At 55.4% G+C, this 57671-nt stretch carries 50 protein-coding genes and 1 tRNA gene (2 of these 51 only partly in view); 18 read left to right on the top strand and 33 right to left on the bottom strand.

Translation table 11 applies throughout. The features are described from left to right. The 3 genes in view from flhB to ACIP6T_RS08245 are tightly spaced (each overlapping or abutting the next) and all read left to right on the top strand, a layout consistent with a single transcriptional unit that may run on beyond the window. A protein-coding gene (gene flhB / locus ACIP6T_RS08235; protein ID WP_345829139.1) for a flagellar biosynthesis protein FlhB crosses the window boundary here: on the top strand, positions 1-1069 show its 3' portion. Its footprint begins 77 nt before the window's first position; 1069 of the gene's 1146 nt are visible here — the last part of the coding sequence; the start codon falls outside the window, past its left edge; the stop codon is at positions 1067-1069. Beyond that, entirely contained in the window at positions 1069-3171 is a 2103-nt protein-coding gene (gene flhA, locus ACIP6T_RS08240; RefSeq protein ID WP_097096797.1) for a flagellar biosynthesis protein FlhA, read from the top strand. Before flhB ends, flhA begins: the two co-directional genes overlap by 1 nt. Next, a complete protein-coding gene (locus ACIP6T_RS08245) occupies positions 3168-3587 on the top strand; it encodes a flagellar protein FlhE (RefSeq protein ID WP_400456335.1) in 420 nt (139 codons plus the stop codon). Before flhA ends, ACIP6T_RS08245 begins: the two co-directional genes overlap by 4 nt. A gap of 15 nt (positions 3588-3602) precedes the next feature. Here ACIP6T_RS08245 and nac read toward each other — a convergent pair whose 3' ends face one another. From nac to ACIP6T_RS08265, 4 genes are all read right to left on the bottom strand, one after another. Further along, positions 3603-4520: a nitrogen assimilation transcriptional regulator NAC gene (gene nac / locus ACIP6T_RS08250; protein WP_097096796.1), complete on the bottom strand. Its 918-nt coding sequence runs from the start codon at positions 4518-4520 to the stop codon at positions 3603-3605. Between the two features lie 591 nt (positions 4521-5111). Then, positions 5112-6143 (bottom strand): ABC transporter permease, encoded by a 1032-nt coding sequence (locus ACIP6T_RS08255; RefSeq protein WP_097096795.1) that lies wholly within the window; start codon positions 6141-6143, stop codon positions 5112-5114. Positions 6144-6157: 14 nt separating this feature from the next. Further along, complete coding sequence (locus tag ACIP6T_RS08260) at positions 6158-7642, bottom strand: sugar ABC transporter ATP-binding protein (RefSeq protein ID WP_097096794.1); 1485 nt, start codon at positions 7640-7642, stop codon at positions 6158-6160. A 32-nt stretch (positions 7643-7674) separates the two neighbouring features. Next, positions 7675-8598: a sugar ABC transporter substrate-binding protein gene (locus ACIP6T_RS08265; RefSeq protein ID WP_345829134.1), complete on the bottom strand. Its 924-nt coding sequence runs from the start codon at positions 8596-8598 to the stop codon at positions 7675-7677. 507 nt (positions 8599-9105) lie between these two features. On the opposite strand from ACIP6T_RS08265, the gene ACIP6T_RS08270 reads away from it, so the two are divergent. Then, positions 9106-9181 (top strand) — tRNA-Asn (locus ACIP6T_RS08270). Positions 9182-9322: 141 nt separating this feature from the next. On the opposite strand, the gene ACIP6T_RS08275 is transcribed toward ACIP6T_RS08270, so the two are convergent. Together ACIP6T_RS08275 and ACIP6T_RS08280 are read right to left on the bottom strand one after the other, a co-directional pair. Further along, entirely contained in the window at positions 9323-9625 is a 303-nt protein-coding gene (locus ACIP6T_RS08275; RefSeq protein WP_400456339.1) for a helix-turn-helix domain-containing protein, read from the bottom strand. 14 nt (positions 9626-9639) lie between these two features. Continuing rightward, the gene (locus ACIP6T_RS08280; RefSeq protein ID WP_400456341.1) at positions 9640-9984 is read right to left on the bottom strand and encodes a type II toxin-antitoxin system RelE/ParE family toxin; all 345 of its coding nucleotides are present in this window, start codon (positions 9982-9984) and stop codon (positions 9640-9642) included. A gap of 212 nt (positions 9985-10196) precedes the next feature. Here ACIP6T_RS08280 and ACIP6T_RS08285 point away from each other — a divergent pair, with 212 nt between their 5' ends. Beyond that, on the top strand, positions 10197-12905 hold the full coding sequence (locus tag ACIP6T_RS08285; protein ID WP_400456343.1) for an AAA domain-containing protein: 2709 nt from the start codon (positions 10197-10199) through the stop codon (positions 12903-12905). Here ACIP6T_RS08285 and ACIP6T_RS08290 read toward each other — a convergent pair. The 5 genes from ACIP6T_RS08290 to ACIP6T_RS08310 all read right to left on the bottom strand — a co-directional run bounded on the left by ACIP6T_RS08290 (position 12902) and on the right by ACIP6T_RS08310 (position 18119). Further along, complete coding sequence (locus ACIP6T_RS08290; RefSeq protein ID WP_400456345.1) at positions 12902-14203, bottom strand: NtaA/DmoA family FMN-dependent monooxygenase; 1302 nt, start codon at positions 14201-14203, stop codon at positions 12902-12904. The genes ACIP6T_RS08285 and ACIP6T_RS08290 overlap by 4 nt on opposite strands. An 11-nt stretch (positions 14204-14214) precedes the next feature. Then, positions 14215-15414, bottom strand: a complete 1200-nt coding sequence (locus tag ACIP6T_RS08295; protein ID WP_400456347.1) for a M20 family metallopeptidase — start codon at positions 15412-15414, stop codon at positions 14215-14217. 94 nt (positions 15415-15508) lie between these two features. After that, complete coding sequence (locus ACIP6T_RS08300) at positions 15509-16168, bottom strand: methionine ABC transporter permease (protein WP_097096787.1); 660 nt, start codon at positions 16166-16168, stop codon at positions 15509-15511. Next, entirely contained in the window at positions 16149-17279 is a 1131-nt protein-coding gene (locus ACIP6T_RS08305) for a methionine ABC transporter ATP-binding protein (RefSeq protein ID WP_400456350.1), read from the bottom strand. Before ACIP6T_RS08305 ends, ACIP6T_RS08300 begins: the two co-directional genes overlap by 20 nt. A 12-nt stretch (positions 17280-17291) precedes the next feature. Continuing rightward, positions 17292-18119: a MetQ/NlpA family ABC transporter substrate-binding protein gene (locus ACIP6T_RS08310; RefSeq protein ID WP_400456352.1), complete on the bottom strand. Its 828-nt coding sequence runs from the start codon at positions 18117-18119 to the stop codon at positions 17292-17294. Positions 18120-18331: 212 nt separating this feature from the next. Between ACIP6T_RS08310 and ACIP6T_RS08315 the strand changes: the two genes are divergently transcribed. From ACIP6T_RS08315 to ACIP6T_RS08325, 3 genes are all read left to right on the top strand, one after another. Beyond that, positions 18332-18973, top strand: a complete 642-nt coding sequence (locus ACIP6T_RS08315) for a TetR family transcriptional regulator (RefSeq protein WP_345829123.1) — start codon at positions 18332-18334, stop codon at positions 18971-18973. Positions 18974-19047: 74 nt separating this feature from the next. Further along, positions 19048-20430, top strand: a complete 1383-nt coding sequence (locus ACIP6T_RS08320) for a D-arabinono-1,4-lactone oxidase (RefSeq protein WP_400456355.1) — start codon at positions 19048-19050, stop codon at positions 20428-20430. Between the two features lie 18 nt (positions 20431-20448). Beyond that, entirely contained in the window at positions 20449-21276 is an 828-nt protein-coding gene (locus tag ACIP6T_RS08325) for a glycosyltransferase family 8 protein (RefSeq protein WP_345829119.1), read from the top strand. A 33-nt stretch (positions 21277-21309) separates the two neighbouring features. On the opposite strand, the gene ACIP6T_RS08330 is transcribed toward ACIP6T_RS08325, so the two are convergent. The 3 genes from ACIP6T_RS08330 to ACIP6T_RS08340 form a co-directional block, all read right to left on the bottom strand. After that, complete coding sequence (locus tag ACIP6T_RS08330) at positions 21310-21720, bottom strand: type II toxin-antitoxin system HicB family antitoxin (protein ID WP_097097681.1); 411 nt, start codon at positions 21718-21720, stop codon at positions 21310-21312. Positions 21721-21735: 15 nt separating this feature from the next. Beyond that, the gene (locus ACIP6T_RS08335) at positions 21736-21924 is read right to left on the bottom strand and encodes a type II toxin-antitoxin system HicA family toxin (protein WP_097096781.1); all 189 of its coding nucleotides are present in this window, start codon (positions 21922-21924) and stop codon (positions 21736-21738) included. A gap of 205 nt (positions 21925-22129) precedes the next feature. Then, a complete protein-coding gene (locus ACIP6T_RS08340; RefSeq protein WP_097096780.1) occupies positions 22130-23152 on the bottom strand; it encodes an LLM class flavin-dependent oxidoreductase in 1023 nt (340 codons plus the stop codon). Positions 23153-23356: 204 nt separating this feature from the next. Between ACIP6T_RS08340 and ACIP6T_RS08345 the strand changes: the two genes are divergently transcribed. Then, positions 23357-24424 (top strand): fatty acid desaturase, encoded by a 1068-nt coding sequence (locus tag ACIP6T_RS08345; RefSeq protein ID WP_097096778.1) that lies wholly within the window; start codon positions 23357-23359, stop codon positions 24422-24424. Further along, entirely contained in the window at positions 24321-25106 is a 786-nt protein-coding gene (locus ACIP6T_RS08350) for a PhnD/SsuA/transferrin family substrate-binding protein (RefSeq protein WP_097096777.1), read from the top strand. The genes ACIP6T_RS08345 and ACIP6T_RS08350 overlap by 104 nt, the downstream gene beginning before the upstream one ends. A gap of 99 nt (positions 25107-25205) precedes the next feature. On the opposite strand, the gene ACIP6T_RS08355 is transcribed toward ACIP6T_RS08350, so the two are convergent. The 5 genes from ACIP6T_RS08355 to ACIP6T_RS08375 all read right to left on the bottom strand — a co-directional run bounded on the left by ACIP6T_RS08355 (position 25206) and on the right by ACIP6T_RS08375 (position 30639). Then, positions 25206-26546 carry an LLM class flavin-dependent oxidoreductase gene (locus ACIP6T_RS08355; protein WP_400456359.1) on the bottom strand — a complete coding sequence of 447 codons (1341 nt, stop codon included), beginning with the start codon at positions 26544-26546 and terminating at the stop codon, positions 25206-25208. Positions 26547-26556: 10 nt separating this feature from the next. Beyond that, on the bottom strand, positions 26557-28164 hold the full coding sequence (locus ACIP6T_RS08360) for a dipeptide ABC transporter ATP-binding protein (protein ID WP_400456361.1): 1608 nt from the start codon (positions 28162-28164) through the stop codon (positions 26557-26559). Continuing rightward, positions 28161-28994, bottom strand: coding sequence for an ABC transporter permease (locus ACIP6T_RS08365; protein ID WP_400456363.1), 834 nt, complete (start codon positions 28992-28994; stop codon positions 28161-28163). Before ACIP6T_RS08365 ends, ACIP6T_RS08360 begins: the two co-directional genes overlap by 4 nt. Continuing rightward, complete coding sequence (locus ACIP6T_RS08370; protein WP_400456365.1) at positions 28991-29983, bottom strand: ABC transporter permease; 993 nt, start codon at positions 29981-29983, stop codon at positions 28991-28993. Before ACIP6T_RS08370 ends, ACIP6T_RS08365 begins: the two co-directional genes overlap by 4 nt. A 131-nt stretch (positions 29984-30114) precedes the next feature. Beyond that, positions 30115-30639, bottom strand: a complete 525-nt coding sequence (locus tag ACIP6T_RS08375; protein WP_345829104.1) for a GNAT family N-acetyltransferase — start codon at positions 30637-30639, stop codon at positions 30115-30117. 441 nt (positions 30640-31080) lie between these two features. Here ACIP6T_RS08375 and ACIP6T_RS08380 point away from each other — a divergent pair, with 441 nt between their 5' ends. The 4 genes from ACIP6T_RS08380 to ACIP6T_RS08395 all read left to right on the top strand — a co-directional run bounded on the left by ACIP6T_RS08380 (position 31081) and on the right by ACIP6T_RS08395 (position 36000). Beyond that, entirely contained in the window at positions 31081-31596 is a 516-nt protein-coding gene (locus tag ACIP6T_RS08380) for a fimbrial protein (protein WP_176519163.1), read from the top strand. Positions 31597-31684: 88 nt separating this feature from the next. Continuing rightward, entirely contained in the window at positions 31685-32371 is a 687-nt protein-coding gene (locus ACIP6T_RS08385) for a molecular chaperone (protein WP_097096770.1), read from the top strand. 230 nt (positions 32372-32601) lie between these two features. After that, on the top strand, positions 32602-35043 hold the full coding sequence (locus tag ACIP6T_RS08390) for a fimbria/pilus outer membrane usher protein (RefSeq protein WP_400456368.1): 2442 nt from the start codon (positions 32602-32604) through the stop codon (positions 35041-35043). Positions 35044-35052: 9 nt separating this feature from the next. Continuing rightward, positions 35053-36000: a fimbrial protein gene (locus ACIP6T_RS08395; RefSeq protein ID WP_400456370.1), complete on the top strand. Its 948-nt coding sequence runs from the start codon at positions 35053-35055 to the stop codon at positions 35998-36000. 77 nt (positions 36001-36077) lie between these two features. Here ACIP6T_RS08395 and ACIP6T_RS08400 read toward each other — a convergent pair whose 3' ends face one another. Both ACIP6T_RS08400 and fusA read right to left on the bottom strand, forming a co-directional pair. Beyond that, positions 36078-37691, bottom strand: coding sequence for an ABC transporter substrate-binding protein (locus tag ACIP6T_RS08400; RefSeq protein WP_400456372.1), 1614 nt, complete (start codon positions 37689-37691; stop codon positions 36078-36080). Positions 37692-38038: 347 nt separating this feature from the next. Beyond that, positions 38039-40135, bottom strand: coding sequence for an elongation factor G (gene fusA / locus ACIP6T_RS08405; RefSeq protein ID WP_400456374.1), 2097 nt, complete (start codon positions 40133-40135; stop codon positions 38039-38041). 211 nt (positions 40136-40346) lie between these two features. Here fusA and ACIP6T_RS08410 point away from each other — a divergent pair, with 211 nt between their 5' ends. Continuing rightward, positions 40347-41258, top strand: a complete 912-nt coding sequence (locus tag ACIP6T_RS08410) for a ketopantoate reductase family protein (protein ID WP_400456376.1) — start codon at positions 40347-40349, stop codon at positions 41256-41258. A 91-nt stretch (positions 41259-41349) separates the two neighbouring features. Here ACIP6T_RS08410 and ACIP6T_RS08415 read toward each other — a convergent pair whose 3' ends face one another. After that, positions 41350-42117, bottom strand: coding sequence for a YdcF family protein (locus tag ACIP6T_RS08415; RefSeq protein ID WP_097096764.1), 768 nt, complete (start codon positions 42115-42117; stop codon positions 41350-41352). A 99-nt stretch (positions 42118-42216) separates the two neighbouring features. On the opposite strand from ACIP6T_RS08415, the gene ACIP6T_RS08420 reads away from it, so the two are divergent. Then, entirely contained in the window at positions 42217-43281 is a 1065-nt protein-coding gene (locus tag ACIP6T_RS08420; protein WP_400456378.1) for a LacI family DNA-binding transcriptional regulator, read from the top strand. Positions 43282-43395: 114 nt separating this feature from the next. On the opposite strand, the gene tmaR is transcribed toward ACIP6T_RS08420, so the two are convergent. From tmaR to dacD, 4 genes are all read right to left on the bottom strand, one after another. Further along, positions 43396-43716 (bottom strand): PTS system regulator TmaR, encoded by a 321-nt coding sequence (tmaR, locus tag ACIP6T_RS08425; RefSeq protein WP_008110563.1) that lies wholly within the window; start codon positions 43714-43716, stop codon positions 43396-43398. Positions 43717-43877: 161 nt separating this feature from the next. After that, on the bottom strand, positions 43878-44936 hold the full coding sequence (locus ACIP6T_RS08430) for an FUSC family protein (protein WP_400456381.1): 1059 nt from the start codon (positions 44934-44936) through the stop codon (positions 43878-43880). Between the two features lie 240 nt (positions 44937-45176). Then, positions 45177-45641, bottom strand: a complete 465-nt coding sequence (locus ACIP6T_RS08435; protein WP_400456383.1) for a GyrI-like domain-containing protein — start codon at positions 45639-45641, stop codon at positions 45177-45179. 88 nt (positions 45642-45729) lie between these two features. Next, on the bottom strand, positions 45730-46896 hold the full coding sequence (gene dacD / locus ACIP6T_RS08440; protein WP_176519162.1) for a serine-type D-Ala-D-Ala carboxypeptidase DacD: 1167 nt from the start codon (positions 46894-46896) through the stop codon (positions 45730-45732). 201 nt (positions 46897-47097) lie between these two features. On the opposite strand from dacD, the gene sbcB reads away from it, so the two are divergent. Further along, positions 47098-48519, top strand: a complete 1422-nt coding sequence (gene sbcB / locus ACIP6T_RS08445) for an exodeoxyribonuclease I (protein WP_400456385.1) — start codon at positions 47098-47100, stop codon at positions 48517-48519. A gap of 118 nt (positions 48520-48637) precedes the next feature. Here sbcB and ACIP6T_RS08450 read toward each other — a convergent pair whose 3' ends face one another. The 5 genes from ACIP6T_RS08450 to ltnD all read right to left on the bottom strand — a co-directional run bounded on the left by ACIP6T_RS08450 (position 48638) and on the right by ltnD (position 53681). Further along, entirely contained in the window at positions 48638-49990 is a 1353-nt protein-coding gene (locus ACIP6T_RS08450; protein ID WP_400456387.1) for a GntP family transporter, read from the bottom strand. A 118-nt stretch (positions 49991-50108) separates the two neighbouring features. Further along, on the bottom strand, positions 50109-50888 hold the full coding sequence (locus ACIP6T_RS08455; RefSeq protein ID WP_097096757.1) for an HPr family phosphocarrier protein: 780 nt from the start codon (positions 50886-50888) through the stop codon (positions 50109-50111). Continuing rightward, on the bottom strand, positions 50888-51514 hold the full coding sequence (locus tag ACIP6T_RS08460; protein WP_400456390.1) for an aldolase: 627 nt from the start codon (positions 51512-51514) through the stop codon (positions 50888-50890). The genes ACIP6T_RS08455 and ACIP6T_RS08460 overlap by 1 nt, the downstream gene beginning before the upstream one ends. Continuing rightward, positions 51511-52770 carry a 3-oxo-tetronate kinase gene (gene otnK, locus ACIP6T_RS08465; RefSeq protein WP_400456391.1) on the bottom strand — a complete coding sequence of 420 codons (1260 nt, stop codon included), beginning with the start codon at positions 52768-52770 and terminating at the stop codon, positions 51511-51513. The genes ACIP6T_RS08460 and otnK overlap by 4 nt, the downstream gene beginning before the upstream one ends. Before the next feature lie 2 nt (positions 52771-52772). Continuing rightward, positions 52773-53681 (bottom strand): L-threonate dehydrogenase, encoded by a 909-nt coding sequence (gene ltnD / locus ACIP6T_RS08470; RefSeq protein WP_400456392.1) that lies wholly within the window; start codon positions 53679-53681, stop codon positions 52773-52775. A gap of 258 nt (positions 53682-53939) precedes the next feature. Here ltnD and ygbI point away from each other — a divergent pair, with 258 nt between their 5' ends. Beyond that, positions 53940-54701, top strand: coding sequence for a DNA-binding transcriptional repressor YgbI (gene ygbI, locus ACIP6T_RS08475; RefSeq protein WP_097096753.1), 762 nt, complete (start codon positions 53940-53942; stop codon positions 54699-54701). Positions 54702-54785: 84 nt separating this feature from the next. Here the strand turns inward: ygbI and ACIP6T_RS08480 are convergent, their stop codons facing one another. Further along, positions 54786-56144: an APC family permease gene (locus ACIP6T_RS08480; protein WP_097096752.1), complete on the bottom strand. Its 1359-nt coding sequence runs from the start codon at positions 56142-56144 to the stop codon at positions 54786-54788. 373 nt (positions 56145-56517) lie between these two features. Next, positions 56518-57671 carry the 3' portion of a glutamine synthetase gene (locus tag ACIP6T_RS08485; protein WP_176519214.1) on the bottom strand. The gene runs 265 nt beyond the window's last position, so only the last 1154 of its 1419 coding nucleotides appear in the window; the start codon falls outside the window, past its right edge; the stop codon is at positions 56518-56520.

Raw genomic sequence — 57671 nt, forward strand, 5'->3', positions numbered from 1 at the left:
GATTCCGCGCTCGCGTGAGTTAACCACGCTCGCGATGCTGCTGGTTGGCTGGGGATTGATGGTTTCCGGCGGCGATCATCTGGCGCGCAAACTGATGCATATGCTGCATAACGGTTTGGTGTTTGACCGGCTATTGGTGAGCGACCCTCAACATATGCTGCATCACGCCGGTGCGCTACTCGGCAGCGCCTTTCTGGCGATGCTGCCGTTTGTCGGCGGCCTGTTTATTACCGCCCTGGTGGCGCCTTCCATTATTGGCGGCCTCAATCTGAGCGGGAAAGCGATTAAGTTCAGCGCGAAGAAACTGAACCCGATCAGCGGTATCAAGCGCCTGTTCTCCTCGCAGATGCTGTCTGAAATGACTAAAGCGATTCTGAAAGTATCGCTGGCGGGGATCGGTGGCGGGCTGTTTCTCTGGCTCAACAAGATGAAGTTTATTGGGCTGGTGTTTGAACCGCTCGGCATGGCATTAGGTGACATTAGCCGCCTGCTGCTCGGCTGCATGCTGGTGATCATCCTGTCACTGATCCCGATGGTGGCCTTCGATGTGATTTACCAGCTGTGGAGCCACTTTAAAAAGCTGCGTATGAGTCGTCAGGAGATCAAAGACGAGTTCAAAAATCAGGAAGGTGATCCGCAGCTGAAAGGTCGCGTCAGGCAGCTTCAACGCCAGATGGCGCAATCACGCATGATGAGCGATGTGCCCGCAGCAGACGTGGTGGTGAACAACCCCACCCACTATTCGGTCGCGCTGAAATATCAAGAAGGCAGTATGGGGGCACCGATTGTGGTGGCCAGCGGTAGCGGTCTGATTGCGCTACGCATCCGTGAATTGGCGGACGAAAACCGCGTACCCATGCTGGAAGCGCCGCCGCTGGCGCGTGCCCTTTATCGCCATTGTGAACCGGGACAACCGGTTCCCACTGAATTGTATAACGCCGTAGCTGAAGTGCTGGCCTGGGTTTATAGCCTGCGTCGCTGGCGAAAAGGCTTAGGTCAACGCCCGCAGCTGCCGAAAGACCTCCCGGTTCCGGCCGCGCTGGATTTCGCACAAGAGAGTAAAGAGTGATGGCTAATCTCGCCACAAAATTACGTTTGCCCAACATGAAGGAAACCCAATGGCAGGTGCTGGCGGGGCCAGTGCTGATCATGACCATCCTCGCGATGATGATCCTGCCGCTGCCAACCTTCGTGCTGGACCTGCTGTTCACCTTCAACATCGTGCTGTCGATCATGATTCTGCTGGTGGCGATGTTCACCCAGAATACGCTGGAGTTCTCGGCCTTCCCGACGGTGCTGCTGTTCTCTACCCTGCTCCGCCTGGCGCTGAACGTGGCCTCAACGCGTGTGATCCTGATGCACGGCCATACGGGTGCCGGCGCGGCTGGCCAAGTGGTGGAGGCCTTTGGCCACTTCCTGGTGGGCGGCAACTTTGCCATCGGTATTATCGTCTTCGTGATTCTGATCATCATCAACTTTATGGTCATCACCAAAGGTGCCGGCCGTATCGCTGAAGTGGGTGCGCGCTTTACCCTTGATGGGATGCCGGGCAAACAGATGGCGATTGATGCGGATCTGAATGCCGGCCTGATTGGCGAAGATGAAGCCAAGCGTCGCCGTAAAGAGGTAACGCAGGAAGCCGACTTCTACGGGTCGATGGACGGTGCCAGTAAGTTTGTGCGCGGCGACGCCATCGCTGGTTTAATGATCATGGCCATCAACATTATCGGTGGACTGATTATTGGCGTGATGCAGCACGATATGTCCGCGGGAATGGCGGGCGAAACCTACACCCTGCTGACCATCGGTGATGGTCTGGTGGCACAGATTCCGGGTCTGGTGATCTCTACCGCTGCGGGTGTGGTGGTGACACGCGTGGTTAACGACCAGGATGTTGGCGAGCAGATGGTGAGCCAGCTGTTTACCTCTCCGCGCGTACTGCTGCTGGCCGCCGCGGTAATTGGCCTGCTCGGTCTGATTCCGGGCATGCCAAACTTTGTCTTCCTGCTGTTTACTGCCGTGCTGCTGCTCACCGCATGGTGGCTGCGTGGCCGTCAGGCTGAGCAGAAGAAATCTGGCGCATCAGGTTCTGTCTCACACGATCCGATGATGGCGGAAGCCGAAGCGGCGCAGGTGAATGAAGCCACCTGGTCGGACGTACAGATGGAAGATGAGCTAGGGCTGGAAGTGGGCTACCGCCTGATCCCCATGGTGGATCAGGAGCAGAACGGACAGCTGCTGACGCGCGTACGCGGCATTCGTAAAAAGTTTGCTCAGCAAATGGGCTTCCTGCCGCCGGCGGTGCATATTCGTGACAACCTCGACCTGCCGCCGACGCGTTATCGCATCCTGCTGAAAGGCGTGGAGATTGGTCACGGGGAAGTTCAGCCCGATCGCTGGATGGCGATCGATCCCGGCTGCGCGGAGGGTGAAGTCCCCGGCACCGCCTGTACCGAGCCAACCTTTGGACTGCCTGCTCGCTGGATTGATGAAGTACATCGCGAACTGGCGCAGACGCTGGGATATACGGTGGTGGATCCGAGCTCCGTGGTGGCCACGCATCTTAATCACTTGATCTCTACCCATACGGAAGAGCTGTTTGGCCGTCAGGAAGCGCAGCAGCTGCTCGATCAGCTGACGAAACATGCGCCAAAACTGGTGGAAGATCTGATTCCAGCGGTCATTAGCCTGACCATGTTGCATAAGGTCTTGCAAAACCTGCTGTCTGAGCGCGTACCGATTCGTGATATGCGTACCATTATTGATACGCTGGCCGAGTTTGCCGGCCCGAACAGCGATACCGACGATCTGACCGCCCGCGTGCGCGCCCGACTGGCTCGCGCCATCACGCAGCAGTGGTTCCCAGGCGAAGAGGATATTCAGGTGATTGGGCTGGATATGTCTCTGGAGCAACTGCTGGTGCAGGCGACTCAGAGCGGCAGCGCCATCGAGCCGGGTATTGCGGAAAACCTGATGAAACAGACGGAGAAAGCGTTGATGCATCAGGAAGGACTTGGCGCACCGCCGGTGCTGCTGGTTAACCCATCGCTGCGTCTGATGCTGTCACGCTATCTGCGCCGCATGTTCCCACAGATGGCGGTGCTCTCCAGCCAGGAGATCAACACGCAGCGTAATGTGCGCATGACGTGGATGATTGGTAGTAAAGCATGAAGTGTTTGATGCTGGGAATGGGGATGCTGCTACTGGCGGCATCGCCGCTGGCCGGTGCGGCGAGCGGGTCGTGGAGCAGCGCAAGCTACGGCGGCACGCTGACGCACGGCAAGCAGAGGCTGAAAAGCCGTCCCGTTCAGAGCACCGGGGCGCTGCCCCAACATGCCAGCGCGGAGACGTTGCAATGGCAGATCAAAATGGATGGCCCGGCGCCGCAAGGGCTGCGCCTGCAATTTTGCAGCGTCAGCCGTTGCGTACCTTTGCCCGCACAACAGGGTGAGATTACCCTGCCCGTCGGTTTTCCGGCGGCTGGGCCCTTCCACTTCGAATACTTCTCGATACGTCGTGGGCCCTTACAGCCGCCGCTCACGGTGCTCAGTAACCAGGTCACGATAGGTTACCAGGTTAAGCGTTAACGGCTGGCTGCAATTTTAGCCCACCAACATCAATTCACGATCTTCCACCATCGGCTTATTCAGCAGTGACAGCAGAATGTTTTTCACTGCCTGCGCCGATGGCGACAGCGGCAAACGCGCCGAGATATTCAGTGACAGCGGCAAATTCAGCGACGGGCTGTTAATCCGCGCCATCCAGGCATGTGTTGAACTGACCAGCGCCCGCGCGGCGGATTCAGGCAATACTGTGACGCCCATGCCGCTCGCTACGGCGGCGGTCAACGTCGAGATTGACTCAATCTCACCAATAATGCGAGCGCTGAGGCGGCGCAGCGAGAAGGCTTCGTCCACACGTTTGCGCACCGCACTGTAATCACGCGGCAGGAACAGGCTCATCTGCGCGACGTCTGCCAGATCGACCGTGGTGCCCGGACACGCCGTGGCGCCCACCAGGTAAAGCTCCTCTTTCATCAGTGGAATGCTGTTGATGCCCGCCGTCGGCGCGCGATCGTACAGCACGGCCATATCCAGCTGGCCGTTCATCACTTTTTCATTCAGCGAGGTGCCGCTGTTTTCATGCAGATACACCAGCACATCGGGGAATTGCTCGCGCACCGTGTGCAGCAGCGGCATGGTAAGTGACGATGCGGCGGTACCCGGCGCTAAGCCAATCGATACCTGACCATTTAATGCCTGCCCGGCATTGATCACCGCCGTCTGCGCTTGTTCGCACTGACGCAAAATAGTACGGGCGTGGGCATAGAGAATTTTACCGGCCTCGGTTGGCGTCACGCCGCGCTTGGTGCGGATCAGCAATTGCTGATCGAGTTCATTTTCCAGCGTAGCGACCTGCTGGCTAAGCGCAGGCTGCGCGATGTGCAGCACTTCTGCTGCCTGAGTCAGGCTGCCGATATCGACGATTTTTACAAAGTACTTGAGTCGTCTTAAATTCATGTTGCCTCCGTCAATCCCCGAATACCCAGGTTGGGCGTCTCAGCCTGCTGGCTTGTGTAGATGAAGTTGCAATATGCAGGCCAGGTTTATTCAAGCGGTAAAAAAGCATGGCCGGATTTTTCCTAAAGGCACGGAAAATAAGCGTTTGTGATTACCTCGAACGGGTTAATAAGCGCGGGCGATGACGCAAAAGGATTAAGAACGCATCAGGTTGCACTGCGATGGTGCGGAAAATGCGAGGCAGGCGTGCAAAAAAGTGATGACGCGATGAGCGGGTATGGTGCAGAAATAGCCGATAAAGGGCAGAAATAGCGTTAATGAAACCAAACGAGCGGGAAAGAAGGGGATTAACCAGCAGGAAAACTTATGTGGTGGGGAGGGTGCGCGCTGTCCCTCACCCTGGCCCTCTCCCGCTCGCGGGAGAGGGAACCGACCGAGAGAATTTTTGTGTTAAATGCACGGTGTCGATACGCAAAATACTTCGCGCTGTAGCAAGGCGGCAAGCCCGTTTAGCCCTGGGAGCATAGACAACTATGTGACCAGGGTAAACGGGCGCAGCCAACGCCGCTACAGCGCGAAGTATGAAGCGTATCAGCGTTTTTTGCGGTTGCGGTGCATATCTATTGAAACCGCGGCAACGATGATGATGCCTTTAATAATGTCCTGCACGTACGCATCGACACCGATAAAGGTAAAGCCGCTCTTAATCAGTCCGAGGATCACCGCGCCAATCAGCGTACCGGTGATGCGTCCAACGCCGCCCATCAGGCTGCTACCGCCGATAACCGCTGCGGCGATGGCGTCCAGTTCGTAGGCCATGCCCATGCTTGACTGGCCGCTACTCACGCGCGCCGCCAGCACCACACCCGCCAGCCCTGAGAGCGCACCGGCGATGGTATAGACGATGATCAGGTACTTGTTAACGTTGATGCCGGACACTTTGGCGGAGGTCATGTTGCCGCCAATCGCGTAGACATATTTGCCGTAGCGGGTGTGCTTCAGCGCAATGTGGAACAGGAACGCCACCACCAGGAAAATAATCACCGGCATTGCGCCCTGGCCGATGGAGGTAAAGCCATCTGACAGGAAGCTGATCGGATTACCCTGCGTGTAGTACTGCGCCAGACCGCGCGCGGAAACCATCATGCCGAGGGTCGCGATAAACGGAGGAATCCCGGTTTTGGTAATCAGTACACCGTTCATCACGCCGCACAACAGCCCTACTCCGATGCCGGCGACAATCGGAATCACGGCGGGCAGGTTGACCAATGAGGGATACATTGGCGTAAGGCTATCGGAGGTCTGCGCCAGGCTCGCCGCGACGACGGCAGTTAAGGCGATAACCGAACCGGACGATAGATCGATACCGGTGGTGATAATGACTTGCGTCACGCCCACGGCGATAATCCCGATAATCGCCACCTGCAACACAATCAGCACCAGGCGGTTGGTGTTCATCAGGAAGGATTGGTCACGCACGTACCAGCCTGCGATTTCAAAGATCAGGGCAATGCCCACCATCACAACAAAAATACCCGTATCTTTAGGCAGCTTATGACGCAGGTTGCTGAAGAAAGAGGGTTGTTCTGCGGCCTGCGGGGCCGAAATTTTTACATTACTCATAGGTGTCTCACGCCTCACTCGGATGCCAACGACAAAATGGTTTCCTGATTGGCCTCTTCTTTATCGAGGATGCCGGTTATACGTCCGCCGTGCATTACCATCACGCGGTCGCTCATGCCGAGAATTTCTGGCAGTTCGGACGACACCATGATGATGGCGACGCCACGGTTTGCCAGTTCACTGATCAAACGATAAATTTCTGCTTTGGCCCCAACATCAATACCGCGCGTCGGTTCATCGAGGATCAGGATCTTCGGTTGCGCCAGCAGCCAGCGCGCAATCAGCACCTTCTGCTGGTTACCACCGCTGAGGTTATTGATGATCTGATCCATGGTGGGGGTTTTGATGTTGAGTTTGCGAATCTGATCCATGCAGTCCTGCGCCATTTTGATATGGCTGACAAAACCGCTTTTGTGGGTGTAATCCGGCATGTTGACGATGCTCATGTTCTCCATCACCGACAGCACCAGGAACAGCCCGGACTTTTTGCGATCTTCGGTGAGAAACGCCATGCCCTTCTCAATCGCCGTGGAGGGGGAATCAATCTTCACCGGGACGCCATCAATCAGGATTTCACCGCTGTCGAAGCTCTCCATGCCGAACAGGCTTTCCATCACTTCGCTGCGCCCTGCACCTACCAAGCCGGCAACGCCAAGAATTTCACCCTTGCGCACCGTAAAGTTGATATCGGTAAAACGGTCTTTGCAGGTTAAATTACGCACCGTCAGTACATCTTCGCCGATTTCCCCATTAAATTTCGGGAACAGCTGCGTCAGTTCGCGGCCCACCATCTGGGTAATCAACGATTGGCGGGTATAGTGGCTGGTGTCATTACTGCCCACCCAGGAACCGTCGCGGAAGATACTGATCTCATCGGTAATGGCAAAGATTTCATCCATTTTGTGGCTGATATAGATGATGGCTTTGCCCTGCTCGCGCAGGTCACGGATGATGGTGAACAGATGCGCCACTTCGGTTTCTGTCAGTGCCGAGGTCGGTTCATCCATGATCACGATGTCCGAATTCCACGATACCGCTTTAGCAATTTCAACCATCTGCTGCGAGGCGATACTAAGCTCACCGACCATACGATCCGCTTTCAGACGGATATTCAGCCGGTTCAGCAACGCCTGCGTTTGCTTATTGAGTTTGCCGTGATCGACAAAGCCGTACTTCATCGGTTCGCGACCGAGCCAGATGTTCTCGGCCACGGTCATGTAAGGCACCAGATTGAGCTCCTGGTGAATCATGGAGATGCCAGAACGCAAGGCATCCATGGTGTCCTGAAACTGCACCGGCTCCCCTTTAATGCGAATGGTGCCCTTATCGGGACGATACATCCCGATAAGGCATTTCATTAAAGTGGATTTGCCCGCGCCATTTTCACCCATCAGGGCATGTACCGACCCCGGTTTAATACGCAGTGAGACATTGTCGAGTGCCTTCACTCCGGGGAAGAACTTGCTGATGCCTTCGGCTTCAAGCGCAAAAGCGGTCATACATCACCTCCGTACGGCTAAGTCGGGAACGGTTATTTTTGATTCTGACTGGCGAACTTTTCGTAATTGTCTTTGGTGATCAGCTGGAACGGGATATCGACGACTTTTTGCACTTTCTCGCCATTAATCAGTTTGACCGCCGTTTGTACCGCGCCTTCACCCTGGCCTTTAGCATCCTGGAACACGGTGGCGACCATTTTGTCGTTCTTGATCATTTGCAGCGCATCGGGGGTGCCATCAACACCGGCAACCAAGATGTGGTTCGGGTTTTTACCCAGCGCCTGCAGTGCACCAATGGCCATTTCATCGTTGTTAGACGCAATGGCCTGGATGTCATCACCGGCGGTTAACCAGTTGCTCACCACGTCTACCGCATCGTTACGCATGAATTTAGCGGTCTGCTTCTGTACCACTTTGATGCCAGGATATTTCGCGACGACCGCTTCAACACCTTTGGTGCGCTCGCGGGTCGATTCGTTGGCGAGGTCACCCAGCAGAATCGCCACGTTGCCTTTGCCGTTCATTTTTTTCGCTAACGCTTCCATTTGCAGACGACCGGCCAGTTCAGAGTCGGAACCGACAAAGGCCATTTTGTCTTTCAGTTCACCCGCCGGTTTGCGGTTAACAAACACCAACGGCACGCCCGCTTTCGCCGCCGCATCCACCAGTGGTTTTACCGCGTTGGTGTCTACCGGGTTAACGATGATGGCGTCAACGCCCTGACCAATGAAGTTCTGAACCTGCTGCAGCTGCTGTGAAACGTCGCCTTTCGCGTCTTCGACCTGACCTTTGATGTTGTCTTTCTGCATCTCTTTCTGCATTGCGGTGCGCAGAATGGTGAGGAAGTTGTCATCAAACAGCGCCATAGAGACGCCCACCTGAAGGTCTTTTGCCATCACTGCGGCAGGCAACATGCAAGCTAACAGGGAAGTCACTAACGCTTTTTTGAATTTCATAGGTAACCCTTCTTTTTCGTTAACATGCTCAGGTTGGCTGAGACGACGAATGAAAAATATCTTTTACATTCACTCAACATCGCTGGCGTTTTTTTTGTGGTTGTAGAGGTAAGGCTTCTGGTCTAACGCTATTGGCTTACTGCATCTGTTTATTACAACCTAATAATTATCAATGTGTTATTTTCTCAATTCTGTTTTAGCTGCCTGCGCGCGTTTCGCAGGTGGTGATGAGCAGTTCATTTATTTCATCCAATCCACATTTGAAATTTTCATCATAAAAGCACTGAAACGATTGTTTTAAAATCGGCAAATAACAAAACTTTGACACGCCTCTAACATCTCAAAGGAATTGCGTTTAAAGTGAGATCCTGTTGGCAGTTTAGAATCTGATCGTTCAAGGCAAAAAAGCGTCATTCCGCTGCTTTTACGCGCACTTAAACCAGAAGTGTGCAGTCGGGCTTTGACAATGGGGATCGGCATCGCTAATATGCGCCTCGTTCACACGATTCCTCTGTAGTTCAGTCGGTAGAACGGCGGACTGTTAATCCGTATGTCACTGGTTCGAGTCCAGTCAGAGGAGCCAAATTTAAAAAGCCCGCTCAGGGAAACCTGAGCGGGCTTTTGTGTTTTATGCACTTAGTAAGGTCGTAACTTTATGGTGACCACCTTCATGGTGCGCATAAATGCGCACCTTAAGGGATTTCAGAACATAACTTGCTGATGGTTACACCACAAACTCGTAATGCGAACCGTCTGGTAATTCGATATCCAGCCGCAATTTTCCACCCGCCGCTTCGATATAGCGCTTCAGCGTAGAAAGCTTAAGGTCACGGCCCGGCTTTTCCATGCCCGCAACGGTAGGTTGTTTGATGTTGAGCGCCTGCGCCATTTCCACTTGGGTTTTCTGCACTTTCTCACGCAGCTCCGCTAAATGAATGTTGAGCAAGGTCTCTTCCGCCAGAGCCTTGGCACAGGCAACCACTTCAGGCTTTTCATCAGCGAGGATCTGTTCTAGCGTTCTGCCCATCGCCTCTCTCCTTTTCATCTCTTGTTATCTAAATGCCTGGCAAATTCTCGCTCGGCCAGCGGCACCATCTCAGCATAAAAGCGCTTTTCATTGCCTACTTTGCATCCAGCACAAAGTACAATACCTATTCGCCATGGATCGAAGGCGAAAAATGCTCGAATGGGATCGCCTTTACTTTGTACTCGCAGTTCTTTCAGGTTGCTATAACGTGAACCTTTAATCGTATCGGCATAATGCCTGCTTAGAGCCGGACCTTTTTCTCGCAAAACGATAAGGCCTGCCAGTACACAAGCCCGGTCAACATCATCAAGCGACATTAGCCAGCGATCAAATCTGTCGGTTGTCTCTATCTTCCACACAATGCCTCCTTGTCAATATAGGTCAAATGCTATATAGGTGTAAAGCGATAAGTGGAGTGTGCATAGATGTGGAAAATGGTGCATTAAGCTTGAAGCTAAGTGTGGAGACGGGTTCCAGAAGAGTCATAAGAAAGAATGGCTGAGAAAACTTCACCCACATCACGTCTGCGGTTATAGTCCTTCAATCATTAACGCTACTCATGGATGGGGAAATGACGACGATCATAGTGAACGGTGAAGACCGCACCGCTCAACTTAAAGACTGGAAGTTGAAATACAATAATAATAAGCAATTGGAACTTAAAGGGATTTTTCACTCCGGTAAATCGTATTCGTGGCCATTCACTGAATGCCAAATTGAGCCAATTAGCCCTATTAGCGGTACGCTATTGCGTAAGAAAGGCACCACTACATTTCAGGAAATTGAAAATGCCGTGATGGTCGGTAATAAATATGTACTTTACACCTACCCCGGTAATAGCTATCGCTACCTCATGATGGCTGATAAGGCGGAAATTTATCACCCTGCGGACTATAAAGATAAAGCGTTATTTTCCTATCTGGTCGAAATGGCACAGGCTCGCGTCAAAAGTGCTTCCACCGATCAAACGGTGATTGCTGAAAACCTGGCCCATCAGCTATCGAAAATAATTCCGATAAATGATACTGCTTTACATGCTTACCTCGCGGGCAATAATGCCAGGCGCAATTTTTCACCTCAGCTAATCTACCCGTTTGGCATGAATCACAGCCAAATACAGGCCGTAGAGCAGGCATTTAGTTCGCAACTTTCCGTCATTGAAGGTCCTCCAGGCACCGGAAAAACCCAAACCATTCTTAATATTATTGCTAATATTCTTATGGAGAATAAAAGCGTTGCCATTGTGTCCAATAACAATGCTGCTGTAGAGAATGTCTATCAGAAACTCGAAGAGTATGGATTAGGGCATGTGGTGGCGAAACTCGGTAGCAACGATAACAAGGCGAATTTTTTTGCCCAACTCCCTACTTTGCCAAATTGCTGGAAAAATATTGCACCGCGAAAAGAAGAGATCGCTAAAGCGGTTACTGAGATTAAATCCCATTTGCATGCGCAGTGTGATAAAGCACGCTACCTGGCCGAGATTGAGGAATTAAAAATTGAGGAAAAATACCTCTCGCAATGGATGAGCAACCACTCAATTTCCTCAGGATGGCCGGTTGATAAACATCGCCTGACACCGCAAAAAAGCACGGATTTGATGGCATTATTGCAATCTATGAAGCGTGAGAAGATAGGCTTAGCGCAGCGTTTTACACTGTTCTTCCGCTTCGGCATTATTGATACCCGGCCACTTAAGACACCGGAAAAACGTCTGGCCTGTTTCTATGCTCTACAGCGCCACTACTATCGCCAGCGCCTCACGCTGGCAAAAGAGAAGCTTGCCCATGCTGAAAAGCAATTAGTTCATCGCGATGTTTCGCAGGTGATTAAAGCCATTTCGCAGGATTCGCATGACTGTTTACAGGCTCATCTGAGCCAACATCTCAGCCCGGTGGAAGAGATCAACGAAGGCAATTACCGTAGAAACTTCAGCGCGTTTTTACAGCGTTTTCCTGTTATTGGTAGCACAACTTACTCAATTATCAGTTCCGTTGGCTCTGATAACCCGCTGGATTACGTGATTATTGACGAAGCATCGCAGCAGGATATTTTACCCGGCGTCTTTGCATTGGCATGTGCGCATAATGTTGTGATTGTCGGTGACCGCAAGCAACTTCCACACGTACCGGCGAAATTACCGTTTGATATTACAGCGCCCGAGGCAGCTTACGACTGCCAACGTCATAGCCTGCTGGATTCAGTTTTGAGCGTATACGGCAAGAACCTACCTGTCACGTTATTGAAAGAGCATTACCGATGTCATCCTAAAATCATTCAATTTTGTAATAAACAGTTCTACGATAATCAATTAATTGCCATGACACGCGATCGGGGTGAAAAAGCCTTATCTTTAGTGATTACCGCTAAGGGTAATCATAATCGGGATAATAGTAATCTACGTGAAATCGAGTCAATGAATGCTCTGGACTGGCAGGAACAATCTCAGCGCGGCTTTATTGCCCCTTATAATGCGCAGGTTGATCTCTCTGAAGGCTATTTAGGTCAGGATTTTGTCAGCGCAACCGTGCATAAGTTTCAAGGGCGGGAGTGTGATGAAATAGTATTTTCGACGGTGCTCGATAAAAAAGCCAGCTCACAATCCCTGGCATTCGTTGATGATCCGCAACTGATTAATGTGGCAGTATCGCGCGCTAAACGTCATTTTACTTTGGTGACGGGTGATAATGTGTTTACCCAAAACAACCAACACATCGCCGCACTGATTCGCTACATGCAATATTATGCAGATAACGATAACGTTTATCAAAGCCCGGTTGTTTCTGCTTTCGACCTACTTTATGAAGAGTATGACCAATCTCTTGATACGTTAAAAGCACGACTTAATCCTGAGGATTCAAATTTTAAATCTGAGCAGATTGCCGCACGTTTAATTAAAGATGCGCTAAAACTCGCGCAATTTTCTTCGCTCCAGTTGCATAACCAGATTCCACTCAAACAGTTAATTATTGCGCCGAGTAGCATCTTCACGTCACGTGAAGAGCAGTTTATGAATCAAGGCGCGAGCTGCGATTTTGTACTTTATTATCGCGTGGGTAAACAGCCGCTTGGCGTTATTGAAGTTGATGGTGGTCAGCACGCCGAAACGCTACAAGCGGAACGTGATCAATTGAAGCAGTCAGTGCTCGATAAATGTGATATCCCGCTTCTCCGTTTGCGCACCATAGATAGCCACATTGAAGAGAAAATTGCGGACTTCCTGAACAACGCGCTGCACCGGGAACAAACTGGTCTTCTCGTAAGTCCGCAATCGGCTTAATTAATCACAGGTAAATCCGCCAGCTCCAGGCTGCTACGGAAATCACTGCCCACATAATCCGTATCAATCAGCTGGCGGCGGCGCAGTTCCGGCAGCAGGCCGTTGAGCAGCAAATCCTGTTGGTCCGGCTGGCCGAGGCCATGCAGTGAAATCACATCCAGTACGCCAGCCTGGTAACGTTGTTCGATGGCATCCGCCAGCGTTGCTGGCGTGCCGGCGACAAACCAGTGGCCGGTCTCTTCGGCTTTGATGATCAGCTCGCGCAGCGTTAATCCTTCCAGCGCATAGCCACGGAAGATGGCGGCACGGCCCTGACGACGATGCACCTGCGTCACTTCAGGAATCAACGCCGCCGGTAGCGGCTGGTCAAGCGGCACATCGTGCAGATCCACTTCCCCTCCTAACATATCCGCCACGCGTAAACGCCCTTGCTCATAGTTGATGCGTTCATGTTTTTCGCGCAGGCGACGCGCGACATCAGCGTCGCTCTCACCAATGATGGCGTGGAAGGAATTCATGATCAGTGGAGGATTATGCTCACGACCAAAACGTCGTGCGCGTTGCTGCACCTCAGCCACAAACGTCTGCGCGGCCTCAAAGGTCGGCTGCGAGGTGTAAATCACTTCGGCATAGCGCGCGCCCAGCGTCACGCCCGCCTCGGACTGTCCCGCCTGGAATTGTACCGGACGGCGCTGCGGCGGTGGCGGCACGTTAAGCGGTCCGGCAACCTGAAAATAGTCACCGCGGTAGTTGATCGGATGCAGTTTAGTATGATCGAGACGAATGCCGCCGCTGGCGGTGCGCTGCACCGCTGCACGCTCGTTGGCGTCATACAGCGCGTTCATCACTTCGATAAATTCGGTGGCACGCGCATAGCGCTCCTGCGGTGGCGGCAGCGGGCTTTCGCCAAAGTTTTCCTCGCCAACGGAGGAGGTCACCGCATTCCAGCCCGCACGCCCGCCGCTAATGTGATCGAGCGTGGCGACCTGACGCGCCAGATTGTACGGATGCAGCCAGCTGGTGCTGACGGTGGCTATCAAACCGATGTGTGACGTCACCTGGCTCAGCGCGGCGAGCGCAATCAGCGGATCCTGAGTGCCGGTGGTGCCCGCTAAGCCCGCCGGATCGGCCTGCAACAAATCAGCGGTGAACAGCCCGGTAATTTTTTCGCGTTCGGCAATCTTCGCCAGTTCGATAGCACGCGCGATCCCCACTCCCGGCTGGCTGTCGTTAGCCGCGGAGATCACGCTGCTGGCACCGACCAGCGTTTTCAATTTTCTGCGATAGGTTTGCGACACAACACTCTCCTTTATGGTTGTCGCGCGAAATCCGCTTTGACATGGTTTAATGCGTCCGCGTCGGTCAGCAGGCGCAATCCGGTGCGCGCTAACACGCGAGCACCTATCAACAGCGCCTGATAACCGCGCGCTGAGTTAGCGGCTTCGCGGAACGGCACGGTGTGGAAAATCAGATCGTCAGGGCCGATTTTCAGCCACGGATGCGCCGTTGGCACCGCATGGCTGATGTCGCCGGCATCGGTAGAGACTTTATTCTTCTGCGGTGACAAATCGACCTGTTCGCCTGCGGCGATGAACTCATCCAGCAGCAGCGCATCGAGTGCCGGATTGAGTTTGAAATCGCGCGGGCCAATTTGATGATCAATTTCAACGCGCGCGCCGGTCGCCAGCGCCACGCCTTCGGCTATGGCGCGCAGACGTGGTTCGAGCGATTCGACCACTTCACGGCTGTCGGCACGGATGTAGTAGTGCGCCGAAGCGTATTCCGGGATAACGTTCGGCGCCTGGCCACCGTTGGTGATGATGCCGTGCACGCGCACCCCGTCCGGCAGCTGCTGACGCAGCACGCTGATGCCGTTGTAGAGCAACACCAGCGCATCCAGCGCATTAATACCTTCATGTGGCGCGCTGGCGGCATGTGACGGCTTGCCGTAAAAGTGGAAGTAGAGGTGATTATTCGCCAGTGTCGATTCAGTCAAGCGCGTTTTACCGGCGGGATGCACCATCAGCGCCACATCGACATCTTTCAGTAATCCGGCTTCGACAAAACGTTTCTTCACGTTGCCCTTGGGGCCGCCCGGCCCGGCTAAGCCGCCCTCTTCGGCTGGCGTACCCAGCACCACCACGCGGCCGCCGGTTTCCTCCAGCGCCTGGGAAAGCGTGATGGCCGCAGCCACGCTGGTGGTGCCAATCAGATTGTGGCCGCAAGCGTGTCCGATGCCGGTCAGCGCGTCATACTCCGCCAGAAAAGCGATAGTTGGACCGGGTTTGCTGCTGGTCTTTACCGCATAAAAAGCCGTTTCGTGTCCGGCGACGTTACGCGTGACGTCAAAGCCCTGCGCCGTCAGCAGCTGCGTCAGCTGTTCGCTGGCGAAATACTCGTTGTTGCCGGTTTCCGGGTTTTGGAATATCGCCTGCGAGACCTTGAGATAGGCGGCGCTGTGCTGTTCGAGGCTGTTTTCCAGGGTGAGCTGAAGGGCATTCAGCGACATAGATACTCTCCTTTTACTATGCGGCGGTCGCCATAAATGGCGCCCCTACAAAATTTGCACCGGCCTTCGTAGGGTGGCCATTCATGGCCACCGATTAGGCATGACGCTTATCAATACGCTGCACCAATCGGTCACCGACCCACTGAATGCCGCAGACCAGCACAATCAGCACCGCGATCACCGCAATCATCACCGAGGTTTCAAAACGCTGATAACCGTAACGAATTGCCAAATCCCCCAGTCCGCCTGCGCCAATCGCACCGGCCATCGCCGAAGCGCCAATCAGTGCCACCAGCGTCACCACAAAACCCGAAAGAATGCCGGGCAGCGCTTCTGGGATCAGCACGTCCCAGACAATGCGCAGCTTGCTGGCACCCATGGCGCGCACCGCATCGATCAGCCCGCGATCGACATCGCGCAAGGAAACTTCGGCGACGCGCGCGAAGTAAGGCGTCGCGGTAATCGAAAGCGGCACAATCGCCGCCCAGGTGCCGAGCGACGTGCCGACCAGGAAGCGCGTGAAGGGAATCAGTGCCACCAGCAGAATAATGAACGGCAGCGAGCGGAAGCCGTTGATGATGAGCCCCAGCACGCGATTAACGCCGCGATGTTCGGCAATCCCGCCCGGGCTGGTCATCACCAGAATCAAGCCGAGCGGCAAACCCGCCACCAGTGAAAACAGGCCAGAGATCGCGGTCATTAGCACCGTCTCACCCAGCGCATTCAGCAAAAGATCAATCATAACTGGCGACATAACCCACCAACTCCACGTGTGCCTGCTGCGCATGCAGCCAGCTGAGAATCTGCTGCTCATCGGCCGCGTTTGCCGCCGGGAGCGCAATAAAGAAACGCACTACCGCGTAATGCTGGATGTGATCAACACCGCCCTGCAGCAGGCGGAATTTACCTGGCAGCGCGGCCGCAAAGCGGGTTAACAGATCGCCCTGCGCATCGTCACCGGCAAAATGCACGCTGTAGATGGCGTCGCCCTGCTTCTGATCGCTGATGCGTGCGGCCAGGTTTTCTGGCAGCTGTGGCAGCAATCCCCGCAGCAGCATGCGGGTCAGATCCGATTGCGGATGGGCAAACACCTGCCACACCGGACCTTGTTCGATAATTTCTCCGGCATTGATGACTGCCACGCGATGCGCCACGGATTTGATCACCTCCATCTCATGGGTGATCAGCAAAATGGTGATGCCGAGTTTTTGATTAAGCGATTTGAGCAGCGCCAGAATCGAGCGCGTGGTTTCCGGATCGAGCGCGGAAGTGGCTTCATCACACAGCAGCAGCGCCGGACTCGCCGCCAGCGCGCGCGCAATGCCGACGCGCTGTTTCTGACCACCGGATAACGCCGCCGGATAGCTTTGCGCTTTGTCCGCTAATCCCACCAGATCCAGCAGTTCCGTCACGCGCTGCTGACGCTGCGCTTTATCCATGCCGGCGATTTTCAGCGGCAGCGCCACGTTCTGCGCCACGGTTTTGGCCGAAAGCAAATTGAAGTGCTGAAACACCATGCCAACGCGGCTGCGCACCGTTTGCAGCTGCTTTTCTGACAGGCCGGTGATGTTCCGGCCTTCAATTTCAATAACGCCTTCATCAGGTTGTTCCAGCCCGTTAAAACAGCGAATCAGCGTCGATTTACCGGCACCGCTGCGCCCAATCAGGCCAAGAATTTCGCCTTTCTGCACCGTTAGCGAGATAGCGTGCAGCGCCCGGGTTTGCCCGAAGCGACGTGATACTCCCTGCAAGCGCACTACGCTGCCGCTGTCGCGAAACGTTACCTGCGCTTCGTCATGCGCGCTGTCGACCACGCCGCGTTGCAACGTGCTGAAGGGGGTTTCGGCTCCTGAGAATAACGTCATCTTTTTCGTTCCTTACCAGGCCGTTTCGCCCGTGCCCTTGTAGACTTTGTCAAACACGGTCTTCACGGCGTCGTTCTGATAGGAAGCCACCAGCGTTTTCACCCACGGCGCGCTCACGTTCTCTTTCTTCACCGCGATGAAGTTGTTGTACGGGTTATCTTTTACCGGCTCCTGGGCAATACGATCGGCGGTTGTCAGGCCACTCTTTAGCGCCCAATCGGTGTTCACTACCGCAGCGTCGAGGTCAGGAACGGAACGGCCAATGATGCCGGAATCCAGCTCTTTGATTTGCAGATGATGCGGGTTCGCGGTGATATCGGCGGTGGTGGCCGCAATACCCACGCCTGGCTTCAGCTTGATGAGCCCCTGCTGCTCCAGCAGCACCAGACCGCGCGCTTCGTTAGAGGGATCGTTTGGCACGCCAATCACCGCGCCCTCTTTCAACTCTGCCGCCTTTTTTACTTTCTTCGAGTAGAGACCAATCGGCCACACCGCGGTATCACCCACGCGCACGATGTCGTAATGATTCACCTTGATCTGGTTATTGAGGAATGGCTGATGCTGGAAGGCGTTGGCATCCACTTCACCATTTTGCAGCGCTTCGTTCGGCTGGTTGTAATCGTTGAAAATCACGGTTTTCACCGTCAGACCTTTGGCTGCCGCCTGTTTGATCACTTCGCGCCAAACATCTTCATCTTCGCCGCTGATAATGCCGACTTTAATCGAGGTTTTATCGGCAGCGTGGGCCACAGACAATGGCGATAGCGCCGCGCTGGCCAGCAGCAGCGCGCCAGCGGATAACAAGAATTTATTTTTAACGGATGCCAGACGTGTGTGCATAAAATATTTCCCAATCGTTATAATTGCGCGAGTCAAAATAAGCTGTCGTAATGACAGATGACCGCAGTATACGCAGTTGCTTATTCCTGCATTATGATTTATTCGGGAATGCTATTCCTGAAAAGCATAAAGCCGCACGCCGCTCACCTCGTCACAAGCGAGAAAATGGCTGTGTTACCATCCCCCTTTTGAAAAACCTGTTATTGAGCGCTATGTCGGACACTACAACGAAACGGAAAAATGACCCTGAAGGGCTTAAGAAACGCATCCTTGCCGGTGCCCTGAAAATGTTCGCGGAGTTCGGCATGCAGGGCGCGCGTCTGGAGCAGATTGCAGATCATGCGCAAACCACCAAACGCATGGTGGTCTATCACTTCGGCAACAAAGAGCAGCTCTATATTGAAGTACTTGAACAGGTATACCAGGCAATACGTCAGCATGAAACCGGGCTGAATCTTGCCGAAATGGAGCCTGAGCTGGCAATGACCAAACTGGTGGAGGCTAGCTTTGATTATCACGTCTCACATCCTGACTTTATGCGGCTGGTATGTACCGAAAACCTGCTGCGCGGGCGCTACATCATTCAGTCTGAACGCATCAAAGCGTTGAATAAAAGCGCGCTTGATCTGCTTGATGACATCCTGACGCGCGGCCAACAGCAAGGGCTATTTATCGATCAGCTCGACACCGTTGATGTGCATCGTCTGCTGAGCAGTATTTGTGTGCACCACGTCTCCAATCGCTACACCTTTCATACGCTGTTCACCCCGAACGATAGTGAGGAGGACAGCATCCGCCGTAATCGGCAGTTAGCGGTCACCGCCACGCTACGATATGTGCGCAAAGCCCCGTAGTCTGCGGCTTCGCTGTGATGGTCTACGCTTAAACTCTTGGGACCGTCACAGACCTCAGACTAAGGAACGCCGTAGTGAACAAAGACCCCCACCTTTATCCCTTACGCCATACGCACAATACCGACCAGGACAGCGCACTGTGGAACTGGGCGCAGAACACGGTGGTAGGTCAGCGCAATCAGTTACAGCAGCCGCAAAATGAGGCGGAGCTCCAACAACTGCTGCGCGCCGCCAACGGCAAAGTGCGCGTGCTCGGCAGCCGCCTGTCACCGGGCCGCATGCTAGGGGTGCATGAGCAGGATCTGCTGCTGGATCTCAGCGCCTTTAACGGCGTAATTGCGCATGACGCTGATAGCGTGACCTTTGCCGCCGGCACGCCGCTGGAGCAGGTTTACAGCCAGCTTACCGAGATGGATCGCATGCTGGCCTCCTCGCCGGGCGTAATTGCGGTTCAAACGCTGGCCGGGGCTATGGCAACCGGCACGCACGGCCAGGGCCTGGCACAGAGCTCGCTGGCCGATGAAGCGTTGCGCATTCGCCTGGTGCTGGCCGACGGCAGCGTGCGTGAATTGGTACGCGGCGAGCCCGATTTCGCTGCGGCGCAGGTGTCGCTCGGCACGCTGGGTATTGTGACCGCGGTGACGCTGCGCACGCGTCCTTTCCGCCTGTTTACCTGCCACAAGTTTGCCGTCTCCGCCGATACGCTGGAGCAGGATTTGGTGGCGTGGAATCAGCAGTATGAGATGAGCAAAGCCTGGTGGTTTGTTGATGACAACCTGATGCACGTGTGGAACGCGCATGAAGCCAGTGAAGCGGAGTCACAAGCCTGGTACGCCAATCAGCGTGAAGTGATTGAGCACGGCGATGATACCGACAGCAGCCTGAATGAGACCATCGATCAGACGCTGGCACAGATGCATCGCGATACGCAGATTCACGGCAAAGGCGGCAAGCAGTTCCGCACCGTGACGCGCTTCCGCGATTTCACCGACATCAGCGGCGATATCTATCAGCTATTTTGCCGCGGCATTGCGGTGCCGCAAATCAACGTTGAGATCGGCGTGCCGCTGGAGAAAACGCCGCAGATTATCAGCAAGATCAAAGCGTGGTATGCCGAGAACCATCCGCATATGCACTATCCAATTATCCTGCGTTGTACGGGCGCGTCTGAAGCCTGGCTCAGCCCGGCGTATCAGCACGCGACCTGCTTCTTCGGCTTTGTGGTGTATTACGCCGACGATGGCTCACTGTCGGAAGATGGCCTGCACTTTCTTACTGAAGTGGAGAAGCTGCTGGCGGCCGAAGGTGGACGTCCGCACTGGGGCAAATATTACGATCCGCAGCGCTACCAGTGGCGCGATATCTATCCGCAATGGGACGCCTTCCGCGAAGTGCGTAACCAGCTCGATCCGCAACGCCGTTTTAGCAATGACTATGTCACTGCTTTGTTTGATTAAGTTTGAAGGGGAGAAGCCATGTTTGCATGGGTAACGCTGTTAACGCAGCCTGACTATTTTATTGGTGTGAAAGCGCTACACCGTTCGCTGAAACGCAGCGAAACGCGCTGGCCGCTGATTGTGATGGTGACAGACGCTATCGATCTGGAAACGCGAGAAGCGTTGCAGGCGCTGGGCTGCGTGATCCATCCGGTGGAGCCGCTGATGCCGAATGCCGAGCTAGAGCAGCATTACGCTTCCGCGCAGTTTGGTGAAGTATGGAGCAAGCTGCGCGCGTGGGAGCTGGTCGACTGCGAACGCGTGGTGTTTCTGGATGCCGATATGCTGGTGCTGCGCAATATGGACGAGCTGTTTACGCTCGATCTCGGCAAACATGCGTTGGCGGCATGTCACGCCTGTCGCTGCAATCCAAATAACATCGCCAGCTATCCGGCCAGCTGGCAGCCGGAGAATTGTCATTACACCTGGCAGGATCGCGGCGAGGCGGCTCCCGCCACGTTGGATCGCTATTTGAACGGCGGTTTCCTGGTGCTAAAACCTGATTTGTCGGTGTTTAAGTGGTTACAAGAGAAAGTGGCGGCGATTAGCGATCTGCGCCGTTATCCGTTCTCCGAGCAGGATTTACTCAATGAAGTGTTCGAGAATCGCTGGCTGCCGCTGCCGTATATTTACAACGCGCTGAAAACCCTGCCGTTCCAGCACAGTGCGATGTGGCGCGAAGAGGATGTGAAGAACCTGCATTTCATTCTGGCCAAACCGTGGAAGCGCGATTTGAACCAGCCCGCAGCTGAGCGCGACCGTTATTACGCGCTGGATAAGCTGTGGTGGGAGCTGAGTGCGGATTGATAAATAAGGTGCGCATTGCTGCGCACCGGTTAATCAGCGGGTTTTCGCAATACGTTCCAGCGCCACCTGCGCCAGAAAACCTGAACGGGTTTTGAATTCGGGGTGTGTCGCTACGCAACGGTCAATACGATCAATCAGCAACTTCGGTAAGGTAACGTTGATTTTCTCAGACCCACCAAGAATCCGCGTGACATCCACATCAATCAGCACCCAAACATAACCGGCATATTCCGCATCTTTCATCAGCGTTTTAAGATCGGAAACCGCCGGAATATCCTGCTCGAGTTCTACCATCAACTCTAAATGACCGATAATCGCCTCTTTGGCGTTTTTCACTGCTTCTTCTAAGGTATCACCGGCCGAGAAACAGCCCGGCAAATCCGGTACGGTAACGCCAAATGCTGTCGATTGATCGCCAGCTTCAATCGCAATGGGATAAAACATATTTACCTCTTTCAATTAATGGACAATCAGTCCGGCTTGTTTCCTGATACTTTTCACCGTTTTTATCGGCAAATCCTTTTTTGGGTGCGGTATCGTCACCAATCCTTTTTTTACGGGATGGACGAAATGGTGATGGCTACCGTTAATGCGTATCAGTTCCCAACCATCGGCCTTAATCTCAGCCATCAATGATCTGCTATCCATGCACTTGCCTTACTGCATCCTGAAAACATAAAAATAACCCCAATAACTCCGCATTGCAAGGTTTGGAGTTATTGGGGTTATTTTATGGAACGCTATGAATGGCGTAATGCTCGTCAGTGAAGCGTGAATCGGTCGCCATGAATGGCGGCCCTACAAAAGACCGCGCAGTTTCAGGTCAGGTGCGCACTGCTGCGCACCTGGAGACTTAACGCCAGCCCAACTCGGGTGCGACGTGGGTGAGGATGCTTTCAATCACGTGCGCACAGTAATCCACGCCCAGCTGGTTCGGGATGGTGAGCAGCAGCGTATCGGCTTCGGCAATCCCTTCATCTTGCGCCAGCTGTTGGATCAGCTTATCCGGCTCGGCGGCGTAGCTGCGCCCGAAGATCGCACGGGTTTTCTCATCGAGGAAACCAACCGAATCCTGATCCTGTCCGCTGCGGCCAAAGTAGGCGCGGTCGGTGTCGTTGGTCAGTGCGAAAATACTGCGGCTTACCGAAACGCGCGGCGTGCGTTGATGTCCGGCGGCTTCCCAGGCTGCGCGATAGGCACGAATCTGTTTCGCCTGCTGCACGTGAAAAGGTTCGCCGGTTTCATCATCTTTTAGGGTGGAGCTTTGCAGGTTCATGCCCTGCTGTGCCGCCCAAATCGACGTGGCATTGGACCCGGATCCCCACCAGATGCGCTCACGTAAACCGGCTGAGAAGGGCTCAAGACGCAGCAGGCCCGGCGGGTTCGGGAACATCGGCTGTGGATTGGGCTTGGCAAAACCTTCACCGCGCAGCACTTCCAGCAGCGCTTCAGTGTGACGACGCCCCATATCAGCATCGCTCTCACCGTTCTGCGGATTAAATCCAAAGTAGCGATACCCTTCAATCACCTGCTCCGGTGAACCACGGCTCAGCCCCAGCTGCAGACGACCGTTGGAGATCAGATCCGCCGCACCGGCATCTTCCGCCATATAGAGCGGATTTTCGTAGCGCATATCGATCACGCCGGTACCAATCTCGATTTTTTTAGTCCGCGCCCCCACCGCCGCCAGCAGCGGAAACGGTGAGCTAAGCTGACGCGCAAAATGATGCACGCGGAAATAAGCGCCATCCGCGCCTAACTCTTCAGCAGCAACTGCGAGATCAATCGATTGCAGCAGCACATCCTGCGCGGAGCGGGTGGCCGATTGTGGTGATGGGGTCCAGTGACCGAAAGATAAAAAGCCAATTTTTTTCATGTTGAAATTCTCCCCGTGGGCCGCATTGGCCCGAGCGTTTTCGATACAGCAAGGTTACGCCACAGACGAGGTGACTGATAGCCAATAGATTTCGCGCGCATCATCAACTTTTTTGCATAACTAAGAAAAAGAGATTCTTTGTTATCGTCACGCAGATCAATCATCTTCGCTGTCATATTCCCGTTTGGCAGGTGCAATTTCTTCATGAGTAAAGGGACAGCGGCTTATCTCAATGCGCAACAGCGCGAGGTGGTACATCAACTGGCGCGCAGCTGGCTGTGGCGCAGCGAGCTGCCGACATGGCTATTAATGGTGGTCGTTTATGGCGGCTGGTTTGCCTGCGTCATCTACTGGCAAACGCTGGGGTTAGCCCTCAGCACGCTGCTGCTGATCCTCTTTACCACCTGGTATCTTTCGCTGCAGCACGAGCTGATTCACGGTCATCCGACGCGTTTGCCGCGCCTCAACCAGCTCTTCGGTACGCTGCCGCTGGCGGTGTGGTATCCCTATGGTTTGTATCGTGATTCGCATTTGGCGCATCACCGCAATCACACGCTGACCGATCCCGACGAAGATCCTGAAACCTATTATCTTTCACCGCAACGCTGGGCACAGCTCAAGCCGTGGCAACAGCAGATCGTTCATCTGCGCAACACCTTTCCGGGACGCTTACTGCTGGGTCCGCTGTTTGATATGGCGACGACCATCAACACCCTCATTACGTCTTTTATCCAGCGCGATAAACCGGCCATGGCGATGTGGATCAGCCATCTCACGCTGCTGAGCGGACTGTTTTACTGGATGACGCAGCAAGGCTTTTCGCCGCTGTGGTTCGTGCTGGCGGTAAGCTACCCGGCGCTGATGCTAACGAAGGTGCGCTCTTTCTACGAGCATCGTGCTGAAGAAGAGCCGCTGGCGCGCTCGGTAAATAATGAAGCTGCCCTGCCCTGGCGTCTGTTGTTCCTCAATCTCAACTATCATTCTGTACATCACGATCTGCCCGGTTTGCCGTGGTATGGCCTGCGCAAAGTCTATTTGCTGTATCGCGATGGCTACCACCAGCGTAATCACGGTTTTCGCGTCGCCGGTTATGGCGAATGGTTAGCGCGCTTCTGGCGCAAATCAGTTGATGTTACCGCCCATCCGGGCACGCATAAGGATGCACAGAATGCCCATCATTTCGTTACCGATGTACCACATCAATCATCAGGCGACGATCGGCCTGACCTCAGCGCTAACGACGCTGCTGCTGCAACGCGGCGTGCAGGCTGAGGTTACGTGGCCGCAGAATTTACTGCCGCACTGGCGCGATGACGCACTGCTGCTGAGCCAAACCTGCGGCTATCCGCTGGTAGAACTGCTGCCGGATGTGCAGCTGGTTGGCACCTTTCAGTCAAGTGCACAGGGCTGCGACGGCCCGCGCTATCGCAGTTGGCTGGTGGCGCGCAGCGAAGATGAGCACCTGACACTCAGCGATTTTCGTGGTCGACGTGCAGTGTGCAACAGCAACGATTCGCACTCCGGCTTTAACGCGCTGCGCTACGTGATTGCGCCGCTGGCGCAGGATGGAAAATTCTTTAGCGAGACGCATTTTAGCGGCAGTCATCGCCAATCGCTGGCGGCGCTGCGTGCCGGCCACGCGGATATCGCGGCGATCGACTGCATCACCTGGGCGCTGCTGCGCCGCAACTTCCCTGACGAGCTGGCAGGGCTGGAGATCATCGGCGAAACGCCGCTGTGTGCTGCACTGCCGCTGATCACCTCAGCCAAAACCGATGCGGCAACGCTGGTGATACTGCGCAGCGCGCTGCAAGAACTGACCAGCGATCCGCGTTATCAGGATCTGCTGCATGAGAATTTGATTGGCGGCTTCAGCGTCACCGAAAGGGCGTTTTATGACGAAGTTAAAGCGTGGAAGGATGCTGCTGCTGCGCTGGGCGTAACGGCTTTATAATTATCTATTATGTCGAGTGAAACGGTCACCATAAATGGCGACCCTACAGGAAGTGTGCCGGTTTTTGTTGGGTCGCCATTTATGGCGACCTGGCGAACATCACGCCACCTGCTGACTCTGGCGCTGTGCAACGAACTGGTTCTCTGGCTCGGCCAGCCCGAGATTTTCCCGCAGCGTCTCGCCTTCGTACTCATGGCGATAGATACCGCGCGCCTGCAACAGCGGAATCACCTGCGCCACAAAATCATCAAACGCCGTTGGCGTGCCGCCGCGCACGATAAAGCCGTCGGTGGCGCCGGCCAGGAACCAGTTTGCCAGCCCGTCCGCCACCTGCTGTGCCGTGCCAAGGAAACTCGGGCGCGGCGTAGCCTCCTCCAGCGCGGCCTGACGCAGCGTCAAACCGCGTTCACGCGCGTTCTGTTTAATCTTATCGGTGGTGCTGCGGAAGCTGTTGCTGCCCAGCTCGCCAATCTCCGGAAAGGGTTCATCCAGTGCATATTGGCTGAAATCGTGATGTTCAAAGTAGCGGCCAAGATACTCCAGCGCTTTATCGATGGTCACCAGCTCGGCGGTTTGCTGATAGCGCCGTTCGGCGTCCTGTTCCGTTTCCCCGATAATTACGCTGATGCCCTGAAACACGCGAATCTCGTCGGCATCACGGCCGCGCGCCACTAGCCGACGTCGCACGTCTTCGCGGAACTCGCGCGCCTGCTCCAGCGTTTCCTGTCGCGTGTAGATGGCATCGGCAGCTTCTGAGGCAAAAGCTTTCCCCGCTTCGGAGGCGCCCGCCTGGAACACAATCGGCCGTCCCTGCGGTGAGCGCCCCACGTTTAGCGGCCCCTGTACCGAGAAGTATTGGCCTTTATGATTCAGCGTGTGCAGCTTGTCGGCAGCAAAAAATTCTCCGCTCTGCTTGTCACGCACAAAGGCATCGCCTTCCCACGAATCCCACAGTCCTTTCACCACCTGCAGATATTCGCTGGCCACGCGATAGCGCTCATCGTGTTCCGGATGGCTGCTGCGTGAGAAGTTTTTCGCCGAGCCTTCCAGCGGCGAGGTCACCACGTTCCAGCCGACGCGGCCGCCGCTAAGATGATCGAGGCTGGCAAACTGCCGCGCCACGGTAAAGGGTTCGCTGTAGGACGTTGAGAGCGTGGCGACCAGGCCGATGTGTTTCGTCACCAGCGACAGCGCCGACAGCAAGGTGATGGGTTCGAAGCGATTGAGGAAGTGCGGAATCGACTGCGGCGTAATGTACAAGCCGTCGGCCACGAACAAGAAATCGATCTTCGCCTGCTCCGCTTTGCGCGCCAGATCCAGCACGTAATCCACATTAATACTGGCATCCGCGACCGCATCGGGATGGCGCCAGGCCGACATGTTGCCGGATACGCCCTGAATAATCGCGCCCAGCCGCAGCTGGCGTTGTGTTTGACTCATTCTGCTCTCCTTAATATGCGTGTGCGGGCTGCCAGTCGGGGATCGCCGGCAACGCCTGTAACAGTTTTTGCGTCCACGGATGCTGCGGCGCGGCGAACACCTGCTGCAGCGCCCCGCTCTCCACCACTTGTCCGTTTTGCATCACCAGCACGCGATCCGCCAGATGCTGGATCACGCCGAGATCGTGCGAAATAAACAGCAGCGCGGTGCCGTGCTCGGCCTGCATATCGGCCAGTAGATCCAGCACCTGCGCCTGCACGGATACATCCAGCGCGCTCACCGGCTCATCGGCCACCAGCAGCGCTGGATTGGGAGCAAAGGCGCGCGCAATCGCCACGCGCTGACGCTGGCCGCCGGACAGCTGCTGTGGATAGCGCTGCAGAAAGCGATCGCCGAGCTGCACTTCGTCCAGCAGCTGGCGCACGCGCTGACGGCGCGCGTCGCCGTAAATACCGGCGCTGTCGAGGCTTTCGCCGATGATTTTTTCCACCGTGTAACGCGGATCGAAGGAGCTGAACGGGTCTTGCGCGATCAGCTGTAGGCGCGCACGCCGGGCGCGGCGCGCTTTCTCCGGCAGACGATCCCAGCGCTCACCTTCCAGCAGCAGCGTGCCGCTGTCCGGCTCGGTTAAACCCATCACCACTTTCACCAGCGAGGTTTTGCCCGAGCCGGATTCACCGACCACGCCGAGCGTTTCACCGGCATGCAGCGTGAAGTTAATGTCATTCAGCACCAGACGATCGCCGTAGGCTTTGTGCAGACCGATGCCTTCCAGCAGCGGCGCGTGGCTACGCTGTGGGCGCGGCGGCAGCGGCGTTGGCTCGGCGGCGCTGAGCCGCAAACCGCGCGTGGCGGGCGTCGGCACCGCGCGCAGCAGGCGCTGCGTCCAGGCGTGTTGTGGACGTTGCAGCAGCGGGCCGCTGTGGCCCTGCTCCACCACTTCGCCATCGCGCATCACCAGCACGCGATCGGCCAGCTCCGCCACCACCGCCAAATCGTGGCTGATCAGCAGCAGGCCGTGGCCGTCACGCCGCCGCTGCGCCAGCAGCTGCAGAATCTGTCGCTGCACCGTCATGTCCAGCGCGGTGGTCGGTTCATCGGCAATCAATAACGTCGGCGTCCCCGCCAGCGCGGTGGCAATCAGCGCACGCTGACGCTGGCCGCCCGAAAGCTGATGCGGATAACGTTCCAGTCGGCTTTCCGCATCGTGAATGCCCGCGGCCTGTAACAACTCGATGCTTTTATCGTGCAGATTGCCGCGATGGCCGGCGGCGCTTAACGCATCGCCCAACTGCTGACCAATGCGGCGCAGCGGATCGAGCGACACCAGCGCGTCTTGCAATACGTAGCCAATGCGGCGACCGCGCAGCGCACGCCAGTCGCTGCGGCTGGCATGGCGCATATCGCGTCCGTCGATGGTAAAACGATCGGCAGTGACGATGGCCCCTTCCGGCAGCAGGCCGAGCAGGCTGCGCGCGGTGAGGGTTTTGCCGGAACCAGATTCCCCGACCAGCGCCACTGATTCTCCCGCCGCCACCTGCAGGCTGAGATTCTTCACCACCTGCTGTGGACCGAAGCGAATCGAGAGATTATGGATATCAATAAATGGCTGACTCATGCTGAGCGTCCTTCAAAACGTGCCTGCCAGTAACGTCCCAGCGTGTTAACCGCAATCACAGTCAGCGTGATAAACACGCCCGGCCACACCGCAATCCACCAGGCATTACGCAGATAGTTGCGCCCTTCCGCCAGCATCAGGCCCCATTCCGCGGTTGGCGGCTGCGGCCCCATGCCGAGGAAACTTAATCCGGCGGTGCCGATAATCGCGGTGCCAAGTCCGAGCGTGGCCAGTGCCGGGACCTGCGCAATGGCGTGCGGCAGAATGTGGCGCGTAATCAGCGTGAAGCGCGACAGGCCAAAAGTACGCGCCTGCTCAACGTAGCCAGAGGTCATCACGCTGTAGGTTTGTGCGCGCACCACGCGGGCAAAACGCGGCACCGAAGCCACACCGAGCGCGATAATCAGGTTATTGGTGCCGGGCCCGGTGAAGGCGATGAGCATCAGCGCCAGCAGCAGATCGGGAAAGGCGGAAATCACATCCACCGCACGGCTGAGCAGCTCATCTACCACGCCACGCGCCAGCGCAGCCACCAGCCCAAGCAAGGTGCCAAACACTACCGCCAGCGCCATCGCCGCCACGCTGATCAGCAGCGAATAGCGGCTGCCGTAAATCACTCGCGTTAACAGATCGCGTCCCAGCTGATCGGTGCCAAGCCAGTGCTGCGCCGAAGGCGGCAATTGAGCATTGACCGGATCGGCCAGCAGCGGATCGCTGTGCGCCAGCCACTGCGGCGCAATCACCGCGATAGCTAAGACAATAAGAAACAGAATCGCAGCCCACACGGCGGCGGGCAGTGAAACAGGGTGACGTTGCAGCGCGGCAATCATGATTTCGTTTCTCCACGCAGGCGCGGATCGATCCACAGCGACAGGATGTCGACTACGGTGCTCATCACCACGTAAATCAGCGCCGACAGAATCGCCACCGCCAACACCACCGGCAGATCCTGCGCCAGCACCGCATCCACCGTTAATTTACCGAGGCCGGGACGACCAAACACCTGCTCGGTGATCACCGCGCCGCTGAGCAAGCCGCCCACCAGCCAGCCGGTTAAGGTCACCGCTGGCAGCGCCGCATGCCGCAGCGCGTGACGCAGCCGAATGGTGGTTTCACCCACGCCCCACGCACGCAGCGTCAGGGTGAACGGCGCATCCAGCGCGCGCTCCAGTTCGCGGCGCAGCAACTGGGCAATCACGGCGCCCTGCGCCAGGCCTAGCGCCAGCGCCGGCAGCACCAGCGACGACAGCGAGCGATCGCCCGCCACCGGGAACCAGCGCAGCGTAAAGCTGAAAATAAACAGCAGCACAATGCCCATCCAGAACGATGGCGTGGAGGCCAACAGCAGTTCAAAACCGTTGGCGATGCGGCGTCCGATGCGGCGATGTGCGGTGCCGACAGCAATCGCCACCGCAAACAGGATGCTGACCAGCAGCGCTGCCAGCGTCAGTTTGATGGTGGGCCACAGCTGCGTCGCCAGCAGATGGCTGACTTCAGTATTGAGCATGTAGGAGCGGCCAAAATCGCCGTGCAGCACGCGCCACATATAGTGCAGATATTGCCACCACAGCGGCTCGTTCAAGCCCCATTCAGCGCGGATCGCTGCTTCAATCGCCGGCGTGCGCAGCTGTTCGCCAATCAGTAGGCTAACGATATCACCTGGTGCCAGATGCACGCCGAGAAACGCCAGCGAAACCGCTGCCCACAGCACCAGTACGCCGCCCAGCAGACGGCTGACGATACGGCGCGTTAGGTCGCTGCGCCACATCGATGGCCGAGGTGCGCGTGGCGTGCGCGTGACAATGCTTTCCAGACTCATCTTCGCCTCCTGATGAGTGAGGGCTGAGCCAGATAACGACGCGCTTCCGGCAGGCAGACCACACCCAGCGCGAGAGTGAATGAATTCGCTTGCATAAGATCCCTAAACGTTGCAGGTGCTTCTTCGGTTATTCAGGCGATTTTGGCGACGGGTTGCTCGGCTGGCGGGGTAAATTCCTTTTTCAGGAATACCAGCGCCTCGCCTAAAGGATTAATGCGGTGATGGAAAGGTTGATAGCCACGACGCAGATAGAGCTCGCTCAGCCACGGATGTTTGGTGGCAGTGGCCAGATAGACGCCCGGTGCTTTTAGCGTCTGCTTCAGCAGTGTCTCTTCGGCATAGGTGATGATGTCGCGGCCGTAACCCTGCCCTTTGTAATCGGGATCGACGGCGAACCAGTGGATGAACGGCCACGATGAGGGCGCATGTTCATCCTGCTGCCACGGAAAACGCACCGTGACGGTGGCGACCGCGCGTTTCCACTTGCGCAGCACCAGCACGGTTTCCTGTTCGATAACGCGGCGAACCTGCTCGACGTTGCCCTGCGAAATGGTGAAATGCACATCCAGCGCCACCAGCGCCGCATAGGCGCGCTGCAGCAGAGCAAAAATTTCTTCGGCATCGTCGGCGGTAGCGACTTCAATCAGCTGGCTCATAGTGACCCTTTCCTTAATCATGGTTGAGGAAAGTATTAAAATCCGACGGATTAAAGTAAAACGAGAATAGTGGCAATCGATGTGTAGAATATGGGAATAATAAATCCGTTCATCCTTACTACGCAGATGGCTGCCGGTCAGGCTTCACACCGCGCCTCAGCATAAAATAATATCCATTTATTTTTAAAATAAATTTAATTATTCATCACATTGTGTCGCCTTGCCGGACAAATATTGATTAAAGTCATTATTTAACGGGATCGGAATTTTCCTACAAATCACTAAGAATTCACTCCATTGCCGCCCTCTTATAAATAAATTTTAATGGGACCACATCATTTACGGAACAATTTCTACGCTCTGCAAATGATGTACTTACATTAAAAAAATTATTAACTAATTGCTCAGATGATTAAATGGTTGAGCATGGAGAGCAACACCATGATGAAAAAAAGTCTTATTTTAGCGGTTCTGGCGGGATCCGCCTTGGTCTCTACGGCGCATGCAGCCAGTGGCACCCTTAATTTTACCGGTACTGTCTCGGCGGATGCCTGCACCGTGAGTCCGACAACAAAATCCCAGAATATTGACCTCGGACGAGTCGCAACCAGCGATTTCAGCGCAATCGGCGCCACCAGCGGTAGTCGCCAAATTTCAATCGATCTGACCGCCTGCCCGGCCGCAATCACTGCGGCTGCCGTTAACTTCACCGGTCCGACTCACGCAGATAACCGTAAACTGCTGGCGTTAAGCGGAGCGAGCACGGCGAAAAACCTCGGTATTGCCCTGTTTGAAGATGATGGCGTAACGTTAATCCCAATTGGGAGCACATCAAAATCCCAAAATCTTACCACCACCGCTACCCTGACTTACTTTGCAAAATATCAGTCCACCGCGGCAACCGTGACTGACGGGACAGCAGAAGCCGCAGCCGACTTCACCATTGTTTATAACTAACCTTCTCTCTTTAATTTAAATAATCCGCCTGGTCGGCGGGTTATTTTTAATGAGGAGATATTTAAAAATCACAAGCAGAGGAAATAAAATGACTCGTTTATTAGCTGCATTTTGTTGTGTCACGCTTTCAGGGGTAATTTCACTGCATTCAGCGCAAGCCAGCGTTGTGGTTGGCGGTACGCGTATTATTTACGATGCCGGGAAACAAGAAACCTCAATTCCGGTTAAGAACACCGATAAAAAAGCCCCATTCCTTGTTCAGTCGTGGGTTGAATCTTATCCGCAGGCTAATGAAGAGAAACCGCCTTTTATTATTACACCACCGCTTTTCCGCCTGGATGGAGGTAAAGAAAACATTCTGCGTATCGTTCGCACCGGCGGCAATCTCCCCGACGATCGTGAATCGGTATTTTGGGCCAACATCAAAGCGATACCGGGTTCGGAAAGTACAGACACTAACCGCCTGCTCATCTCAGTCAAAACCAAGATCAAGTTATTTTACCGCCCAGCCGCCTTAAAAGAGGGTGCCGCGCTGGCGTATAAGCAGCTGACCTTTAGCAAGCAGGGCGACCATCTTGCCATCAACAACCCAACGCCCTATTTCCTCTCTTTTAACAGCCTCACGGTGGGGGGTTTTGCCCTCAAAGATCCTGGCATGATTGCCCCGAAATCGTCCATGACGCTGCCGCTGGATAACCCTAAGAGCAGCTCAGTCACCTGGCAAATGATCAATGATTTTGGCGGGATTACCGCCGCAGAAACCCGTTCATTCTAACCCTTTGCAGCAATTTTAATGTCTCCTGCTGGTGACGAAGAGGAGGCGTTGTTGAGCACCCTTTTCGGTGCATGTCATCTTCACACGCGGAACTATGAGTCATGAAGTCTACAATCACCCTAAAACAGCCTCGACATGCACTCATTCGACGCGCCGGCGCGCCACGTAATATTCATGATTTTACTTATTCCAAAGCGGCTTATTGCGTTGCTCTGACCCTTGCAGTCGGTGTGTCTCTGCAGTGTCGCGAAGCCGCAGCGGAAGTCTATTTTAATCCTGCAGCCCTTGAAATTTCAGACAGCGGCCAGGCGGCCAGTGATCTTTCACAGTTTTTGTCTGGTGACAATCAGCTACCCGGCAAGTACCGGGTAGATATCTCTGTGAATGGTCAACATTTAGCAACCCGGGATGTCAATTTCATCGCCAGTAAAGATCAACTGTTACCGGAATTTACGCCGGCTCAGCTCAGCGCGATGGGTGTGAAGACAGAGGCCTTTCCCGGTCTTGCCTCTCTTCCTCAGGATCAACCCGTCAGTGATTTGGCCAGCGTGATTCCAGATGCCGCGAGCCACTTCGATTTTAACCAGCAGCGCCTTGATGTCAGTATCCCGCAGGCCGCGTTAAACGTTGCTGCCCGCAGTACAACCGATTCGGCACTTTGGGATCAGGGAATGACATCGGCACAGTTGAACTACCGCTACAGCGGTGCAAATACCCAATACGGTAACGCCCGTCTCAACAGCAATTTCCTCAATCTGCGCGGTGGCCTAAACCTTGGTGCCTGGCGGCTGCGTAATTACTCTACTTTCTCAAGCAGCACGCAGCAGGCAGCCAGCTGGCAGAGCATTAGCACCTATCTCCAGCGCGATATCCAGTTTCTCAAAGGCCAACTCACCCTGGGAGACAGCGCCACGCCAGGCGACGTGTTCGAGAGCGTGCAATTTCGCGGTGCGCAAATCACCTCAGATGAAAATATGCTGCCTGATAGCCTGCGCGGTTTTGCCCCGGTGATCCGCGGTATTGCCCAGTCGAATGCGCAGGTTACGGTGCGTCAAAATGGCTACGTTATTTACCAAACCTATGTTGCGCCAGGCGCCTTTGTTATCCGGGATTTATACCCTACCGCTTCCAGCGGTGATTTGGAGGTCGTCGTGCGCGAGGCAGATGGCTCAGAGCGGGTGTCCGTTCAGCCTTTCTCTGCTGTTCCCATCATGCAGCGCGAAGGCCAGTTGAAATACTCGGCCACGACGGGCCGTTATCGTTCCACTTACGCAAGCGGCAGTCCCCCGGGTTTTGCTCAGGCAACGGCACTTTATGGCCTGCCGGGATCAAACACGCTGTACGGTGGTGTACAGGGTGCCAACCACTATCACTCGGCGGCGTTGGGGGTAGGCCATAGTTTTGGTGATTGGGGATCGGTTTCGGTGGATGTCACCCAGGCCCAAACCCAGCTGCGTGATGGATCGGCGCACCGTGGTCAGTCTTATCGTTTTCAGTATGCCAAAGAGATTGCGGCAACCGGCACCAGCTTCACGCTGGCAGGCTACCGTTATTCCACGTCGGGTTTCTATAGTTTGCAGGAAGCCAATGAGGTGAATGCCAGCCAAAATGATGTCTGGCGTTTACGCTACAACAAACGCAGCCAGGCAATGCTGAACATTAACCAATCCTTTTTTGGCATCGGCAGTTTCTATGTTGCGGCCTCCCAGCAGGATTACTGGCAGCAAAGTGGTAAAGAGCGCAATATTTCAGTGGGTTATAGCGCAACCCATCGAGGGATCAACTACGGTTTAAACTACACCCATAGCCAGACGCCGGGAGTAGCGAAAGACGATCGCCAGATCGCTTTTAATTTGCAGATCCCGCTGGATAAACTCCTTTCCGGCAGCTGGGCACGTTATGGCATGAGCCACAGCCAAAATAGCGGCACCTCCCACAGCGTGGGCCTGGCCGGGACGACGTTGCAAGATAACAACCTGAATTATCTGGTACAGCAGAATTACGATCGTCGCGGCCAGGGATATGGCGGTGATGTAAATGCGACTTACAAAGCGAGCGTTGGCGAAATAGATGCAGGCTACAACTACAGCCGTAACTCACGTCAGGTGAACTACGGTGCGCAGGGCTCAATCGTCGCGCATCCGTACGGAGTAACGTTAGGGCAAGCCATTGGCGACAGCGCTATCGTGGTACGCGCACCGGGAGCCAGTGGCGTGAGTGTACAAAACAATACCGGCGTAAAAACGGACTGGCGCGGCTACGCCGTTATCCCCTACGCCACTCCGTATCGCTATAACCGCGTAGCGCTTGATACCAATACCTATGGCGAAGAACTCGATATTGATAGCGCCACGGCAACCGTGGTTCCGACGAAAGGCGCGCTGGTATTGGCAGAGTTTAAAACCCGCGTCGGCAGCCGAGCGTTAATCACTCTGACACGCCATGACGGCCTGGTGCCATTTGGTGCCTCGGCGCATATTCTTGGTGACAACGACAACAGCAGTATTGTTGGCGAGGGTGGTCAGGTGTATCTGAGCGGCGTAGCACAACGTGGCGTGCTGGAGGTGAAATGGGGGAATGGAGCCACGCAACAATGCCAGGCAGATTTTACTTTGCCCTTAGATAAACAGCAAAACAGCGCAATTAAGCATGCTGTTGCGCGCTGTAAATAAGGAATAACCATGCTCCCTAACAATAAAAATACATTCTTATTAGGGTTAATCATCTGCTCACTCTTCTGGGTATCCCATACGGTATCCGCAGCTTGCGCATGGGGAGTGGCAGGGAAAGAGATCATTAGTAATATCAGTTTTGGCAATGTCATTGTACAACGCGATTATCCAGCAGGCGCTTTTATCACCTCAGCGTTTACGGGCCAAATTAGCGGCGGATCCACGCTGTTTCGTTGCACTCAAGCCTGGAATTATAGAGGCGTACCGGTGCTATTTACTCGCGCCAGCAGCTTTGGAAATACGATTTATGAAACCAATATTCCCGGAATAGGCATAGAAATTCACCAGTCACTTAACAATGTTCCGTTTAGCAAACCTATGGCCGCAAATGCCTCTCTTTCAATGCCCGATCCGTTAAGCGCTACATTAATAAAATTATCCACCGGGAGTGTCGGTGCAGGCAATTTAACCACCGGTACGCTCGCCTATTTTTATGCTGAACCCGAACCAAAATATCGCACTACGTTGGCGCTGACAGGTACGAATACTATTATCCCCGTAGCCTGTACGCTGATGACTAAAACCGTTAACGTGAAACTTGATAATGCAGTCATCTCAGATTTTAAAGGTAAAGGGACAACCGCTAAGCCGAAAGACTTTACGATTGATCTTAATTGCGATGCAAAAACCAAGATTAAACTGTCGCTGGAAGGTACGTCTGCAGGCCCAGCGGGTGTTCTTGCTCTCACTGCCGGGAAAAACCAGGCATCTGGCATCGGTATTCAAATACTCAAAGGTACCCAAGTGGTGGCATTAGGGAAGCAGCTTAACTTTGGTACCGCTAATGCGGCCGGTTTAAAACAACTTGCTTTCACCGCTCGCTATTATCAAACCGCAGCAAACATTGAGAGCGGAACGGCAAATACCACGGCGACGTTCACGATGACATACAACTGAAATAAATAGCCTCTGGCAATTTAAATCGAGCGGACAGCGTGATGGCTGCCCGCTGCAATCTTTGCCTTTTCGCACGATTAATGTTGACTCAACCACACATCGTAAACGCTTTCCGGCATCTGCTTATAGCTGCGGAAACCGTAGCCGTGCACATAATTGGCGGTGGCTAACTGATCTTCGGGTTCATACAGCGGCACGGCCAGCGCCAGCTGCGACAATGCCACCTGCTGCAGCTGGCTGTAGTCATCACGGCGCTGCGGCAGATCCAGCGTGCTGGCGGCTTTATCTAGCAGCCCATTGATCTTCGCATCGTTGACGCGGCTGTAGTTAATCGCCCCACCTTGCGCTATCGGACGATAGTGGTTTTCAATATCCACGCCATCGGTGGGCGTGTTGGAGTTAGCAATGGTGCCGAACTTACCGCTCTTACGTACATCGGCATAGGTTCCCGAATCAACATAGTTCAGCTTGAGATCGATGCCAAGACGTTGACGCGCCTGCGCCTGAATCGCCTGCAACAGCACATCTCGCTGATCGCGCACCGTGGCCTGCGCCTGAATTAGCTCGATACGCAGACGCTGGCCCGCTTTGGTACGGAAGCCTTCGCTATCACGGGTTTGCCAGCCCGCCTCATCCAGCAGCTTGTTGGCGGCAGCCGGATTGTTACCGTACTTGCCTTCCAGCTGGTTGTTATAAAGCGGATCGATCGGCGAGGTGATGCCCCACGCGCGGGTGCGTTCGCCGCGATAGACCGACTTCAGCAGCGGGTCGATATCCAATCCCTGCAGCAGGGCCTGGCGCACCTTCACATCCTGCGTCGGGCCATATTCCACGTTGAGGAACAGTGAATACGGCGTACCGGTGTTCAGCGCGTGCTGGTAGGTAAAATCGCTATTGTCTTTAAATTCGCCGGCATCGTTGCCCGAAATGCCCTCGATCGCATCCACCTGCCCAGAGAGCAGCGCGCCGGTGCGTACCGATGATTCCGGCAGGAAACGATACGTCACGCGATCGAGATATGCCGGACCCTGATGTTTAGCAGTGGCTGGCGCCCAGTTATATTTCGGGTTTTTAACGTAAGTCACCTGCTGGCCTTTCTCATAGCTCTCGAGAATAAACGGCCCGGTGCCAGCCAAATCTTTGCCGCCCGATTTCAACTGCGGTGATTTCCAGCTGGCGGGGGCCAGAATTTGCAGCCCTGCGGCGAAAGAGAGAAACGGTGAATAGACCGCTTTCAGGGTGATCACAACGGTGTGATCGTCTGGGGTTTCAATCTTATCGATGTGCGAACCCATCAGGCACAGGCTGGTGCCCGCGCAGTATTGCGCCACCTGGGTTTGGCGGAAGTTCTCGGCCACCGCGTTGGCATCGAACTTCTCGCCGTTGGAGAAGGTGACGTCGCGCCGCAGATTGAAGCGGATGACTTTGCCCTCCTGGCTGGCTTGATAACTCTCAGCCAGCCACGGCACAAAGCTGCCGTCCGGACGGCGTGCCAACAGCGATTCCCAGAAGTTACGCAGCGTGATTTCCGCTTTGTCCTGGCCGTTGAGCTGCGGGTTAAAGGTGGTCGGTTCGGTTTCCACGCCGACAGTGAGCGTGCCGCCGCTGACGGGCTGATCGGCAGCCAGCGCGCTAACGGTGTTTCCCAGCAGGCTAAAGCCTAAGGCCAACGCTATTGACGTTAATTTCATATTGTCCTTGGTGAATGCAGGTAAATATTATTGATGGCCGTCATCTGGCCCGTATTTAATTCCCGCTGAATTATTAAAATCCGGACAAATAAAAGTAAAACGACAATAGTGACAATGGATTTGTTAAATACGAGAAAGGTCGCCGTTATTGGCGTAATGCCGCTCACTTAAGCAATAAAATGCCTGTTTATGCAGGTGCGCATGAATGCGCACCCTACGAAAACCCGGCGATATCCACGTAGGGTCACCATTCATGGTGACCGATTCATGCTTAACTGACGAGCATTACGCCGTTATTGGCGACCTTTCTTTACCCGGTGCGCATTACTGCGCACCCTACGACATAATTACGTGCGAGCCGCGATGATGCTTTCAGCCACATTACGCGGCGCTTCGGCATAGTGCGCAAACTCCATGCTGTAGGTGGCGCGGCCTTGTGACATCGAACGCAGCGTCGTGGCGTAGCCAAACATCTCGGACAGCGGCACTTCGGCGCGAATAATGCGGGCGCCAAAGCGCTCATCCATGCCTTGCAAGGTCCCGCGCCGCGATGAGAGATCGCCCATCACGCCACCGGCATACTCTTCCGGCGTTTCCACTTCCACCTGCATCAGCGGTTCAAGGATCACCGGATCGGCCAGCTTCGCTGCGGCTTTAAAGCCAAAGATCGCCGCCATACGAAACGCCATTTCTGACGAATCGACGTCGTGATACGAACCAAACGTCAGCGTGGCTTTGATGTCCACCACCGGATAACCGGCCAGCACGCCGCTGTTCAGCGCCTCTCGAATCCCCTTCTCTACCGAAGGAATGAACTCGCGCGGTACCACGCCGCCTTTGGTGGCATCTTCAAAGGCAAAACCGGCACCCGCCGTTTGCGGCTCCAGCGTCAGCACCACGTGGCCATACTGGCCTTTACCGCCGGACTGACGCACAAACTTGCCTTCCACCTCGCGCACCGTTTTACGAATGGTTTCGCGATAAGTCACCTGCGGCCGACCAATGTTGGCTTCCACGCCGAACTCGCGCTTCATGCGATCAACGATAATCTCCAGATGCAACTCGCCCATACCGGAAATAATCGTCTGGCCGGATTCCTCATCGGTATGCAGGCGGAACGACGGATCTTCCGCCGCCAGCCGCTGCAGCGCCAGGCCCATTTTTTCCTGATCGCTCTTGGTCTTCGGCTCTATCGACAGCGAAATCACCGGGTCGGGGAACTCCATGCGCTCCAGCGTGATTACCGCGTTGGGATCGCACAGCGTTTCACCGGTAGTGACCTCTTTTAGGCCAACGCAGGCGGCGATATCGCCTGCGCGAATCTCTTCAATTTCAATGCGATCGTTAGCCTGCATCTGCACGATACGGCCGATGCGCTCTTTGCGCCCTTTCACCGCGTTCCACACGCTGTCGCCCTTACGCAGCACGCCGGAGTAGACGCGCACAAAGGTTAACTGGCCAACGTAGGGATCGCTCATCAGCTTGAACGCCAGCGCCGAGAACGGTTCGCTGTCATCGGCATGACGTTCGTCGTGTTCGCCCTGCTCATTGACGCCGCTCACCGCCGGTACGTCGAGCGGCGATGGCATCAGCTCAATCACCGCATCCAGCATGCGCTGCACGCCCTTGTTTTTGAACGCGCTGCCGCACAGCATTGGCTGAACTTCACCCTGCAGCGTGCGCTGGCGCAAGCCGGCAATGACGTCGTCTTCGCTAAGATCGCCCAGCTCAAGATAGCGCTCCATTAGCGCGTCGCTGGCTTCTGCCGCCGCCGCGACCATGTTCTCACGCCACTCGGCCGCTAGCGCCTGCAATTCAGCGGGGATCGGCGCATAGCTAAAGCTCATGCCCTGGCTGGCATCGTCCCAGTAAATCGCGCGCATTTTGTTGAGATCGACCACGCCGCTAAAATGCTCTTCGGCGCCGATAGGAATCACAATCGGCACCGGATTGGCGTGCAGGCGATCTTTCATCATCTGCACCACGCGGAAGAAATCTGCGCCCTGCCGATCCATCTTGTTAACGAAGGCGATGCGCGGCACACGGTATTTGTTGGCTTGGCGCCACACGGTTTCCGACTGCGGCTGCACGCCGCCAACCGCGTCATACACCATCACCGCGCCGTCCAGCACGCGCATTGAGCGTTCCACTTCAATGGTGAAATCAACGTGTCCGGGGGTATCGATGATGTTGATGCGGTGCGGCGTAAAGCTGCCGTCCATACCCGGCCAGAAGCAGCTTACCGCCGCCGACGTGATGGTGATGCCACGCTCCTGCTCCTGCGCCATCCAGTCGGTGGTTGCCGCGCCATCGTGCACTTCACCTAACTTGTGGCTCATTCCGGTGTAAAACAGGATGCGCTCGGTGGTGGTGGTTTTACCGGCATCGATATGCGCGGAGATGCCGATGTTGCGATAACGTTCGATGGGGAGGGTTCGGGGCATGATGCGTCCTTAGTCTTCTCGACTGGAAAGAGCGGCGCGCACCATTGCCCGCCGCTGCGCAACAGCCTAAACCCATTGTACGAATAAATACGAACAGTTTGAGCCTTTTTTACTCATCGTTAAAAACTTGCATGTGATTCAGCATTTACGGGCTGGAAAGCCATCGCCCGGCACTTTAAGGTAAGGCTTTCACTCTGACAGGGTTTGAATCATGCGCATTCTGGTGGTCGGTGCCGGTGCAACCGGCGGTTATTTCGGTGCGCGTCTGGCGCAAGCAGGACGTGATGTGACATTTCTGGTGCGCGAGCGCCGTTTTCAGCAGCTGCAGCAAACCGGGCTGGTGCTGAAAACGCCTGATGGCACGGAAGTTTTGCAACCTCAGCTGGCGCAGGCGGATTCGCTTAACAGCCATTATGATCTGATTATTTTGACGGTGAAAAGCTTCGCCCTGGAACAGGCGATGAACGATATCGCTCCCGCCGTGGGTCCTGACACGCTGATCATGCCCATTCTTAACGGGATGCGTCATATCGACACGCTGCGGGCGCGCTTTGGTGACAAGGTGATTGGCGGCCTGTGTAAAATCAACGCCACGCTGGGTGAAAACGGCGAAGTGGTGCAGATGACGCCGCTGCATATGCTCTATTACGGCGCGCTGGATGGCAATAACGATGCGCGCCTGCAGCGAATAGATGAAACCCTACGCGCGGCGCAGTTTGATACCCTTTTCTCCGACAACATTATCAGCGAACTGTGGGAAAAATGGCTGCTGCTGAGCACGCTCGGTGCGGTGTGCTGTATCGCGCGCGGCAATACGCAGCAGGTGTTGAACGCACAAGGTGGCGAAGCGCTGCTGCAAACAATTTTTGGTGAAGTACTGGCGGTGTTGAGCGCGGAAGGTTATCAACAGCGCCCGGCGGTGACGGCGAAGATTTATGAGACGCTGAATAATCCCAAAGCGGCGATGACCTCATCGATGTACCGGGATTTAACCCAGGGCTACGAGATTGAGGCCGATCAGGTGATTGGTGATTTGCTGGTGCGTGGTGCGCGCAGTGGCGTGGTGACACCATTGCTGAACGCGGTGTATGTCAATTTGCAGGTGTATGTGCAGGGTCGTTAACGTGGGTCGCCATGAATGGCGACCCTACGGTTGTTTGGCGCGATTGGCGTGCGGTCGTGTCGTAAGGTCGCCATTGATGGCGACCGAAATATCATAAGCGAGACTGCACGCCCGGCAGCTGCTTCAACCGCTGCCAGCCCGCTTCCACCTCTTCCGGTATATCTACATGACCGAGGAAACCTTTGCCGCGTGGACCGTAGCCATTTTCGTCGTCGCGCAGGCGCTGGATTTCCCCCATCAGCAGCGACAGAAAACGTTCCATCGACCACAAGCCCTGCGGCGGCGCACCAATAATGCGTAGCATGCCCGCATCCATCATCACCTGCGGCACAAACACCGGCCAGCTGATAAATTCCGGCGCATCGGCGCGGTCGCGCCACTGATAGCGGAAGGTTTCCCACGTGCGCCGCTGCATCAGCGGGTCCTGTACCAGCAGCACGCGCTGCGGCTGCCAGCTGTGCTCATCCAGTAATTTCTGACTGAAAGCGGCATTTTCGCCACAGTTGCGAGAGGCGGTTTCCAGCAGCAGCTGATCGTCCGGCAGCGCGGCAAACACGCGCGCTACGTCGCCCAGCAGTTCTGCTTCGCTTTTGCCTTGGGTCTCAATCTGGCGATACAGCGGATGTGTGCTCAGCATCTCTGCTAATAACGATGTAGAGTGGCCAATGCCGCCACTTACCAATAACGGCAGCTGATACTTTTTCGCCAGGGCGATGACCGCCTCCACGTTTGGCAGCACCGCGTGGCCGGCCAGAATGGCTAAATCGACGTCGAGCGTGCCCGTTTGCGGCATGTGATCCAGTGCCAGCCAGGTCGCCAGGGTATTGATATCCTGAATGTGATCGTTGTTAAGCTGCATGCCTTTCTCCTCATTTTCACTTTGGCAGTGTAGCGGCTTAAGCGCGCGTCGGCAGGGAAAAATTTGCTACACTCGCCGCTTAATCTTCAGGAGAGATCCATGACTGCGCGTTCCGTAACCCTTGATGATGTTGCCCATCTGGCGGGGGTTTCCTACCAAACCGTCTCCCGCGTTCTCAACCACTCCGAGCAGGTTTCGCCGCGCACGCGCGCCAAAGTAGAAGCGGCGATGCAGCAGCTCAACTATGTGCCGAATCGGGTCGCGCAGCAGCTGGCGGGTAAAAACACCCGCACGCTGGGTCTCGCCACCAGCGATCTCGCATTGATGGCGCCCGCACAAATTGCCTCGGCAATTCAGCAACGTGCGGCGGCGCAGGGTTATCACCTGGTGATTGCCATGGCGAATGCCAGCAGCGCGCCGCAGGACACGGTAAATGAATTGCTGGCGCAACGGGTTGATGCGCTGCTGATCAATCTGCCGCTGGATGCGCAGCAAGCCGAACAGATTCAGCTGCAGTGCGGTAATAAACCGACGCTGTTTTTGGATGTAGAGCGCAGCGCCATGGTGGCGCAGTGCCAATATCAGAGCGAATCGGGGGCGAAACAGGCCGTGGATCATCTGGTGGCGCTCGGCCATCAGCAGATTGGCGTGTTGAATGGGCCTGAACGCTCGGCATCGGCACGTGCGCGTTTCACCGCGTGGCAGCAGGCGCTGTCAGCACATCGGCTCACGCCGTTCTGCGTGCTGAGCGGTGACTGGAGCGCGGCATCGGGCTATCAGGCCGTGCTGGCGCAGTTGCCGGATAAGCTACCGCAGGCGCTACTGGTGGCCAACGATCAGATGGCGCTTGGCGCGATGCGGGCGCTGCATCAGCACGGCGTGAATATCCCCGCAGAGATTTCGCTGATTGGCTACGACGACACGGCAGAAAGCGCCTGGTATCAGCCGCCATTAACCACCGTGCGCCAGGATTTGCAGCAGTTGGGCGCGATAAGCGTCGATCGCTTAGTGGCACAGCTGGAAGGCGGCACGTTAGCGGATGAGAGACTGGAAACCGAGCTGGTGTTGCGTGAAACCACGGCGGCACCGCAGCAGGGTCAGGTGAATGTAAGGGCGATTGCACAGCAGCTGCAGGCGCTGGCGCGCAGATTGAGCAGCACATAACTGCACATTTGGTAGCGGCACGATGTTGAAACGGGCATAAAAATAGCGCAATCAATTGCGCCGCTACAGGTTGGTGTTGCTTCCTGAAATTTGGGGCCTTTCGGCCCCTGAGAATTACTGCGCTTTAGGCTCGCCCATCGCTTTCAATTTTTTCGACAGCTCGCGACGCTCTTTGGAGAGATCAGCGTTTTTAATGATGTACTCATCCACGCGGTCTTCATAATCCACACGCATGCTGGCGATAATTTCCTGCACCGCCTCAATGCTCATGCCAGGTTTGATGTATTCGCTCAGGTTGTCCAGCAGCAACACACGTTTCTGGTTATCACGGACTTTCTTCTCGTTATCCACGATTTCGCGCTGCAGTTTGTTTTTACGACGGAACATACGCACAAACTCCAGTACGTCCTGAAATGATTGCTTGGCATTTTCCATGTTGGCACCTTTCTTAAGGCCTGCATCGGCAGGCGGAATAGTCATAACGTTTAGCTTAGCGGTTTGACCGCAAGGGTTGCAATTTTCACAGCTAAATTCGGACTGGCGCTTATCTTAGCGCAAAGAAAGCGTGATTCACATTAAGTCATTGCCTGAGAAAACTATTTGCGCAACGCCAGGCGCACTAAATCGGTCATCCGCTCCAGCTGACGCGCCTGCTCCAGGCTCAGCCAGACGTAACCGTAAATTGCCGTCGTTTCTGAACGTCCGCTGCGATTAGCGATGAGCTGCTCCAGCTCCTGGGTGATCTCCTCCAGTACGAGGCTGTTAGCGGTGATCTCTTCGGTTTCCCCTTTCACCACCAGCGTGGCCAGCGCATTAAGCGTGTCTTCCGTCATCTGCTGGGTGCGGCGCAGCGTTGGCGCATTGAGCATAATCAGATGACTTTCGCGCGACGACCACCACGCATCAATTTGCATCTGCATGGTGTTTACCATATTGCGATTGATAGTTTGGATCGCTTCAAACACCGATTTCGGAATTCGCGTCTCTTTGCTTGACGGATCCAGCAGCGAACGCATTTTGATGACGGCACTTAGCAGCTTCTGGAAAGGTTTATTCAGGCGCGGTTTTTCCAGCAAATTGGCAGAAAAACCGGTGTGATGCAGTTTCGCCATGGCGATGAAAGCATCTGACAGCTGGATGCGCCAATGAGTGTAAGCGCGTTGAGCCCAGATGGCACTAAACAGCAGCGCCATCAGCGACCCCAGAATCACATCCCCGCCGCGCCACATGGCGATAGTGAAATCACCGGCCGGTGCGCCCACCACCACGCCAAGCGTGATGCCGATCAGCAACGCCATATAGGGATGTTTTCCCAGCGTCAAATAACCGCAAACCACCATTACGATGGCGCACCACACCAGCATCACCGGCAGGGAAAACAGCTCCAGCTTCAGGGCAATCAAGCCGGAAAGTAAACCGGCGAAGGTGCCGCTGATGCGCTGGACTACGCGCGGCAGCACGTTGCCCCAGGTTGAAATTGGCCCCATCACTACCACCAGCGTAATCAGCGGCCAGGTGCCTTCAGGAATATCGGTGAGGCGTACAAACAGGAAGCACAGCACAAAGGCGATAGCGATGCGTACACCATGCATGATGCGATAGTGGCGGTAGAACCAGAACTCAATCGGCGAGATGGGCTTGTCGGCGCGTAACATGGTTGTCCGGGAACGGTAACGATTTGCGCGCTATGTTACCCTGGCAAGACGCGAACCATCAGGGTTGAACGCAATCTTTTTCGTCTTTACGTGAAATAAAACATGCATGTTACATCTGGTTTTCTCAATAGAAACATTGATGTAACGCGTCGGGTTTTGTGCGGTGATTGAATCGGTCGCCATGAATGGCGACCCTACGGGCGTGTTTTGTAGGGTCGCCATTTATGGTGACCGCGTATTTTATTCAGCCGCGCGCACCGGAATGAACATATCCACCAGCCAGTTGCCGCTGTCGGATCCGTCGGAAAGGTACTGTTCGAAACAGGGACGATTATCCACTTGCCACTCACTCTGGGCGTTTAACTTATCGAACAAACTGCACCATGCCTCATAAAATTCGTTATTACGTACCTCAACGCGGGCATGGAAATAGCGTCCGCCGGGCAACAGACCTTTTTCGATATCGTCACCGGGGGCGGGAATCACCGCTTCCGCTGCAGTAATCACCGTTTCAACCCGCAACTCTTCCGGCGACAGCTCTCGTGGATTACCGTAATAAATAGCCAGCCATTCACCTTTCGCATCATGCTCACTGACCCAACGCTTCAGTCGGTCAAAGCCACGCGGCACGGTCTCCTCCCACGGTCCTTGCAGGTGGTAGCCAAGCCAGCTTTGCGAATGACGTTCAACAATCCATGCTTTCATACTTTGCCTCAGATCAGCAGCAGAAAGCTCGATTGTGCCATCACCGCCGTGTAGCGGCGATGATGGCAACGCTAAAATACGCGATGGATTACAGTTTCTTTTTCAGGTAATCGCTGATGCGCGTGATGATGCCTGCCTGATCAACCGCTTGCAGCGTGTAGAGCGGATAGCTTGCCAGCTGCTTATCTTTGTCCATCACCTGGATTTCACCAATCTGCTCGCCCGCTTTTAACGGTGCTTCCAGGTCTTTGCGATCAATCACATACTTGGCCATCACATTGGAAACTTCAGTGCGCGGCAGTGACAGATAGATATCCTGGGTGGTGCCGACATCCACCTGGTGCGGATTGCCGTACCAGACGTTTTCCGTACCGATTTTCTTGCCCGCGTGGAACAGCTGCACGGTATCAAAGTTGTTTTGGCCCCACACCAGCAGTTTGCGTGCCTGATCTTCACGCCCTTTCGGGCTCTTGCCGCCCATAATCACCGCGATCAGGCGATGACGCCCTACCACATTGGACGCGATGATATTGAAGCCAGCGCTTTCGGTATGACCGGTTTTCAGGCCATCGACGTGCAGATTCTGGTCCCACAGCAAGCCGTTGCGGTTGTTTTGGGTGATACCGTTCCAGGTCAGGGTTTTCTCGCCGTACATGGCGTAGAAATCGGGCTCGCCGCTGATAATGGCACGTGACAGCACGGCTAAATCGCGTGCGGTAGTGTGTTGACCCGGCGCATCGAGGCCGTGCACGGTTTCGAAGTGGGTGTGCGTTAAACCAAGCTTCTGCACGTAGCTGTTCATCATGGTGACGAAACTGGCTTCGCTACCGGCGACATGATCCGCCAGCGCCACACAGGCATCATTACCGGAATCGATAATCACGCCACGCATCAGATCGCGTACCGTAACCTGATCGCCCGGCTTAAGGAACATCAGCGAAGAGCCCTTGAACACCGGATTGCCTGCGCCCCACGCGTCTTTACCGATGGTGACTTTGTCATCGCGGCTGACTTTATTCTGATCGATAGCGCGATCGACCACATAGCCGGTCATCAGTTTTGTCAAACTTGCCGGGTTGCGCTCTTCGTCCGGATTACCGGCGGTCAGAATCTGGCCGGTAGTGGCGTCCATTAGCACCCACGAAGCCGCATCAATCGGCGGTGGCGTCAGGGGAAACGGCATGCTGTCGTCGGCCTGCGCCAACGATGCCCAAACAATCATTCCAGATACAGTTACCAGCAGACGCCTTTTCAACACTTCTTCCTCGAAATCAAAAAATGAATTTACCGCCGCACGTTTTACGGCAAATAGCGCTTACAGATCTGAATAAATTGAAAAAAAGTATGAACTGCGCCTAATTGCTGCACGCCCGCTCGCAGCGAGGATGATCAAGGTTGTACTGCCACCCAGGGACGACTATCCTGTGCGTTGATTCTCCACAGCCAGGATAATGCCGTGCCCGCCTCTGAGTTCACCTTCTTATTTCACGATTATGAGACCTTCGGTAAAAGTCCTTCGCTGGACCGCCCGGCGCAGTTTGCTGGCCTGCGTACCGATAAAGAATTCAATGCGGTAGGTGAACCGCAGGTGTTTTACTGCCAGCCCGCGGACGATTATTTGCCGCAGCCAGAAGCGGTGATGATCACCGGCATTACGCCGCAAACCGCCAAAGCGCGTGGCGTGACAGAAGCGGCATTTGCCGAGCGCATTCACGGCCTGTTTAGCGAGCCGCAAACCTGTGTGATTGGTTACAACAATGTGCGGTTTGACGATGAAGTGACGCGCAATATCTTCTATCGCAACTTCTTTGATCCTTATGGCTGGAGCTGGCAAAACGGCAATTCGCGCTGGGATCTGCTGGATGTGATGCGCGCCTGCTACGCGCTGCGTCCGGAAGGCATTGTCTGGCCGGAAAATGATGACGGCTTCCCGAGCTTTAAGCTGGAGCATCTCACTAAGGCCAACGGCGTGGCGCACGAACAGGCGCACGATGCAATGTCTGACGTGTATGCCACGCTGGCAATGGCGAAACTGGTGAAAGAGAAGCAGCCGAAGCTGTTTGAGTTTCTGTTTAGCCATCGCAACAAGCAGAAACTGATGACGCTAATTGATATCCCGCAGATGAAACCGCTGGTGCATGTTTCCGGCATGTTCGGCGCAGCGCGCGGCAACACCAGCTGGATTGTGCCGCTGGCGTGGCATCCGGATAACCGTAATGCGCTGATTGTTGCCGATCTGGCCGGTGAGATGTCGCCGCTGCTTGAGCTGGAATCTGACGAACTGCGCGAGCGTTTGTATACGCGTAGCAGCGAGTTGGGCGATCTTCCTGCCGTGCCGATCAAGCTGGTCCATATCAATAAATGTCCGGTGCTGGCGCCGGCGAGCACGCTGCGTCCGGAAGATGCTGCGCGCTTAGGTATCGATCGCCAACGCTGCCTCGCGAACCTAAAAGTGCTGCGCGAGCATGCGGAAGTGCGGGAAAAAGTGGTGGCGCTGTTTGCCGAAGCGGAGCCGTTTAAACCTACAGATGACGTGGATGCGCAGCTGTATGACGGATTCTTTAGCGATGCCGATCGCGCGGGTATGAACATTGTGCGTCAGACGCCGCCGCAGAATTTGCCGGCGCTGGATTTAACCTTTGAAGATAAGCGCATTGCCAAACTGCTGTTCCGCTATCGGGCGCGTAATTTCCCCGGCACGCTGGATGATGCCGAGCAGCAACGCTGGTTGCAGCACCGCCGCGAAGCGCTCAATGCTGAGCGTGTGCAGGCGTTCCTGCTGGAGCTAGAGTCACTGGCGAGTTTGCATGAGGGTAATGCAGAGAAGATGGCGCAGCTGAAGGCGCTGTATTTGTATGCGCAGGAGCTGGTGTCTTAGTCCTCTGCGGTCTGGTGACAGGTCGCCATGAATGGCGACCCTACGCAATGACCGCATGAATGGCGACCGTACGCAATGCCCGTTTGTAGGGTCGCCATTCATGGCGACCAGGGAACCCTTAAATCATTCCCCACACCAGCCACGTCAGCGCGAAACCGCTCAGGCCCATCACGGTTGTCAACACTGTCCAGGTCTTCAAACCGTCGGCGACCGATAAGCCCAGATAGCGCGTCACCACCCAGAAACCCGCATCATTGACGTGTGACAAACCTAATCCGCCGAAACAGGCTGCCAGCGTCACCAGTACGCGCTGCATATCCGTCACATCGCCCACCGCCTGACTCAGTAAGCCGCTGGTGGTGAGAATCGCTACCGTGGCCGATCCCTGCGATGCACGCAGCGCCAGCGACAGAATAAAGGCTGCGGGCACCAGCGGCAGATGCAGGGTTTCCAGCGTTAGCGCCAGCGCTTTACCCACGCCGGACTCCACCAGCACTTTACCAAATGCTCCACCTGCGCCCGCTACCAGAATCACGCTGGCAGAACTGGGGATGGCGCGGCCAGTCAGATCTTCCAGCTTCTCTTTGCTCCAGCCGCGACGCACGCCCAGCAGCCACGCCGCTAGCCCAAGCGCAATCAGTAACGCAATCGCCGGCGTACCTATGACCGTCATTACCGAACGCAGCACGCTGCCCTCTGCCAGCGTGGTGTGAGCCAACGTTCCCAGGACGATTAACAGGATTGGCACGATGATCAGCCCGGTAATGGTCAGCGCACCCGGCGGTGGCGCGTCGTTTTTTGCCGTGCCTTCCGGTTTCGCCAGCTGCAGTTGTTCCAGCACATCAACCGACAGATGATACTGACGCAGGTTCATCGCTTTCGCGACGAAGTAGCCGACAATACCAACCGGAATCGAGATCATAATCCCCAGCATCATTAGCCAGCCCATGTCGGTATGCAAAATACCGGCGGCCGCCGCTGCGCCTGGATGCGTCGGCAGCGCCACGTGCACCGTTAACATCACGCCCGCCATTGGCAAGCCAAACTTGAGCGGCGAGACGCGCGCCACTTTGGTGAAGCCATAAATCAGCGGAATCACGATGATAAAACCAACCTCAAAAAACACCGGAATGCCGAGGATAAAGGCTGCCATGGTCAGCGCCGCGACGGTGCGTTTGATACCCAGCGATTTACTAAAGCGCTGCGCCAGCGATTCCGCCCCGCCCGAGGCTTCAATCACCGCGCCGAGCATCGCACCCAGCACGATGATAATGGTGATATGCCCCAGCAAATTGCCCATCCCGCTAAAGATGGTTTCCATAATGTTGTCCGCCGGAATGCCGGTGGCAATGGCGACCAGCAGGCTGACAATTATCAGCGCCACGAAGGGGTGCACTTTGGTTTTAATAACCAGCAACAGCAAGATCACGATGCTGGCGGTAGCAATGGCGAGTAACAACGCGGTAGACATGGTAACCCTCTATCTTATAAGTATTTTTTAGGTACAGATTTCTCTGGTGTTGACGGATTAAGGTATGACTTGCCCAACACAGCGCACAAAAGCCCTGTGTTGAGCGGTAAAACCCGGGTTATTTTGCGTAGGGCGCGAACCAGCCAAGACCGGCTTCGGTGCGGCCGCGCGGGATATATTCACACCCCACCCAACCGTCGTAGCCCACTTCATCCAGTAGGTTGAACAGATACGAATAGTTGATTTCGCCTTCGTCAGGCTCGTGGCGATGCGGCGCCGAGGCAATTTGGATATGGCGATAACGCCCGGCGTATTCACGGATAAGATGGGTCAGATTGCCGTCCACCAGCTGCGCATGAAACAGATCGAGCTGGGTAAAGACGTTAGGACGATCGATTCGCTCCATCATCAATAACGTTTGATACTGGCTAGAGTAGAGGTAATTCGGCTTGGTCACGGGATTGAGCGCCTCAAGCAACAGGCGAATGCCGTGCGGCGCAAAACGCTCGGCAGCGTAGTGCATATTCTGCACAAAAGTCGCTTCATACTTTGCGCGATCGGCGCCGTTGGGTAGCGTGGCTGCCATCACATGCACCTGCTGGCAATTCAAAGCCAGCGCGTACTCTAGCGCACGGTCAATATCGCCACGCGCTTGCTCTTCACGGCCCGGAATGGCGGAAACGCCCCATTCGCCCGCCTGCACGTTGCCCGCCGCGGTGTTGAACAGCACCAGCTCCAGCTGATGTTTTTCCAGCTCCGCTTTGATGATGTCTGCTGGGAAATCATACGGGAACAAAAACTCGACGGCGCGAAAACCGGCGTTAGCTGCGGCGGCAAAACGCGCGATAAACGGCTGTTCACCAAACTGCGTAGATAAATTGGCTGCAAACTTAGGCATTAGACATTCCTCAATTCCGCCACTTCGTTAGCGGTGAGATAACGAATTGAGCGGTCGCCGAGCGTAAACATCAGACGCGCGGTCTCTTCCAGTTCTTCGGTATTATTGGCGGCTTCGCGCAGTGATTTGCCCACCACCACCGGGCCATGATTCGCCAGCAGGAAGGCGTTATAGCGCGAGGCCAGATTAGCCAGATCGTCAGCTAAACGCGCATCACCCGGCTTGTAATATGGCACCACCGGCACATCTCCCACGCGCATCACCACGTACGGCGTGAACGGGCGAATGCAATTTTCATTGTCGAGATCGTTGAGGCAAGAGAGCGCGGTCAAATAGTGGCTGTGCAGATGCACCACCGCTTTGCACTCCGCATTGTTCAGGTAAAGCGCGCGGTGAAACGCCACTTCTTTCGATGGCTTGTCGCCGGAAAGCCATTCGCCCTGCAGCGTCACTTTTGACAGGCGATCGGCCTGCAGCTCGCCGAGACACGAACCGGTAGGCGTGGCCAGCAGATTGCCGTCCTCTAACAGCAGCGACAGATTGCCCGCCGAGCCGGTGGCGTAGCCGCGCTGAAAGAAGGAGGCGCCGAGCTGCACCATCTCATCGCGTGCTTGTTGTTCGGTCATAGTGAAAACTCCGTTTGTGCGCGGGAAAAGAACTGTTCGTCACCAAAGTTGCCGGATTTTAACGCCAGCGACAGCGGCTGATGGATGTCACGCACCCAGGGCACGCCCGGCGAAATCATCGGTCCGATGTGGAATGCGGTAACGCCCAGGCTTTGCGCTACCACGCCCGAGGTTTCGCCGCCGGCGACGATAAAGCGCTGCCAGCCGCGCGCTTTTAGTTCACGTGTCACCGCCGCAAACAACTGCTCGACCGCTTCGCTGCTGCGCGCGGCACCGTACTGCTGCTGAATCGCCTGCAGCTGCTGCGCATCGGCGGTGGCGAACAGCAACGGTGCCAGCCCAGGCTGATGATGTGCTGCCACCCAATCGCACAGCGTTTGCGCATAACCTTCGGCGTCTTCCAAACAGCGTTCAACCAACACTTCCTGCGATGGCGCTTGCTGGCGGTACGCCTGCACCTGGCGGTTGGTCATTTGCGAGCAAGAGCCAGAGATCACCACCGCGCGTTCGCCCTGCGGACGTCCCGCCTGCTCGGCATCGCGGTTCTGCTGCTGGGTCGCCCAGGCGCGGGCAATCCCGATCGCCAGTCCTGAACCGCCAGTCACCAGACGCATCGCTTTCAGCGCTTCGCCCTGCGTCAGCAGATGCTGCTCGTGCAGCGCGTCCAGCACCACATAGTTGATGCCCTGCGCTTTCAAACTCTCCAGCTGCATACGCACCGCGTCGGCACCTTGATCAAGCAATGCTGCATTGATCACCGCCGCCTGACCTTTGGCCTGACGCGTCATCAGGCGCACCAGATTGCTGTCGGTCATCGGCGTTACGGGATGGTGGCGCATGCCGGATTCAGACAGCAGTTGGTCGGCGACAAACAGATAGCCCTGATACACGGTGCGGCCGTTGACCGGCAGCGACGGCGAGATCACCGTTTGCGTTTCACCTAACGCCGCCAACAGCGCATCGGTCACCGGGCCGATGTTGCCCTGTTCGGTGCTATCGAAGGTGGAACAATATTTGAAATAGAAACGATCGCAGCCCTGCTGCTGTAGCCACTCTAGCGCCGCCAGCGACTGTGCGATCGCCTGCTGCGGCGGGCACGATCGTGACTTCAGGCTGATCACAATTGCCTGCGCGCTTACTTCATCCTGACCTTGTGGCACGCCGTTAAATTGAATGGTCGGCAGGCCGTGCTGAACCAGGAAGCTGGCAATGTCGGTGGCACCGGTAAAGTCGTCCGCAATGACGCCTAAACGCATGATTACTGCTCCTTTGCCTGAGGCAGCGTGATGCCGCTGAAAATCTTGATCACCGCGCTGTCATCTTCGCGACCGTGCCCGGCATTGCTGGCCTCGGTGAACATGTTGAGCGCGGTGGAGGCCAGCGGCAGCGGGAAGTGCAGCGATTTAGCGGTATCCGCCACCAGATTGAGATCTTTCACGAAGATATCCACGGCAGATTTTGGTGAATAATCGCCATCCACTACGTGACGCATGCGGTTTTCAAACATCCATGAGTTACCCGCCGCGTTGGTCACCACATCGTACATGGTGTCCAGCGGAATACCGGCGCGCGCGGCCAGCGCCATCGCTTCGGCACCCACGGCAATGTGCACTCCCGCCAGCAGCTGGTGAATGATTTTGACGGTGGATCCCAGACCGATTTCGCTGCCAACGCGATAGACTTTCGCCGCCACCGCATCCAGCACTGGCTTGAGCCGCGCAAACGCCTCATCGCTACCGGAAGCCATGACCGTCATTTCCCCGACCGCGGCTTTGGCTGCCCCGCCGGAAACCGGCGCATCCAGCATTAAAAGTTGATGCTGTGCCAGCTGCTGTTCAATCGCCTGCGCATCCTGTGAAGAGATGGTAGAAGAGACCATCACCACCGTGCCCGGCTTGAGCTGCGCCGCCACACCGTTTTCACCGAACAGAATGGCCTTAACCTGCGCGGCGTTAACCACCAGCAGCAGCACCGCATCCAGTTCAGCCGCAAAGCGGGCGGCAGAGGTTTGGGCATCGCGTGCACCGGCCTGGCGCAGGGTTTCCAGCGCCTGCGGATTGAGATCAACTCCCCAGGTATTTAATCCTGCACGGATGCAAGACTGCGCGGCACCCATGCCCATGGAACCTAAACCAATCACGCCGATGTTATTCACGGTTGCTGACACAGCAGACCTCCATTGTTAATTTAAGTGATAATTTGTTCATTGGTGTTAAGTCTGCCGCAGATATCGGGCAATAAACGTGCGTAACATCACAAAAATTAACTTACCTGCTTAAGGATTAACAGGGATTCACAACGCAATAATGGCGGAAGTAAATCCCGTCAGCCGCGCTTTTTACTGAAATTTCGGCAACATAAATTGTGCTGCGGGCTGTGAATCGATGATCTACAATGTGAAAAAATGATAATTCGGGAGAGGCGTGTGATTCCGGTTGAACGTCATCAGCAAATTTTAGCGTTGGTTGCCGAGCGCGGCGTCGTGAGCATTGCCGAGCTAACAGAACGATTGGGCGTGTCGCATATGACGATTCGTCGCGACGTACAGAAGCTGGAAGAGCAAGGCGCGGTGCTGTCGGTTTCGGGTGGTGTGCGCTCGGCGGATCGTTTAGCGGCCGAACCTTCACATCTGGCAAAAACCAGCATGTACAGCAGCGAAAAGATGGCGATTGGGCAGTACGCCGCACGTCATATTCCGCGAAACAGCTGCATTTATCTGGATGCCGGTACCACGACACTGGCGCTGGCACGCGAATTGGCGGAACGTGACGATTTGCTGGTGGTGACCAATGATTTTGTGATTGCACGTTTGCTGATGGAGAGCAGCGGCTGCAAGCTGATCCACACTGGCGGTACGGTGTGCCGGGAGAATCGCTCGAGCGTTGGTGAAGCCGCAGCGCGCAATTTACGCCAGCTGGCGATCGATATCGCCTTTATCTCGGCCTCCTGCTGGGGTCCGCGCGGGCTGTATACGCCGGACGAGGATAAAGTGCCGGTAAAGCAGGCGGCGAGCGATGTCAGCAGCAAACGCGTGTTGCTCAGCGACAGCTCGAAGTACAACAAGATTGCGACGTATCTGGCGCTGCCGCTGGAGCGGTTTGATACCTTGATTACCGATGCGGAGTTGAGCAAAGCGGGACGTGAAGCGTTGAGTGCGGGGAAGTGGGAGTTGGTGATCGCGGGATGAGTTTGCTGGGATTATCGACCAGGTCGCCATGAATGGCGACCCTACGTTGTAGGGTGCGCATTCATGCGCACCTGGTCATTTAAATCACACTTCTTCGCTGAACTGCGGAACCGGATTGCGGAAGGTACGGGTGACAAACGCGAGGTAAATAATACCAATCGCCGCCCACACCAGGCCGAGAACCATTGAGGTCTCTTCCAGGTTAATCCACAACGCACCTACCGTCAGAGCGCCCATGATTGGCAGCACCAGATAGTTGAGGTGATCTTTCAGCGTCTTATTACGCTTTTCACGGATCCAGAACTGGGCAATCACCGACAGGTTGACAAACGTAAATGCCACCAGCGCACCAAAGTTAATCAGCGCGGTCGCTGTCACCAGGTCGAAGTTGATTGCCAGCAGCGCCACGCCCCCCACCAGCAGCACGTTCAATGACGGCGTGCGGTATTTCGGATGCACGAAACCAAAGAAACGCTGCGGGAACACGCCGTCGCGGCCCATCACGTACATCAGACGTGAAACACCGGCGTGTGCGGCCATACCAGAAGCCAATACCGTCACCACCGAGAAGATCAGAATGCCAATCTGCAGCGCTTTACCCGCCACGAACAGCATGATTTCTGGCTGTGAAGAGTCCGGATTCTGGAAACGCGAAATGTCCGGGAAGTACAGCTGCAGGAAGTAAGAAACCCCAATGAAGATCACACCACCAATCAGCGCGGTGAGGAAAATCGCGCGTGGGATAGTGCGTTCAGCATCTTTGGTCTCTTCCGACAGCGAGCTGATGCCGTCAAAGCCGAGGAACGAGAAGCAGAGAATCGTCGCACCGGTAATCATCGGCACCACGTGTGCATCCTGAGACCAGAACGGTTTGCTGCTGACCAATGTCCCTTCGCCCACACCGTGTGCCACACCGTAAACCACCATGCCGGTGATCACGACCATCACCACCACTTGCAGCACCACGATCACGCTGTTGAAGTTGGCAACGGTTTTGATTCCACGCAGGTTAGAGATGGTCATAAAGGCCACCAGCAGCACCACGAAAATCCACGACGGAATACCCGGCACCAGCGTTTCAAAATAGCTTTTCGCCAGCAGGATGTTGATCATCGGCATGAACAAGTAGTCCAGCAGTGATGACCAGCCAACCATAAAGCCGACGTGCGGACTGATTGCCTTCTGAGCATAGGTGTAAGCGGAGCCCGCAGATGGGAAGCGGCGTACCAGCTTGCCGTAGCTCACGGCAGTAAACAGAATCGCGATCAGGGCGAAAGCATAAGCGGTGGCGACGTGGCCGTCGGTTAATCCAGACACGATACCGAAAGTATCAAACAGGGTCATTGGCTGCATATACGCCAGGCCCATCATGACAACCGGGATCAAGGTCAGAGATTTTTTCAGGTGTGCACGCTGAGGTGCGGCAGAGGTGTTAAGCGACATTGTTCAGTCCCCCGCAAGCGACAACCGCGATCGGTTGGGCTACAGGGATACTGCGCAATTTGCTGCAGTGAGAAGTGATTTTTGTGTTTGCGATTGTCGCCGCGCCGTAATCATCACGAAAGCGAGAACCAGCCTGAGCTGGTGCAATGTTAAACAGTCCCATCTTTGTTTTCCTCAAATCTCACGCACAACGCGTGTTTGTCAGTATCTATCTATCCGGATGCGTGTCCGGCCTCGTTTAAATGTCAGTGAGTACATCATGCAAAAAAATAACCGACGTGGTTAACGTCGGTTAGTTTCTCATTTTGCAGGGCGCGTATTTTGCCCCAACTTATGCCATCGGCACAAGACGTTAGATCAATTCTTCAGGCGGTTAAGCATTCTTGAGCATCCAGTCGATCTCTGTGGCGGTGATCAGGCGCTCAAACTGCATCAGTTCATACTGTTTGCAGCTGTGCCACACCCCGCTAAAACGCTCACCCAGCAGCTTTTGCAGCGGATAGCTATTCTCGAATTCATACAGCGCATCGCTCTGCCGAATCGGTAACGCCAGCCCTTCTGCCTCATGTCCATTGCCCTGCACCGCATGCGGTAAGGGTAGCTGATTATCTAAACCGTGCAAAATTCCGGCAAGAATTGTTGACACCACCAGATAGGGATTTGCATCGGCTCCCGCCACGCGATACTCAATGCGGTGATTATCCATATCCCCGCAGGGTACGCGCAGTGCTACGGTACGATTATTGTGCCCCCATGACGCTTGCAGCGGCACATAGGCTTCGGGCAGAAAACGGCGATAGGCGTTAACGTTTGGCGCCAGTAGCGCCATCGAAGCCGGCATCAGATCGATCATGCCCGCCAGCGCGCGTTTCATCAGCGGTGAATCGCTGCCGTCATCCAGCGCAAAGGCGTTGTGATCGGCGGCGTCCAGCATGCTGATGTGCACATGCATACCGCTGCCCGCATACTCTTCATAAGGCTTCGCCATAAAGGTGGCGGTCATGCCGTGATTTTCCGCCACCTGACGCACCAGGCGTTTAAGCTGGATGGCATGATCGCAGGCTTTGAGCACATCGCGCGTGTGATGCAGGTTGATTTCAAACTGTCCGGGCGACGCTTCCGCCAGTGCGCCGTCAGCGGGAATGCCCTGCAGCTTCGCCAGAGTGTCGATATCACGCAGCACGTCGGCGAAATGATCGAGATTATCTACCGAATAAACCTGGCTCTGCATGTTGCGCTCATCGCTGCCCGGTGAGCACGGCGGTTGAATAAATCCTTCCGCATCACGCTTCTTATCCACCAGATAGAACTCCAGCTCTACCGCTACCACCGGGAACAATCCTCGATTACGCAGCTGTTGCCACAGCCGATTGAGGACATTACGGGGTTCAACGTCAAAGGGAGTGCCATCTTGGTTACACATGGTGAGCAGCAGCTGCGCAATGTGCGTGGGGTCGGCGGCTGAGGGGATTAAGGTTCCAGGAACCGGTATGCAGAGGTGGTCGGGTTCGCCTAATGACTGTCCTA

Origin of the sequence: Pantoea sp. NPDC088449, assembly GCF_044753225.1 — a bacterium.
In the GTDB taxonomy this organism is placed as follows: Bacteria; Pseudomonadota; Gammaproteobacteria; order Enterobacterales; family Enterobacteriaceae; genus Pantoea; species Pantoea floridensis.

Excerpts from the sequence above, each read along its gene's own strand:
- ACIP6T_RS08245 (WP_400456335.1), top strand. The coding sequence starts at position 3,168 with ATGAAGTGTTTGATGCTGGGAATGGGGATGCTGCTACTGGCGGCATCG.
- otnK (WP_400456391.1), bottom strand. The coding sequence starts at position 52,770 with ATGCGTTTAGGCGTCATTGCGGACGACTTTACCGGTGCCACCGACATT.
- ACIP6T_RS08415 (WP_097096764.1), bottom strand. The coding sequence starts at position 42,117 with ATGCAGCTTAACAACGATCACATTCAGGATATCAATACCCTGGCGACC.
- ACIP6T_RS08430 (WP_400456381.1), bottom strand. The coding sequence starts at position 44,936 with ATGTTACGCGCCGACAAGCCCATCTCGCCGATTGAGTTCTGGTTCTAC.
- ACIP6T_RS08455 (WP_097096757.1), bottom strand. The coding sequence starts at position 50,888 with ATGCCTAAGTTTGCAGCCAATTTATCTACGCAGTTTGGTGAACAGCCG.
- nac (WP_097096796.1), bottom strand. The coding sequence starts at position 4,520 with ATGAATTTAAGACGACTCAAGTACTTTGTAAAAATCGTCGATATCGGC.
- ACIP6T_RS08315 (WP_345829123.1), top strand. The coding sequence starts at position 18,332 with ATGTCGGACACTACAACGAAACGGAAAAATGACCCTGAAGGGCTTAAG.
- tmaR (WP_008110563.1), bottom strand. The coding sequence starts at position 43,716 with ATGGAAAATGCCAAGCAATCATTTCAGGACGTACTGGAGTTTGTGCGT.
- ACIP6T_RS08340 (WP_097096780.1), bottom strand. The coding sequence starts at position 23,152 with ATGAAAAAAATTGGCTTTTTATCTTTCGGTCACTGGACCCCATCACCA.
- fusA (WP_400456374.1), bottom strand. The coding sequence starts at position 40,135 with ATGCCCCGAACCCTCCCCATCGAACGTTATCGCAACATCGGCATCTCC.
- ACIP6T_RS08360 (WP_400456361.1), bottom strand. The coding sequence starts at position 28,164 with ATGAGTCAGCCATTTATTGATATCCATAATCTCTCGATTCGCTTCGGT.
- ACIP6T_RS08350 (WP_097096777.1), top strand. The coding sequence starts at position 24,321 with ATGCCCATCATTTCGTTACCGATGTACCACATCAATCATCAGGCGACG.
- ACIP6T_RS08480 (WP_097096752.1), bottom strand. The coding sequence starts at position 56,144 with ATGTCGCTTAACACCTCTGCCGCACCTCAGCGTGCACACCTGAAAAAA.
- ACIP6T_RS08370 (WP_400456365.1), bottom strand. The coding sequence starts at position 29,983 with ATGAGTCTGGAAAGCATTGTCACGCGCACGCCACGCGCACCTCGGCCA.
- ACIP6T_RS08305 (WP_400456350.1), bottom strand. The coding sequence starts at position 17,279 with ATGACGTTATTCTCAGGAGCCGAAACCCCCTTCAGCACGTTGCAACGC.
- ACIP6T_RS08255 (WP_097096795.1), bottom strand. The coding sequence starts at position 6,143 with ATGAGTAATGTAAAAATTTCGGCCCCGCAGGCCGCAGAACAACCCTCT.
- ACIP6T_RS08400 (WP_400456372.1), bottom strand. The coding sequence starts at position 37,691 with ATGAAATTAACGTCAATAGCGTTGGCCTTAGGCTTTAGCCTGCTGGGA.
- ACIP6T_RS08265 (WP_345829134.1), bottom strand. The coding sequence starts at position 8,598 with ATGAAATTCAAAAAAGCGTTAGTGACTTCCCTGTTAGCTTGCATGTTG.
- ACIP6T_RS08365 (WP_400456363.1), bottom strand. The coding sequence starts at position 28,994 with ATGATTGCCGCGCTGCAACGTCACCCTGTTTCACTGCCCGCCGCCGTG.
- ACIP6T_RS08295 (WP_400456347.1), bottom strand. The coding sequence starts at position 15,414 with ATGTCGCTGAATGCCCTTCAGCTCACCCTGGAAAACAGCCTCGAACAG.
- ACIP6T_RS08395 (WP_400456370.1), top strand. The coding sequence starts at position 35,053 with ATGCTCCCTAACAATAAAAATACATTCTTATTAGGGTTAATCATCTGC.
- ACIP6T_RS08335 (WP_097096781.1), bottom strand. The coding sequence starts at position 21,924 with ATGGATAGCAGATCATTGATGGCTGAGATTAAGGCCGATGGTTGGGAA.
- ACIP6T_RS08355 (WP_400456359.1), bottom strand. The coding sequence starts at position 26,546 with ATGAGTCAAACACAACGCCAGCTGCGGCTGGGCGCGATTATTCAGGGC.
- ACIP6T_RS08435 (WP_400456383.1), bottom strand. The coding sequence starts at position 45,641 with ATGAAAGCATGGATTGTTGAACGTCATTCGCAAAGCTGGCTTGGCTAC.
- ACIP6T_RS08300 (WP_097096787.1), bottom strand. The coding sequence starts at position 16,168 with ATGTCGCCAGTTATGATTGATCTTTTGCTGAATGCGCTGGGTGAGACG.
- ACIP6T_RS08285 (WP_400456343.1), top strand. The coding sequence starts at position 10,197 with ATGACGACGATCATAGTGAACGGTGAAGACCGCACCGCTCAACTTAAA.
- ACIP6T_RS08420 (WP_400456378.1), top strand. The coding sequence starts at position 42,217 with ATGACTGCGCGTTCCGTAACCCTTGATGATGTTGCCCATCTGGCGGGG.
- ACIP6T_RS08375 (WP_345829104.1), bottom strand. The coding sequence starts at position 30,639 with ATGAGCCAGCTGATTGAAGTCGCTACCGCCGACGATGCCGAAGAAATT.
- ACIP6T_RS08275 (WP_400456339.1), bottom strand. The coding sequence starts at position 9,625 with ATGGGCAGAACGCTAGAACAGATCCTCGCTGATGAAAAGCCTGAAGTG.
- ACIP6T_RS08260 (WP_097096794.1), bottom strand. The coding sequence starts at position 7,642 with ATGACCGCTTTTGCGCTTGAAGCCGAAGGCATCAGCAAGTTCTTCCCC.
- ACIP6T_RS08325 (WP_345829119.1), top strand. The coding sequence starts at position 20,449 with ATGTTTGCATGGGTAACGCTGTTAACGCAGCCTGACTATTTTATTGGT.
- ACIP6T_RS08380 (WP_176519163.1), top strand. The coding sequence starts at position 31,081 with ATGATGAAAAAAAGTCTTATTTTAGCGGTTCTGGCGGGATCCGCCTTG.
- flhA (WP_097096797.1), top strand. The coding sequence starts at position 1,069 with ATGGCTAATCTCGCCACAAAATTACGTTTGCCCAACATGAAGGAAACC.
- ACIP6T_RS08330 (WP_097097681.1), bottom strand. The coding sequence starts at position 21,720 with ATGTTTTATCCCATTGCGATTGAAGCTGGCGATCAATCGACAGCATTT.
- ACIP6T_RS08410 (WP_400456376.1), top strand. The coding sequence starts at position 40,347 with ATGCGCATTCTGGTGGTCGGTGCCGGTGCAACCGGCGGTTATTTCGGT.
- ACIP6T_RS08460 (WP_400456390.1), bottom strand. The coding sequence starts at position 51,514 with ATGACCGAACAACAAGCACGCGATGAGATGGTGCAGCTCGGCGCCTCC.
- ACIP6T_RS08345 (WP_097096778.1), top strand. The coding sequence starts at position 23,357 with ATGAGTAAAGGGACAGCGGCTTATCTCAATGCGCAACAGCGCGAGGTG.
- ACIP6T_RS08450 (WP_400456387.1), bottom strand. The coding sequence starts at position 49,990 with ATGTCTACCGCGTTGTTACTCGCCATTGCTACCGCCAGCATCGTGATC.
- ACIP6T_RS08310 (WP_400456352.1), bottom strand. The coding sequence starts at position 18,119 with ATGCACACACGTCTGGCATCCGTTAAAAATAAATTCTTGTTATCCGCT.
- ACIP6T_RS08385 (WP_097096770.1), top strand. The coding sequence starts at position 31,685 with ATGACTCGTTTATTAGCTGCATTTTGTTGTGTCACGCTTTCAGGGGTA.